General features: G+C 64.1%; 49 protein-coding genes (2 of these 49 only partly in view). 20 read left to right on the forward strand and 29 right to left on the reverse strand.

Going from position 1 to position 56,910, the window contains the following annotated elements:
* Positions 1–768, reverse strand: the 5' portion of a protein-coding gene (locus WM94_RS06645; RefSeq protein ID WP_061550759.1) for a LysR family transcriptional regulator. It extends 162 nt beyond the left edge of the window; 768 of the gene's 930 nt are visible here — the first part of the coding sequence; it begins with the start codon at positions 766–768; its stop codon lies off the left edge, out of view.
* Between the two features lie 244 nt (positions 769–1,012).
* Between WM94_RS06645 and WM94_RS06650 the strand changes: the two genes are divergently transcribed.
* Together WM94_RS06650 and WM94_RS06655 are read left to right on the forward strand one after the other, a co-directional pair.
* Positions 1,013–2,734, forward strand: coding sequence for an amidohydrolase (locus tag WM94_RS06650; protein ID WP_061550760.1), 1,722 nt, complete (start codon positions 1,013–1,015; stop codon positions 2,732–2,734).
* Between the two features lie 214 nt (positions 2,735–2,948).
* Positions 2,949–3,737, forward strand: coding sequence for a formate/nitrite transporter family protein (locus tag WM94_RS06655; protein WP_039613268.1), 789 nt, complete (start codon positions 2,949–2,951; stop codon positions 3,735–3,737).
* A gap of 171 nt (positions 3,738–3,908) precedes the next feature.
* Here WM94_RS06655 and WM94_RS06660 read toward each other — a convergent pair whose 3' ends face one another.
* The 8 genes from WM94_RS06660 to WM94_RS06695 all read right to left on the reverse strand — a co-directional run bounded on the left by WM94_RS06660 (position 3,909) and on the right by WM94_RS06695 (position 13,923).
* A complete protein-coding gene (locus WM94_RS06660) occupies positions 3,909–4,586 on the reverse strand; it encodes a GntR family transcriptional regulator (protein ID WP_013972198.1) in 678 nt (225 codons plus the stop codon).
* 118 nt (positions 4,587–4,704) lie between these two features.
* Positions 4,705–5,745 carry an ABC transporter permease gene (locus WM94_RS06665; protein ID WP_013972197.1) on the reverse strand — a complete coding sequence of 347 codons (1,041 nt, stop codon included), beginning with the start codon at positions 5,743–5,745 and terminating at the stop codon, positions 4,705–4,707.
* Positions 5,738–7,249 carry a sugar ABC transporter ATP-binding protein gene (locus WM94_RS06670; RefSeq protein WP_061550761.1) on the reverse strand — a complete coding sequence of 504 codons (1,512 nt, stop codon included), beginning with the start codon at positions 7,247–7,249 and terminating at the stop codon, positions 5,738–5,740. Before WM94_RS06670 ends, WM94_RS06665 begins: the two co-directional genes overlap by 8 nt.
* Positions 7,250–7,302: 53 nt before the next feature.
* Positions 7,303–8,544, reverse strand: coding sequence for a sugar ABC transporter substrate-binding protein (locus WM94_RS06675; protein WP_047932586.1), 1,242 nt, complete (start codon positions 8,542–8,544; stop codon positions 7,303–7,305).
* Between the two features lie 32 nt (positions 8,545–8,576).
* Positions 8,577–10,085: an aldehyde dehydrogenase gene (locus tag WM94_RS06680; RefSeq protein ID WP_247847568.1), complete on the reverse strand. Its 1,509-nt coding sequence runs from the start codon at positions 10,083–10,085 to the stop codon at positions 8,577–8,579.
* 68 nt (positions 10,086–10,153) lie between these two features.
* Positions 10,154–11,428: a carbohydrate porin gene (locus WM94_RS06685; protein ID WP_061550763.1), complete on the reverse strand. Its 1,275-nt coding sequence runs from the start codon at positions 11,426–11,428 to the stop codon at positions 10,154–10,156.
* Between the two features lie 121 nt (positions 11,429–11,549).
* Complete coding sequence (locus WM94_RS06690; protein ID WP_061550764.1) at positions 11,550–12,722, reverse strand: iron-containing alcohol dehydrogenase; 1,173 nt, start codon at positions 12,720–12,722, stop codon at positions 11,550–11,552.
* 4 nt (positions 12,723–12,726) lie between these two features.
* Positions 12,727–13,923 carry a glycerol dehydrogenase gene (locus tag WM94_RS06695; protein WP_061550765.1) on the reverse strand — a complete coding sequence of 399 codons (1,197 nt, stop codon included), beginning with the start codon at positions 13,921–13,923 and terminating at the stop codon, positions 12,727–12,729.
* A gap of 306 nt (positions 13,924–14,229) precedes the next feature.
* On the opposite strand from WM94_RS06695, the gene WM94_RS06700 reads away from it, so the two are divergent.
* From WM94_RS06700 to WM94_RS06725, 6 genes are all read left to right on the forward strand, one after another.
* A complete protein-coding gene (locus WM94_RS06700; RefSeq protein ID WP_013972191.1) occupies positions 14,230–15,033 on the forward strand; it encodes a shikimate dehydrogenase in 804 nt (267 codons plus the stop codon).
* 84 nt (positions 15,034–15,117) lie between these two features.
* Positions 15,118–15,810, forward strand: a complete 693-nt coding sequence (locus WM94_RS06705; RefSeq protein ID WP_061550766.1) for an SDR family NAD(P)-dependent oxidoreductase — start codon at positions 15,118–15,120, stop codon at positions 15,808–15,810.
* A gap of 142 nt (positions 15,811–15,952) precedes the next feature.
* Complete coding sequence (locus WM94_RS06710) at positions 15,953–17,044, forward strand: glycerol dehydrogenase (protein WP_061550767.1); 1,092 nt, start codon at positions 15,953–15,955, stop codon at positions 17,042–17,044.
* 48 nt (positions 17,045–17,092) lie between these two features.
* Positions 17,093–17,980, forward strand: a complete 888-nt coding sequence (locus tag WM94_RS06715; protein ID WP_003257657.1) for a transketolase — start codon at positions 17,093–17,095, stop codon at positions 17,978–17,980.
* A 3-nt stretch (positions 17,981–17,983) separates the two neighbouring features.
* The gene (locus WM94_RS06720) at positions 17,984–18,964 is read left to right on the forward strand and encodes a transketolase family protein (RefSeq protein WP_061550768.1); all 981 of its coding nucleotides are present in this window, start codon (positions 17,984–17,986) and stop codon (positions 18,962–18,964) included.
* A gap of 64 nt (positions 18,965–19,028) precedes the next feature.
* Positions 19,029–20,339 carry an MFS transporter gene (locus tag WM94_RS06725; RefSeq protein WP_013972187.1) on the forward strand — a complete coding sequence of 437 codons (1,311 nt, stop codon included), beginning with the start codon at positions 19,029–19,031 and terminating at the stop codon, positions 20,337–20,339.
* Positions 20,340–20,378: 39 nt separating this feature from the next.
* Here the strand turns inward: WM94_RS06725 and WM94_RS06730 are convergent, their stop codons facing one another.
* From WM94_RS06730 to WM94_RS30395, 4 genes are read right to left on the reverse strand one after another with little or no spacing between them, the layout of a single operon-like run.
* The gene (locus tag WM94_RS06730) at positions 20,379–21,761 is read right to left on the reverse strand and encodes an efflux transporter outer membrane subunit (protein WP_061550769.1); all 1,383 of its coding nucleotides are present in this window, start codon (positions 21,759–21,761) and stop codon (positions 20,379–20,381) included.
* Positions 21,758–24,931 (reverse strand): efflux RND transporter permease subunit, encoded by a 3,174-nt coding sequence (locus WM94_RS06735; RefSeq protein WP_061550770.1) that lies wholly within the window; start codon positions 24,929–24,931, stop codon positions 21,758–21,760. Before WM94_RS06735 ends, WM94_RS06730 begins: the two co-directional genes overlap by 4 nt.
* Complete coding sequence (locus WM94_RS06740) at positions 24,928–26,097, reverse strand: efflux RND transporter periplasmic adaptor subunit (RefSeq protein WP_038410393.1); 1,170 nt, start codon at positions 26,095–26,097, stop codon at positions 24,928–24,930. Before WM94_RS06740 ends, WM94_RS06735 begins: the two co-directional genes overlap by 4 nt.
* Before the next feature lie 17 nt (positions 26,098–26,114).
* A complete protein-coding gene (locus WM94_RS30395; RefSeq protein WP_023662445.1) occupies positions 26,115–26,252 on the reverse strand; it encodes a hypothetical protein in 138 nt (45 codons plus the stop codon).
* Between the two features lie 234 nt (positions 26,253–26,486).
* Between WM94_RS30395 and WM94_RS06745 the strand changes: the two genes are divergently transcribed.
* Complete coding sequence (locus WM94_RS06745; protein WP_039613269.1) at positions 26,487–28,139, forward strand: SulP family inorganic anion transporter; 1,653 nt, start codon at positions 26,487–26,489, stop codon at positions 28,137–28,139.
* 237 nt (positions 28,140–28,376) lie between these two features.
* Here WM94_RS06745 and WM94_RS06750 read toward each other — a convergent pair whose 3' ends face one another.
* From WM94_RS06750 to pedF, 10 genes are all read right to left on the reverse strand, one after another.
* On the reverse strand, positions 28,377–30,104 hold the full coding sequence (locus tag WM94_RS06750; RefSeq protein ID WP_015270056.1) for a NahK/ErcS family hybrid sensor histidine kinase/response regulator: 1,728 nt from the start codon (positions 30,102–30,104) through the stop codon (positions 28,377–28,379).
* Entirely contained in the window at positions 30,088–31,251 is a 1,164-nt protein-coding gene (gene ercA / locus WM94_RS06755) for an alcohol dehydrogenase-like regulatory protein ErcA (RefSeq protein WP_013972181.1), read from the reverse strand. Before ercA ends, WM94_RS06750 begins: the two co-directional genes overlap by 17 nt.
* Before the next feature lie 89 nt (positions 31,252–31,340).
* The gene (pqqD, locus tag WM94_RS06760) at positions 31,341–31,613 is read right to left on the reverse strand and encodes a pyrroloquinoline quinone biosynthesis peptide chaperone PqqD (RefSeq protein WP_061302426.1); all 273 of its coding nucleotides are present in this window, start codon (positions 31,611–31,613) and stop codon (positions 31,341–31,343) included.
* Between the two features lie 52 nt (positions 31,614–31,665).
* Positions 31,666–31,737: a pyrroloquinoline quinone precursor peptide PqqA gene (gene pqqA / locus WM94_RS28800; RefSeq protein WP_003253598.1), complete on the reverse strand. Its 72-nt coding sequence runs from the start codon at positions 31,735–31,737 to the stop codon at positions 31,666–31,668.
* Positions 31,738–32,009: 272 nt separating this feature from the next.
* A complete protein-coding gene (locus WM94_RS06765) occupies positions 32,010–33,530 on the reverse strand; it encodes an aldehyde dehydrogenase family protein (RefSeq protein WP_024086835.1) in 1,521 nt (506 codons plus the stop codon).
* Positions 33,531–33,692: 162 nt separating this feature from the next.
* A complete protein-coding gene (pedH, locus tag WM94_RS06770; protein WP_024086834.1) occupies positions 33,693–35,477 on the reverse strand; it encodes a PQQ-dependent alcohol dehydrogenase PedH in 1,785 nt (594 codons plus the stop codon).
* A 162-nt stretch (positions 35,478–35,639) separates the two neighbouring features.
* Positions 35,640–36,578, reverse strand: coding sequence for a quinoprotein relay system zinc metallohydrolase 1 (locus WM94_RS06775; RefSeq protein ID WP_013972178.1), 939 nt, complete (start codon positions 36,576–36,578; stop codon positions 35,640–35,642).
* A 40-nt stretch (positions 36,579–36,618) separates the two neighbouring features.
* Positions 36,619–37,386: a quinoprotein dehydrogenase-associated SoxYZ-like carrier gene (locus tag WM94_RS06780; RefSeq protein ID WP_061550771.1), complete on the reverse strand. Its 768-nt coding sequence runs from the start codon at positions 37,384–37,386 to the stop codon at positions 36,619–36,621.
* Between the two features lie 178 nt (positions 37,387–37,564).
* On the reverse strand, positions 37,565–38,440 hold the full coding sequence (locus WM94_RS06785; RefSeq protein ID WP_061302428.1) for an ABC transporter substrate-binding protein: 876 nt from the start codon (positions 38,438–38,440) through the stop codon (positions 37,565–37,567).
* A gap of 5 nt (positions 38,441–38,445) precedes the next feature.
* Positions 38,446–38,907 (reverse strand): cytochrome c-550 PedF, encoded by a 462-nt coding sequence (pedF, locus tag WM94_RS06790; RefSeq protein WP_013972175.1) that lies wholly within the window; start codon positions 38,905–38,907, stop codon positions 38,446–38,448.
* A gap of 254 nt (positions 38,908–39,161) precedes the next feature.
* Between pedF and exaA the strand changes: the two genes are divergently transcribed.
* Both exaA and WM94_RS06800 read left to right on the forward strand, forming a co-directional pair.
* The gene (gene exaA, locus WM94_RS06795) at positions 39,162–41,057 is read left to right on the forward strand and encodes a quinoprotein ethanol dehydrogenase (protein WP_061550772.1); all 1,896 of its coding nucleotides are present in this window, start codon (positions 39,162–39,164) and stop codon (positions 41,055–41,057) included.
* Positions 41,058–41,245: 188 nt separating this feature from the next.
* Positions 41,246–41,905, forward strand: coding sequence for a pentapeptide repeat-containing protein (locus tag WM94_RS06800; protein WP_061550773.1), 660 nt, complete (start codon positions 41,246–41,248; stop codon positions 41,903–41,905).
* Positions 41,906–42,085: 180 nt separating this feature from the next.
* On the opposite strand, the gene WM94_RS06805 is transcribed toward WM94_RS06800, so the two are convergent.
* Positions 42,086–42,724 (reverse strand): response regulator transcription factor, encoded by a 639-nt coding sequence (locus WM94_RS06805; protein WP_003257635.1) that lies wholly within the window; start codon positions 42,722–42,724, stop codon positions 42,086–42,088.
* Entirely contained in the window at positions 42,724–43,998 is a 1,275-nt protein-coding gene (locus tag WM94_RS06810) for a histidine kinase (protein ID WP_061550774.1), read from the reverse strand. Before WM94_RS06810 ends, WM94_RS06805 begins: the two co-directional genes overlap by 1 nt.
* Before the next feature lie 151 nt (positions 43,999–44,149).
* Here WM94_RS06810 and WM94_RS06815 point away from each other — a divergent pair, with 151 nt between their 5' ends.
* The 6 genes from WM94_RS06815 (at position 44,150) to WM94_RS06840 (ending at position 49,464) form a co-directional block, all read left to right on the forward strand.
* Positions 44,150–45,343, forward strand: coding sequence for an ABC transporter substrate-binding protein (locus tag WM94_RS06815; RefSeq protein WP_061550775.1), 1,194 nt, complete (start codon positions 44,150–44,152; stop codon positions 45,341–45,343).
* A gap of 31 nt (positions 45,344–45,374) precedes the next feature.
* Positions 45,375–46,364, forward strand: a complete 990-nt coding sequence (locus WM94_RS06820; RefSeq protein ID WP_061550776.1) for a YVTN family beta-propeller repeat protein — start codon at positions 45,375–45,377, stop codon at positions 46,362–46,364.
* Positions 46,361–47,101: an ABC transporter ATP-binding protein gene (locus tag WM94_RS06825; RefSeq protein ID WP_013972168.1), complete on the forward strand. Its 741-nt coding sequence runs from the start codon at positions 46,361–46,363 to the stop codon at positions 47,099–47,101. Before WM94_RS06820 ends, WM94_RS06825 begins: the two co-directional genes overlap by 4 nt.
* Positions 47,098–47,889: an ABC transporter permease gene (locus WM94_RS06830; protein WP_013972167.1), complete on the forward strand. Its 792-nt coding sequence runs from the start codon at positions 47,098–47,100 to the stop codon at positions 47,887–47,889. The genes WM94_RS06825 and WM94_RS06830 overlap by 4 nt, the downstream gene beginning before the upstream one ends.
* Before the next feature lie 291 nt (positions 47,890–48,180).
* A complete protein-coding gene (locus WM94_RS06835) occupies positions 48,181–48,741 on the forward strand; it encodes a PQQ-dependent catabolism-associated CXXCW motif protein (protein ID WP_061550777.1) in 561 nt (186 codons plus the stop codon).
* Between the two features lie 57 nt (positions 48,742–48,798).
* Entirely contained in the window at positions 48,799–49,464 is a 666-nt protein-coding gene (locus tag WM94_RS06840; protein ID WP_013972165.1) for a response regulator transcription factor, read from the forward strand.
* A 171-nt stretch (positions 49,465–49,635) separates the two neighbouring features.
* Here WM94_RS06840 and WM94_RS06845 read toward each other — a convergent pair whose 3' ends face one another.
* The 4 genes from WM94_RS06845 to WM94_RS06860 all read right to left on the reverse strand — a co-directional run bounded on the left by WM94_RS06845 (position 49,636) and on the right by WM94_RS06860 (position 55,222).
* A complete protein-coding gene (locus WM94_RS06845; RefSeq protein ID WP_061550778.1) occupies positions 49,636–51,531 on the reverse strand; it encodes a NahK/ErcS family hybrid sensor histidine kinase/response regulator in 1,896 nt (631 codons plus the stop codon).
* Entirely contained in the window at positions 51,500–52,663 is a 1,164-nt protein-coding gene (gene nosP / locus WM94_RS06850) for a nitric oxide-sensing protein NosP (RefSeq protein ID WP_061550779.1), read from the reverse strand. The genes WM94_RS06845 and nosP overlap by 32 nt, the downstream gene beginning before the upstream one ends.
* Positions 52,664–52,932: 269 nt before the next feature.
* Positions 52,933–54,117, reverse strand: coding sequence for a porin (locus WM94_RS06855; RefSeq protein WP_003257627.1), 1,185 nt, complete (start codon positions 54,115–54,117; stop codon positions 52,933–52,935).
* A 217-nt stretch (positions 54,118–54,334) separates the two neighbouring features.
* Entirely contained in the window at positions 54,335–55,222 is an 888-nt protein-coding gene (locus WM94_RS06860) for a MerR family transcriptional regulator (protein WP_061550780.1), read from the reverse strand.
* A gap of 154 nt (positions 55,223–55,376) precedes the next feature.
* Here WM94_RS06860 and WM94_RS06865 point away from each other — a divergent pair, with 154 nt between their 5' ends.
* From WM94_RS06865 to WM94_RS06875, 3 genes are all read left to right on the forward strand, one after another.
* Positions 55,377–55,823 carry a PAS domain S-box protein gene (locus WM94_RS06865; RefSeq protein WP_003257626.1) on the forward strand — a complete coding sequence of 149 codons (447 nt, stop codon included), beginning with the start codon at positions 55,377–55,379 and terminating at the stop codon, positions 55,821–55,823.
* Between the two features lie 102 nt (positions 55,824–55,925).
* The gene (locus tag WM94_RS06870; protein ID WP_015270038.1) at positions 55,926–56,348 is read left to right on the forward strand and encodes a nuclear transport factor 2 family protein; all 423 of its coding nucleotides are present in this window, start codon (positions 55,926–55,928) and stop codon (positions 56,346–56,348) included.
* Positions 56,345–56,910, forward strand: partial view of an SDR family oxidoreductase gene (locus WM94_RS06875; RefSeq protein WP_013972160.1) — the 5' portion only. 187 nt of this gene lie beyond the right edge of the window; 566 of the gene's 753 nt are visible here — the first part of the coding sequence; its start codon is at positions 56,345–56,347; the stop codon falls past the right edge of the window. Before WM94_RS06870 ends, WM94_RS06875 begins: the two co-directional genes overlap by 4 nt.

The following is a 56,910-nucleotide window of genomic DNA, read 5'->3' on the forward strand; positions in this document are numbered from 1 at the left end:
CACCAGCTGCCCGTTGGCCAGGTAGGGGGCGGCACACCAGGTGGGTACGAACTGCAAGCCTTGCCCATCGAGCAGGCAGGCCAGCAGGAAGTCGAAGTTGTCGCTCACCAGTCGAGGGGTGGGCTGACGCACACGCAGCGTCTGGCCGCCGTGTTCGATCCACCAGAAGCTGCGGTTGAGCAGCGGGTGGCGCAACAGCAGCCAGTCGTGTTGGGCATAGTTCTCCAGTGTGATCGCCTCGCCGTGTCGGGCCAGGTAGGCAGGGCTGGCGCAAAGGATCACACGGTTCTCGATCAACGGCTGGGCGATCAGCTCCGGCTGGTCGGTGGGGCCGTCGCGCAGCGACAGGTCGTAGCCGCCATCGATCAGGTCTTCGTTGGCATCGTTGAGGTTGACCTCCAGGCGCACCTGTGGGTGCTCGCGCATGAAGCGGCAACACACCTGGTTGAGAAACGCGGGGCCGAACGACGGTGGCGCGGTAATGCGCAGGGTACCGCGCAGCGCGTGCTGCAACTGCTCCACTTCCTCGGTGACCCGTTGCAGGTGCATCAACGCCTGGCGCGCGCCTTCCAGGTACAAGGTACCGGCCTCGGTCAGCGCCATGCGCCGGGTGGTGCGTTCGAACAGGCGCACGCCCAGTTCGCTCTCCAGGTGCGCAACAGCCTTGGTGATGGCAGACGGCGTCTTGCCCAGTTGCTCGGCCGCACGGCTGAAGCTGCCGTGTTCGGCGGCGGCAACGAAGATGGTCAGGGCCATCATCTTGTCCATGGTTACTTCCTGTTCGGCACAAACGGTGGGAGTGATGCGAGGGTGGCGAGTATCTGCGCCTCCTATCAAACCCGCAAATGCCGGCGATTTGAATAGGCACGGCAAGGTCCGCTGCTTGCACCCTGGCAAATACGGGCTCGGGATTCTTTCCCCATCACGAAAAAAGTTGTGCCTGCCCTCGCCTTTATCCGCCCTGGCCCCCTGGCTAGGCTGCGGCGCCATCACGACAAGAACGAGGCACAGCATGAAGCAGCTCCTGAAGATTGCAATCAGCGCCGGCCTGGCCTGCACCTGCATGCCGGGTTTCGCGGCAGTGGACCTGATCCTGCACAACGCCAAGGTCTACACCGCCGAGCCCGGCCAGCCCTTGCAGCAGGCCGTGGCCGTCGAAGGCGAGAAAATCGTCGCGGTAGGTTCCGACCAGGCCGTGCTACGCCTGAAGACCAAAGGCACCCGGGTCATCGACCTCGGTGGCAAGGTGCTGATGCCGGGCATGCTCGACGCCCACTCGCATGCCATCAAGGGTGGCCTGCAACTGGTGCTGGCCGACCTCGCCGGCGAGCAGGTTGCCCTGGACGAACTGGAACGGCGCCTGCGCCAGTGGCGCAGCGACGGCAAGGCCGTGCGCGGCGAGTTCCTTGTCGTCAGTGGTGTACCGGGCACCTACTGGAATGACATTCCGGCGCTGGAGCAGCGCTTCAACCACGGCGAATGGGCCGAGCAACCGATCCTGTTCGCCGCCAACGACATGCACACCGGCTGGGCCAACCAGGCCACGCTCAAGCGCGCCGCAATCGGTGCCGACACCATCGCTGCCCTGCCTGCCGAAGCACGCAACACCATCGGCCAACACCCGGACGGAACACCAAATGGTTTCCTCGCCGATGCCAGCTACTACCCGGTGACCGACCTGCTGCCAGCGCTGCCCCACGCCACCCTGCTGAGCGCTGGGCGCATGGCCCTTGACCATTACAAGCAGCTGGGCATCACCGGCTGGATGGACCCGCTGGCCAACGAGCTGCCGGGGGCCGATGTGAACAACCATTCGCTGGGCGTGCTGCCGGTGTACAAGGACCTCTCCGCGCGCGGCGAGCTGACCGCCCACGTCGCCGCCCTGCTGATGGCCGATTCCAGGGCCCGCCCTGCCGACCTGGACGAACTGGACAAGGTACGCCGGCAATTTCTCGGCGTGCACAACCTCACCCTGCCGGGCATCAAGGTGTTTGCCGACGGCGTTGCCGAAGCGCCAGCGCAAACGGCGGCGATGCTCGAGCCCTACAGCAACTCCGGCAAGCACGGCGAACTGCTGCTGGATCCTAAGCACTTTGGCGAGCTGGTCAGTGCCGCCGACGCCCGTGGCTGGCTGGTCCACGTGCATGCCATCGGCGACCGCGCCGTGCGCGAGGCGCTCAACGGCATCGAGCAGGCACGGCGTGATCGCCACAGCGGCATCCCCCATTCCATCACCCACTTGCAGATGGTCAACCCCACGGAATACGCCCGTTTCAAGCAGCTCGACGTGATTGCAGCCATGCAGCTGTACTGGGCCAGCGCCGACCAATCGAACATGGAACTGGTCAAGCCGTACGTGAACGCCATGGCCTTCATGCACACCTTCCCGGCCCGTTCGCTGCTCAAGCATGGCGCCACCCTTGCCGGCGCCAGCGACTGGCCGATCACCACCCCTGACCCTTGGCAGGCGATCTACCAGGCCATCAGCCGCAAGGGGCCCAAAGGTGTGCTCAACGCTGCTGAAGCCATCGACCGCCAAGTGATGTTCCAGGCCTATACACTCAACGCCGCCCGCACCATGCGCCTGGAGCAGCAGATCGGTTCGCTCAAGGTTGGCAAGCAAGCCGACATGATCGTGGTTGACCGCGACGTGCTCGACGTCGATGCCGAAACGCTGCGCGATACCCAAGTGCTGCAGACCTGGTTTGCCGGGAAGCTGATCTACGCGCACTGACCTGCAAGCCTCATCGACGCGGTCTATCAGATCATCCATTCCATCGATTTGACCGCGTCAAATTGCCTCATGTAGCTTGCCGCCCTCTTCGCCGCTGGCTCAAAGGTGCGCGTTACACCTTTGCACCAGTTGCGTAGCCTACCCCCGTACTGATCAAGCCCCACCACGGCGTGCGCGCCAGTCGCGTCGCCGTCACCGTGTTCGAGTTTCCGAAATGTCCGTCAATAGCCCCACCCGTATCACCGAGCTCGTCATCGAGAGCGGCGTCAAGAAAGCCCACCTATCCACCCATGCGACACTGGTCCTGGGGTTTCTCGCAGGTGCATTCATTTCGCTAGGGTTTCTCCTGGCTATCCACGTCAGCACCATGATCCCGGTACAGTGGGCCTCGTTCGGCACACTGCTGGGCGCCGCGGTATTTCCCATCGGCCTGATCCTGGTGATCCTGGCCGGTGGCGAACTGCTCACCGGCAACATGATGAGCTTGCCGTTGGCGATGTTCGCCCGGCGTATCGGCCCAGGCGCCGTGGCGCGCAACTGGCTGCTGGTGACCGTCGCCAATCTGTTCGGTGCACTGTTCGTTGCCGGGTGCTTCGGTCACCTGCTGGGCCTGACCGAGGGGGCCTACCTGAACAAGGTGTTGGCGGCTGCGACCAGCAAGACCAACGCCGACTTCCTCCACGCCTTCGTGTCCGGAATCGGCTGCAACTGGCTGGTGTGCCTGGCAGTGTGGCTGTCGTATGCCAGCCGTGAAATGAGCGGCAAGATTCTCGGCATCTGGTTCCCGATCATGGCGTTCGTCGCCATCGGTTTCCAGCACGTGGTAGCCAACATGTTCCTGATTCCGGCAGCGATCTTTGCCGGCTACCTGAGCTGGGGGCAGTTGGTGGAGAACCTGGTGGCCGTGTTCCTGGGGAATGCGGTGGGTGGGGCGATCTTCGTGGGGTTGGCGTACTACGTGTCCTACGGTGTGCCTTCGCAGGAAGCGTGCGAGGTGCAGTGAGGCATTGCGGTCAGGCACGCTTGTGCAGGTGATGTGCCCTGCACAAGCCTGCTTGACCGTTCGTCACTATCCTTGGGCCACGCTGGGCGACACGATGTTCGGCCGGATGCTGACGGCGGTCATGTCATCGCCGACTCACTGGGGACCGGACGGCGATCAAGGCATCCGCCATCAACCTTGGGCCAGCGACTTGCGCTCCAACCACTCCACCATCAACTCCCCCCATGCAATATCCGCTTGCAGGGCCGCCTTGGCCTTTGCCGAATCGCGCTTGCGCAAGGCTTCGAGTACTTCGAAGTGCTTGTGCTTGGCGCTGGCCAGTTCCGCTTTGGGCACTTCGGCATGGAAGGTGCTGAGCAGCGGCCCCATCATCACCCACATGTTCTCCAGGGTCTTGAAGATCACCGGCATGCGTGCGGCGGCAATCAGACCGAAGTGGAACTCGCGGTTGAGCAGCGAAGCCTGTTTGTAGTCGGTGCTGACAGCCGCCTGGAAGGCCGTTTGCACCTCTTCCAGATGCTTCAGCTCGGCGGCGGAAATTCGCTCGGCCGCCATGCCCGCCGCCTCGCCCTCCAGCAGATGGCGGATCAGCTGGATTTCCCGTAGTTGGCTGACGGTCAGCTCCGGCACATAGATGGAGGTAGCGGCCTTCATGTCCAGTGCATGATCACTGACAAGGCGGAAGATCGCCTCACGCACCGGCGTGATCGACACACCAAACTCCTCGGCCAAGGCACTGATGCGCAGGCGGTCACCCGGTTGATACTGGCCGTCCATCAATGCCGTGCGGATGATGCTGTAGACCCGCTCGCTCAGGTTGCCTTTATCCAGTGGCTTGTGAACTGTCACGCTTGTTCTCTCTTGTCTGATGAATAGCACAGGGCCAACCGCCGGAGGAAACACTGGGCGACATGGCGAAGACGCATGATACATCATCGCCCATGCCGTGCCATCTCGTGCGAACGGTTCAGATCCGCGTGTCGCGTCGACCCACCCCTTGCAGCAGCACCGCCACCACGATGATCGCGCCCTTGATGATCTGTTGCGGGTACGCCGGGACGCTGAGCAGGTTCATGATGTTGCCGATCAAACCAAGCACCAGCACCCCGACCACGGTGTAGAACAAACTACCCTTGCCGCCGGACAACAGCGCACCACCTATCACGCAGGCGGCAATGGCATCCAGTTCCAGGGCCATGCCGGCACTGGGCGTGGCGACCCCGGAACGCGAGGCGATGACCACCCCGGCAAGGGCGCTGAGCCCGCCGCAAATCGCATAGGCCGCCAGCTTGTAGCGCTCCACTGCAATCCCCGCCAGGCGCACGGCAGTCTCGTTGCTGCCGCTGGCGATGATCAACCGGCCAAAAGCGTTGTAGCGCAGGATCAGGGCGAACATGCCAATCACCAACACCGCCAGCCACACCGGCCAAGGCACCCCGAACACTCCATCGGCCTGACGACCGAAGTCTCGCAACAGGCTGGCAGCCGATTGGCTGTCGGCCAGCCGCTGTGGCTGGCCGTTGGAGAGGATGAACGCCAGCCCTCGGGCAATGGTCATCATCGCCAGGGTGGAAATGAACGGGGCCATGCGAAAGTAGGCCACGAAGCTGCCGGTGACCAGGCCCATCAACACCCCTGCCCCCACCGCGATGGCCACCGCCAGCAACAACCCGAGGCTGTCCTCCAGCGGCAGCAGATTCAGGCTCATCGCCACGACCACCCCGCCCACCGCTGCCACCGAGGCAACCGACAAGTCGATACCGGCGGTGAGGATGACGATCAGCATGCCAATGCTGACCAGTATCAGCGGCGTCAGTTGCCGCAGCAGGTTACCCAGGTTCTGCCAGGTGAAAAAGTCCGCCGACAGGCTGCTGGCCACGGCCACCAGCACCAGCAGCATCACCAGTGCGTTGTGTTGCAGAAAAAGCCGGCGCACAACGCGCCCCAGCGGCTGCCTGGACTCGCCCGACAGCGAGGGGGCGGCCAGTTTGCTCAAGTTGTTATCCATGGTGTTCGACTCCCATCGCCAGACAAATCATTGCGTGTTCTTCGATAGCATCACCGCCAAGCTCGCCGGCGATGGCACCATCGCGCATCACCAGCACCCGGTCGCACATGCCGATCAGCTCGGTCATTTCCGAGGACACCAGGATGATCGCCACCCCGGCCTCGGCCAGTTCGTTGATGACCCGGTAGATCTCGGTCTTGGCACCGATATCTACACCACGGGTCGGCTCGTCGAGGATCAGCACCCGGCAGCCGGCGTCGACCCACTTCATCAGCGCCACCTTCTGCTGATTACCCCCGGACAGATCGCCCACCGCCTGCTCGATCGAGCCGGTCTTCAGACGCAACTGCTGACGTAGCGCCTCGACCCCGGCGCGCTCGCGGGCACCATCGATCCAGCCAAAACGACTGGTATAGGGCGAGCCGGGCCGTAAAGCGGCGTTGACGCGGATCGACATCTCCAGCAGCACGCCCTGCTGCTTGCGGTCTTCGGGCAGCAGCCCGATGCCATTGCCGATCGCCTCGCGCGGGCTGCGGTTGCGCAGTTGGCGGCCGTCCAGGTGAACAGTGCCGGCGCTGCTGCGCTCGGCGCCGAACAGCGCGCGCATGGTTTCGGTGCGCCCCGAGCCGACCAGGCCGCTGAAGCCCAGCACCTCACCGGCGTGTGCCTGAAAACTCACATTGCGTACCAGTGGCCCGGCGCTCAGCCCCTCGACCCGCAGGCGGGCCTCGCCGATGCTTGCCTGGCGTGGCGGGAACAGGTCGCTCAGCTCACGGCCGATCATCATCTGCACCAGCCCGCGCTCGTCGATGGCTGACAGCGGCAGGGTGCCGACGGTACGGCCATCCTTGAGCACCGTGGCGCGGTCACAGATGCGGAAGATCTCGTCCATGCGATGCGAGACATAGATGATGCACACGCCCTTGCGCCGCAATTCCGCCAGGATGCGAAACAACTGCTCGGTCTCGTGGGTGGTGAGCACCGCGGTCGGTTCGTCGAACACCAGCACCGAGGCGTTGCGCGACAGGGCCTTGGCGATTTCCACCGCCTGTTGATGGGCCACCGGCAACTCGCCCACTGCACGGCGTTCGTCGATGTTGGCAAACCCCAGCTCATCGAGTATGCACCGCGCCTTGTCACGCAGCATCGGCCACTGCACCCGCCACCTGTTCGCGCCCAGGTCGTCGATGCAGATGTTTTCCGCCACCGACAGGTGCGGCGCCAGGGCAAACTCCTGGTAGATCACCGATACGCCAAGGCGAAGCGCATCGGCCGGCTTGCCGATACTCGCCGGCTGCTCGTGCAACAGCACCTCGCCAGCATCGCGCACGTAGGCGCCGGCGAGGATCTTCATCAAGGTCGATTTGCCCGCGCCATTCTCACCCATCAGCGCATGCACTTCACCCACGTTGGCGCTGAAGCTCGCACCACTGAGCGCACTGATGCCGCCGAACGCCTTGTGAATGTCGCGCAACTCGACGGCGGTCTTGTGTATTGCATTCATCGGTCTTACCTCTGCAAGCGGCGCGTTGCCAGACAGGCGCCGCAACCTTCGGATCAGCGCATGGCTGCCTTGAGCTGGTCGATTGAGCGGAATGCGGGTAGCCGCTCGACCGTGGCCGGGCCCTGTTCGAGCTGGATGAAGTGGTCGACGTTGCCAGGGGTTATCAGCTCCACCGGGAAGTACGACGCCAACGGCAGGTTGTTGGCCTGCAGCCGGCCGTCAAGTATCTGGTGGATCAGCTCGATGGCCGCCACCCCGGTCTGCGAACCACTGTTACTGGCGCTAACCAGCAGCTTGCCCTGCTTGATCAGATCCAGCGCAACCTTGAAGCTGCCAGCTGCCGCAGCGACCCGTACCTGCCCGGCCTTGCCGGCATTGTCCACAGCGTTGATGGCGCCGATGGCGATGAAGTCGTTCTCCGCCAGGATCAGGTTCAGGCGCTCGCCATGGGCACTGAGGATGTCCTCGGTGGCGGCCAGGCCACCCTCCTCGGTCCATTCGCCACGGCCCCAGGCCAGCACGTTGAAGCCCCCTTCAGGCCAGCTGAAACTGCCCTTGGCTTTGACCTGCTGGAACAGCTCGAACCCCTTAAGCAACGCATCCTCCTTCGACAGGCCGAGCTGGCGCTGCTCGGCACGGGCCTGGACGATCCCCGAGATCATGCCGTTGAGGCGGCTCTCGGAGGTCGAGTTGCCCATTACACCGATGACCATGGCAGCGTTGATTTCGCTGCCCGGGTCAGTGTGCTCGACCACATAGCGCCCGGCCTCGACACCGCTGCCGTAGGGGTTTCCGGTGCTGGTGGTGATCACCGGCGCTCGCGCGTCGGGTGCAGTGCCGACGGTGATTACCGGGATCCCGGCCGCCACAGCTCGCTCGACATCGGCAACGGAACCGAGGATGTCGGTGGGGTCGATGACGATCACATCCACCCCCAGGGTGATGAAGTTGTCGACCTGGGCGCTCTGGCGGGCCACATCGCCGTCGGCCACCTGCACCTGCATGTCATAGCCGTAACGCTCGGCCAGGCTGCGCGCGTCGTCGATCATCGAGACGAACCAGGGGTTACCCAGGGTGATGTCGGTCCAGCCAATGCGTAACCGTTCCCCCTTCTGCTTCAAGGGCAAGCCCTTGTCGATGTCGGTACGATCGGCCATTTGCGGGTCCACCAGGCCGGACAACGCCGTGTTGGGTATCAGTTGGTACAGTGGGTGGCGCGCCTCGGCGGCGGCCGGCCCGGCGAGCAGCGTGGCAAGGCCGAAGGTGGCCAGGGTACGGGCAACTGTGCTTTTCATATTGTTGTTCTCCAGGGTTGCCAGGCAAAAGGTCACAACTCGATCCAGGTGGACTTGAGCTCCGAATACTTGTCCAGGGCATGCAACGAGCGGTCGCGACCGTTGCCGGACTGCTTGAAGCCACCGAACGGCATGCTGATGTCGCCCCCATCGAAGCAGTTGACCCACACGCTGCCGGCACGCAGGCCCCGGGCCATTTGGTGGGCCCGCGAGAGGTCGCGGGTCCACAGGCTGGCGGCCAGGCCATACGGGGTATCGTTGGCGATGCGCAGAGCATCGAGGTGGTCACGGGCGGTGATGACCGAAAGTACCGGGCCGAAGATCTCCTCTCGGGCGATGGTCATGTCGTTGCTGACGTTGTCGAAAATGGTCGGCGGGATGTAAAAGCCCTCGGCGCCCAGGCCGTGCTTGACCCGTTCACCACCGAGGATCAGCTGTGCGCCCTCCTGCACGCCTTTGTCGATATAACCCAATACCCGTTGCAACTGGCTGGCATCGACGATGGCGCCAAGCTGGGTGGTTGGGTCCAGTGGATCTCCGACGGCGATGGTGCGTGCCACCTTGAGCACCTCGGCAACGAACTCGGCGCGGATGCCAGCTTCGACAATCAGCCGCGAGGGCGCCACGCAGACTTCGCCCTGGTTGAAGAACATCGAGCGGGCCGCAGTGGTCGCGGCCTTCTCCAGGTCACGGCAGTCATCGAGAATGATGTTCGGGGTCTTCCCGCCGCACTCCAGCCACACCCGCTTCATGTTCGACTGCCCCGCGTACTGCAGGAACAGCTTGCCGACCTCGCCGGAGCCGGTGAACACCAGGGTATCAACGTCCATGTGCAGGCCCAACGCCTTGCCCGCGGTTGGGCCAAAGCCCGGCAACACGTTGAACACACCGGCCGGGATACCGGCTTCGGCGGCCAACTGGGCAATGCGCAGGGCAGTCAGCGGTGATTGCTCGGCGGGCTTGAGGACCACCGAGTTGCCCATGGCCAGGGCGGGTGCGACCTTCCACATGGCCATCAGCATCGGGAAGTTCCAGGGGGTGACTGCCGCCACCACGCCGATCGCTTCGCGGGTCACCAAGCCCACGGCCGAGGGCCCCGACGGCGCGACTTCGTCATACAGCTTGTCGCAGCTTTCGGCGTACCACTGCAGGCAATCGAGCACCGCGTGCACATCGAACCCGGCGCTCTCGCTGATGGGCTTACCCATGTCGAGGGTTTCCAGTAACGCCAACTCTTCCATGTGCTGCTCGAACAAGGCAGCGAAGCGCAGCATGACGCGCTTGCGCTCCTTCGGTGTGCGCTGCGACCACACACCACTGTCAAAGGCACGCCGCGCGGCCTTCACGGCCATCTCCACATCCTCGGCCTGGCACGAGGCAACCTGGTTGAGCACGCGCCCGTCGCGCGGCGAAATGTTGGCGAAGGTCTCGCCACTCAAGGCATCGACAAAGCGGCCGTCGATGAAGGCCTGGCCGAGCAGCTGGAGTTTGCTGGCACGCTGCTGCACGGTGGTAAGGTCAATGAAACTGGCAAGGCTCATGGGATTCTCCATTGGATACATGATGCATCATAAAAGCAGCGAGACGTCGGCCTGACGCCGGCACTGCACTAGAAGCTGATTTCGGTCTTCAGGCCCCAGACCACCACACTGCGGTCATGCTCGAAGCCGCCGGGGTTGCGTACGTACTGCAGGTTGGGGCGCAGGGTCAGTGCCGGTGTCAGCCGCAACCCGTAATAGAGTTCGACCGGGTACTCGACATCGGCCCGCCGGGGCACGCCGCTGGCCTGCTGCACACGCCGCGCCGAACGCGGGTTGACCTCCAGGCGGCCCAACGCCAGCCCGATCTCGTCCTGCGGGCGCTGGGCCAGGGGCCCACGGATGAACGCGCCCAGGTGCCAGAGCCGCTCGACACTGGAAACGTCCCGGTCGGACTGGATGAAGTTGGTGAAAAGCGTCAGGCCACGCGCAGCATTATCCGGGTTGCGGTAGACCTGCTGTTCGGCCATGGCGTAGTAGCCGCTGGCCTGGTCGTGTTGCGCGGGTGCCGCGCCGGTCAAGCCGATGGGTTGCCCATCGATGTCCTGGTACAGGTCATCAAAGTCGCCAGTATTGCGCCACACGCCAACCCGGTAGCTGCCAGGCAGACCACCAAGCACCGGCTTCCAGGCCAGTTCGCCAACCGCCAGGTAACCAGTGGTGCCCGAGGGGCTGCCGAAGTTCAACCCTTGGCTGTTCTCGGTAAAGTGCGGGTTGACCTGGTACACGGAGGTGTTCAGCCACCAGTCATCGGCCAACTGCGCCGCCAGGCTCGCGCCCCATTGGCTGACCGGCCAGGTGAACCAGTTGGGGGTGATGTAGCCAGGCACCGTTCCACAGAAGGTCAGGTTCTGGAACGTGCAGGAAAACGGAAACACATCGCCACTCATGGGCAGCCGGCCGATCTTGAACAGCAAACGCTCATCGAGCAGTGCCTGCTGGTAATAGAACTGCACCAGCCGGGTAACACTGCCATAGCCGTAGATTTCCTGGGCGGCCAGCAGGGTGCCGGTGTCGGCTTCGCGGGTCAGGCTTTCACCGTTGCGGTTGGTGAAAGTGATGCGAAACGCGGCCCCCTGCCAACCCAACAGGCGCTGCAGGTCGAAGCGGGCATCGGCCATCAGCTGGTCGCTGTAGGTGCCCTTGTGCTGCGCCCCTCCCTGGGTGTTGTAGGCCAGTTCATTGACATAGGTGAACTGCAGGTCTACCCCCTGCTCATGCAGACGGGTGCGCTGCCCCTGCCAGTCACCGAACAGGAAATTGCCGGGTGAGTAGTTGTCGGCCTGGGCCTGCTGCAAGGCGCATACGCCCAGCAACCCGACCCCGATCAAGGTGGATCTTGTCATTGCGATCTGTTCCCGAAACTGTTTTCTTGTGGTTTTTGTTCAGCTTTGCGAGCGTGCAACGAGGGCGCCTGGCGTCACTGACCTGGCCGCGCGCAAGGCGGCCAGGGCTGGGTGACGCCAACTACAGGCATTGGCGGACGATTTCGGCCACCTCCTGCTGGTCACGAATGGGTTTGGGGTGGCAGGCCAGGTCCTGGTTGAAGCTGGTCCACACCACCTGAGCGAAATCATCGACCTGCTCGGGCTTGAGGCCATAGCTGCCGAACGTGTCCCGTACGCCCAGGCGGGTGAAGTGGGCGCTGACGATGTCAGGCAGGCGCGCGGCGCGCTCGCTTAGCGGCAAGGTATGAGTGCCCGGGTCGAGGATCTCGGCCACCCGGGCAAACTTGTCCTCGGCCACCGGTAGGGTCCAGCGGATCACCTGCGGCGTACTGGCTGCCACCGTGCCGCCATGGGGCGCATCGGTCATGGCGCCCAATGGCTGGCCCAGCGCATGGGATACGGTGACCCCGGCGCCGGCAATGGCCATGCCACCGAGGGTCGACGCAAAGGCCATGCGCGCCCTCGCCTCCAGGTCGTCCCCATGCTCCACGCAGCGCAGGGCATTGGCGGCAAACAGGCGGATCGACTCCAGCGCGACCATTTCCACCCAGGGTGTGGCATGGATGCTGATGAATGCTTCCAGTGCGTGGCAGAAAGTATCCACGGCAGTCAGCGCCGTCAGCCGTGGCGGCTTGGAAACCAGGATTTGCGGGTCGATCAACGCCACATCCGGGTAGATGTGCGGGTTGACAATGGCACACTTGAGGCCCAGCTCAGGATTGTTGATCACCGCGAATGGTGTCGCCTCGGTCCCGGTCCCAGAGGTGGTCGGCACCACCAGCAGCGGCAGACCACGGGACTGCGGCCTCGTCACCGGCTCACCGAGACGCTCGGTGTAGTCCCAACAGCGGCCGCCATGTACAGCGACGAACGCCACGGCCTTGGCCGAGTCGATGGCGCTGCCGCCGCCGATCGCCACCACAGCCTGGCAGCCGCTGTCACGCACCAGCGCCACTGCGCGGTCAATGGTGGTATGGCGCGGGTTGGGCACGATGTCGTAGAACTCGAGGACGGTGATGCCACGCTCGGCGAAACTGCCGAGCACCTGGGCGACCAGCTCGCTGCCTTCAAGGAACGGGTCGACCATCAACAGCACCTTGTTGCCGAACGGCGCGACCTTTTCACCCATGCGGCGGATTGCACCGGCCTCGAAGTCCAGTTTGACCGGCAGGCTTGCCTGAAATGCTTTCATCTACTTACCTCTGTTCGTGGCGAATGACTGATGGCAAACGCGGGCTGGCCGAACTTGCCAGAACCGATCCGCCTTTCTTGTAGAACTCCCCCAGGTCGCTGGCGGCAAGCAGCGCCGCGCGCATCTCCCACTCAGTGACGTCGAAGGGCTCGACGCGGCTGGTCTGCTGCGGCGAGGCCGCCACCTGCACCACCCGTTGCAGCTCCTGCTCGCTTAGGTCCGCCAGGCCCAGGTCGGCGAAACACACCGGCAGGCCAACCGCCAGGCACAGTCGCAGCAGGCCATCCAGCTCGCTGGCCGGCGCCCCCTCGAGCACCAGCATCACCAGGGTGCCAAAGGCCACGTATTCGCCGTGGTAGGCCGTGGCCCGTGGACCCAGCTCACTGAAGCCGCAATACACGGCATGAGCGGTGGCCACCCCGTTGCTCTCGAAACCGATGCCGCTCATCAGTGCGTTGGCCTCGATCACCCGGTTCAGCGCCTTGGTCACCTGCTGCTGCGCACAGGCCCGCACGGCTTGCACCGCATCGGCTTGCAAAACCTGGTGGCACAGTTGGGCGATGGCCATCGATGTGAGGGTCGGCTTGCCGCCGCCCGCGCTCGATTGCAGGCCACCGCCGGCCAGGCCAAGGAAGTTGTCGTGGTCGCCCTGCACGCAGGTGCGTGCCTCGTAGTAGGTCGCCAGAGCATCGCCGATGCCAGCCACCAACAGGCGCACCGGCGCTTGGGCGATGATCCAGGTGTCCACCACCACCACGTCCGGGCTGCGCTCGTGGAACAGTACATCGTCGAAGGCACCGTCCGGGTGGTAGAGCACCGACAAGGCGCTGGTGGGGGCATCGTTGGAGACCACCGTGGGCACGATACACAGCGGCAGCCGGCCCTGCTGGGCAACCGCCTTGGCAGCGTCGAGCACCTTGCCACCACCCACCCCGACCACCCCGTCACAGCCCAGTCGCTCGCGCAACGCACACAGCCGCTGCACCTCGGCTCGGGTGACTTCGCCTTCGAATACGGCGTAACGCAGGGCATGTTCAGGTTTGTCGAAGCTGATGGCCAGGGTCTGCTGCAGGCTATCCAGACGGCCCTGGCTGGTGATGATCAGGAAGCGCTGGCCAAACCAGGCGATATGCCGGTAAAGGCGTTCAAGTTCCTTGTAGCCCTGAATGTAGCGACCGGGCGCGGCGAATATCTGGGTCATTCGCACCTCCCGTCACGCAGGGCCGGCAATGCATGAAGCATTCCGTGCATGAGGTCATCCTCGCCTTTCGTAGAAGGCCTTGTTGTTTTTGATATCAGGACGTTCAGCGGCCGCAGCCGACTGGAGGTATGATATATCATGTTTGATTTTTAAATCGCAAGATCAAGTCTTTTGACTTTCATGCAAAAGACTTTTGCGGCCAGGATGGGGATTGACTAATGATATATGATGCATTTATGAATCTAATAACGAACGCGGCGCTGGCCCGCGCTCTGCCTTTTCGCGCCAGCTTTCAAGGAAACAGCCATGCCTGTCACCGGCACTACCCGGGTGGTGGTACATCTCACCTACCCAGCCAAGCACCTGCGAACACCGTCCTTGTTCAACCCGCTTCTTGAACGCCTGGGGCATGACGGGGTGCTGGTCCCCTGGGAGGTTTCGCCCGACAACCTGGCCTCGGCCTGGGCTGGCCTGCGTGGTATCGAAAACCTCGCCGGGGTGATCGTGACCGTGCCGCACAAGATCGAAGTGGCCCACCTGTGCGACGAGCTGCTGGGCATCGCCGAAGTGCTCAAGGTGTGCAACGTCGCGCGTCGTCTGCCCGATGGCCGCTTCGTCGGGCGCATGTTCGATGGCGAAGGCTTCGTACGTGGCCTGAAGAACCAGGGCCATGACCTGGGCGGCCGGCGTGTGCTGCTGCTCGGCGCCGGTGGTGCCGCCACCGGTATCGCCCATGCCCTGCTCAGTGAGCCGATCACCCGGCTGGTGGTCGCCAACCGTTCGCTGGCCAAGGCTGAAGCACTCGCCGCGCAGTTGCGCACGCTGATGCCTGGTCGAGATATCGCTGCGGGTGCGGCCGATGCACGCGGCTTCGATGTGGTGATCAACGCCACCGCACTGGGCCTGAAGGCGGACGATCCGCTGCCGCTGGCGGCCGATACCCTGCAGCCAGGCACGCTGGTGGGCGAGGTGGTGATGAATCCTGATGTCACCCCGTTGCTCGAAGCGGCCCAGGCCCGTGGCTGCCCCATCCACAAGGGCGTGCACATGCTCACCGGGCAGCTCGAGCTGCTGGCCGATTACCTGTTTGGCGCAGCGCCCGGTCGCTGACGCGCCCTGTGCCTTTGTCGGCCTGTTCGCGGGGCGCCTGGGTCAGGCCCCACCCATGTACACATCCCGAAAGGAGCTACACCCATGAGCAAGATTGCAATCATCACCGGCGGCGGCTCGGGCATCGGCCTGGCAACCGCGCAGCGCCTGCTTGCCGATGGCTATCAGGTGCACACCCTGGGCCTGGGCGAACCTGAAGCACGGGTCGAAGGCATCCACTATCAGGTGCTGGACGTGACCAGCGATGCCGAGGTCAATGGCTTCTTCAGCCGCTTCGAGCGCGTCGATGCCCTGGTCAATGCCGCCGGCGTGATCGACCACAACCGGGAATGGCAAATCGACGGTTTCAACCGCGTGCTCGACGTCAACCTGACCGCCGTCCTGCGCATCAGCAATGCCGCCTTGCCGGGCCTGAAAGTGGCGCGCGGCGCAGTGATCAACTTCGCTTCGATGTGGGGCATCTTCGGCTCGGCCAAGACCCCCGCCTACGCCTCGAGCAAAGCCGCGATCAGCGAGCTGACCCGTTGCCAGGCGGTGGCCTGGGCCGCCGACGGTGTGCGCGCCAATGCCGTGGCCCCGGGCTGGATCCTCACCCAGCTGTCGCGCCGAGCCTATGAAGACCCGACCCGCTCGGCCGGCATTCTGTCACGCATCCCGATGAGCGCCTGGGGGCAACCCGAGGACGTGGCCAATGCCATCGCCTTCCTGGCGTCTGACAGCGCCCGCTATATCACCGGCACCACGCTGGCCGTCGATGGCGGCTACTCCATCGCCTGATATCCCATTCGACAGACAGATGGCTACCACTGCCCCCGAAGAAGCTTGACGGCCATCACGCATGATATATGATGCATCACAAATGACGCAGATCCCCTGAGGTCTCGCATAACAACAACAAACAATCATAAATAGGTGCCGTATGAATCTGGTATTCGGCTCACCCGGGCGCTATGTGCAAGGCCCCGATGTTCTTGACGAGGCAGGCCAGTACCTGGCCCATTGCGGCCGCCGAGCCGTGGTGGTCATCGACAGCTTCGTGATCGGCCTGGTCAAGGAGCGCCTCGACGCCACCTGCGCTCGCGCCGATGTGCAACTGCACTACATCACCTTCGATGGCGAAATCACCGCCAAGGGCATCGCCGGCCTGCGCCAATCGGCCGCGCGCTTCGACTTCGACATGGTCCTGGCGGTCGGTGGCGGCAAATCGATCGATGCCGGCAAGGCGTTGGCCCACACCTGCGGTGCGGCGCTGGTGAGCATGCCCACGGTTGCCTCCAACGATGCGCCTACTTCGAAAAACTTCGTGGTATACGACGAGCATCACCAACTCAGCGAAGTAGGCCACCTGCTCAGCAGCCCACGCTATGTCCTGGTCGACACCCGCCTGATAGCCCAGGCCCCGCGCCCCTTCCTTCTGGCCGGCATCGCCGACGCACTGACAAAGAAGTTCGAAGCCGAGCAATGCCTCAAAGCCGGCGGCGTGAACATGTTTGGCGCTCGCCCGCCGATTGCCGGGGTCACCCTGGCCCGCGAATGCTATACCGTGCTGCGCGCCCATGCCGAAGAGGGCCTGGCGCTGGCCGGCAGCGGCCAGGTCAACGAAGCGTTCGAACGCCTGATCGAAGCCGTGCTGCTGATGAGCGGCCTGGGCTTCGAGAGTGGCGGCCTGTCCATCGCCCACGCGATGACCCGTGGCCTGTCGAAGATCCCCGGTGCCCGCGACCAGGTGCATGGCTGGCAGGTTGCCTATGGTCTGTTGGTGCAACTGGTACTTGAAGACCGCGAAGCCGCGTTCATGGCCGAATTGCTGGCCTTCTACCGACGCATCGGGCTGCCCTGCAACCTGGCCGAACTGGGTGTGACGGGCGTCGACGACGCCATCTTGCTCAAGGTCGCCGAACCCACCCTGCAAGCCCCCCACGCACGCAACTTCGTGCGTGGCAACGGCCAACCCCTACACAGCGGTGAACTGATCGAAGCCATGCGCGCACTCGAATCCCTGACCCGCTGATTTCCCCCGGCAACACCCACCCTGCTATGCCTGCATTTGGAGGTAGAGATGGCTACACCCCGTAAAACCCTTGAGGCCTGGAAAGCCAGCGATTTCGTGCCCAGCGCCGAGACCGTCGCCCACCTGCGCGAACGGGCGAAATTCGTCCGCCTGGAAACCATTCGCCTGATCGAGATCGCCAAGACCGGCCACTACACCTCGGTGTTCTCCGCTGCCGAACTGTTCTCGGCGCTGTACTACGACGTGATGAACCTGCGCCCCGAGGAGCCGGGCTGGGCCGGGCGCGACCGCTTCCTGATGGGCAAGGGCCACGCGGCCGTTGGCCAGTTCCCGATACTTGCCGACCTCGGCATGTTCCCCAAGGCGTGGCTGGATGACTACACGCGACTGGGTAGCCCTCTGGGTGATCACCCTGATATGCGCAAGGTACCCGGCATCGACTTCTCTTCCGGCTCCATTGGCCACGCCCTTTCCGGGGGCCTGGGCATGTGCCTGGCCCAGCGTTTCACTGGCGAAAGCTACGACGTGTTCGTCATGCTCGGTGACGGCGAAATGCAGGAAGGCCAGGTCTGGGAAGCTGCCATGGGTGCCGCCCACCACAAGGCCAACCGGTTGATCGCGATCGTCGACCGCAACGGCTTCCAGCTCGACGGTAGCGTCGACGACGTGATCGGCGTCGAGCCGCTGGACGAAAAATGGCGCGCCTTCGGCTGGGAAGTGCACGTCATCGATGGCCACGACATCCGCGCGGTTGCCACCACCCTGCGCAAGGTCAAGGCCGACGAAAACCGCGACAAGCCGGTGTGCATCATCGCCAAGACCGTCAAGGGCAAAGGTGTTTCCTATATGGAAACCGAGCCGGGCTGGCACCTGGGCTACCTGGACCCTGAAGACGCCAAACGCGCGATCGCTGAAATCGAAGCCAAGGAGATCTGAAACATGAACGCCCCCCTGTCCCCCAACTCCTGGCAATACCGTGGCCTGAATGCCATGAACCCAGGGCTGTCCTACCTCTCCGATGCCCTGATCGAGCTGGCCCGTGAAGGCCATCCGGTCATGGCAGGCTCGGCAGACCTGCAGTATTCCAATGGCCTGAACAAGTTCGCCACGGCGTTCCCCGACCGCTACATCCAGTTCGGCATCTCCGAGCAGAACATGGTCACCGCTGCCGCCGGCCTGGCCACCTGCGGGGTGATGCCGTTCGTGGCGACCTTCGCCTCGTTCCTGGGCCTGCTGTGCTGCGAACAGATCCGCATGGACGTGGCCTATTCGGCCCAGCCGGTGCGCCTGATCGGCCACCATACCGGGATCTCGCTGGGCTTCTACGGCACCTCGCACCATGCCACCGAGGATATAGCCACCATGCGCTCGATCGCCGACCTGGCGGTGGTCTCGCCCTCCGACGGCCCGCAATTGGCGGCAGCGATCAAGGCCTCGGCCAGCTACGACAAACCGGTGTACTTCCGTATCGGTCGCGGCCGCGACCCGCTCATCTACGAGCACGGCACAACCTTCGAGTTCGGCAAGGCCACCGAGCACTTGCAGGGTGAAGAGCTGACCATCATCGCCTGTGGCATCACCGTACACCCGGCGCTTGCCGCGGCCCGCAAGCTCAATGCCGAAGGCCGTTCGGTGGGCGTGATCGACATGGCCTCGATCAAGCCGATCGACCGCGAGACGATCCTCCAGGCCGCTGCGCGCAGCAAGCGGATGATGACCGTCGAGGAGCATAACGTGCTCGGTGGCCTGGGCGCCGCGGTGGCCGAGGTGCTGGCCGACGAAGGCGTCGGGGTCAAGCTCAAGCGTCATGGCATCTACGACGAATACAGCCTGATCGCGCCGCCGACCCACCTGTACCAGCACTACAAGCTTGATGCCGCCGGTATCGAGGAAGTGGCCCTGGCCCACATGGCGAGCTGACCCGCCCCGCAATACGGGCAGCGCCGTCTTGGGTGCTGCCCGCCCCATTCGCTCGGAGACTACAATGAACAACATGACCGAGACCCTGCCAGGCAGCGTTGCCTACGCTGCACCTGACGCCACGCGCCTGCGTCGCAAGTCCTTGCTTGCTACCGGCGTCGGCAACCTGCTGGAGTGGTTCGACTGGACCCTTTACACCGTTGCCTCCGTCTACATTGCCAGTGCCTTGTTCGACAAGAGCAACCCCACCTCGGCACTGCTCGCCACCCTGGCGGTGTTCGCCGCAGGTTTCCTGTTGCGGCCATTGGGCGGCATCGTCTTCGGTATCCTCGCCGACCGCCTCGGCCGACGCACCGTGCTGCTCAGCACCATGCTGCTGATGGCCGGCGCCAGCCTGCTGATCGCGTTCATCCCTTCCTATGAATCGATCGGCAGCTGGGCTTCCGGATTGCTGCTCTGTGCGCGCTTGGTCCAGGGCTTCGCCCACGGTGGAGAGACCACCACGTCCTACGCCTACATCGCCGAGATCGCCCCGCCAAAGCGCCGGGGGTTGTGGTCGAGCACGGTGTTTTTTGCGGTGGGCAGCGGCTCGCTGCTGGCAACCTTCTACATGGCCCTGCTGACCTCGATGCTGAGCACCGAGCAGATGCAGGACTGGGGCTGGCGCATCCCCTTCGCCACCGGTGGCCTGCTGGCGGTGGTTGCCCTGTGGCTGCGCCGCAACATGATGGAAAGCGACCACAGCCCTAGCACCGCCAGCGCAACGCAGCACACTACTTGCTGGAGCCGCGGGCAGGTACTGCAACATGGTGTGCGGTTGTTCCTGTATGAAGCAGGCGCCACCCTGACCTACTACACCTGGGTCACGTCGGCATCGATCTATGCCATGAGCGTGAAGGGCATGGACCCGCACAACGCCTTCATGATGAGCTGCGTCGCCCAGGTCATCTACCTCGCCTTCCTGCCGGTCTGCGGCTGGGTTTCGGACCAGGTGGGGCGCAAGGTCTGTGCACTGATTTCGCTGCTGGGTATCGCGGCAACCCTGTTCCCTCTGTGGGGCATGATCTCCAGCGAACCGTGGACCCTGATGGTGGCGCAGACTGCCGGCCTGATGCTGGTGGCCTTCATCACCGGCTGCAAGCCCGCATCGATCTCCGAGCAAGTCCCTACCCGTTATCGTACGCGGATGTTCGGTGTGTGCATTTCGTTGGGTGTGGCGGTATTCGGGGGAACTGCGTCGTATGTGACAACCTGGCTTTACTCGGAGCAGATTGGCTGGGTGTTCAACGTCTACCTGATCGTCGTGGCGCTGATTGCCAGTGGCGTGGTACTGATGTGGAAGAACAACCACGGCATTCCGATCGATCAGGTTTGAGTCTTAGACGCTGGGGCTGCCAGGCAGCCCCCATTACGCTTACCCGCCTAACGCACTGACCAGTGCCGCCTGGTTCTGCCACTGGGCGGTGCGTACCGTGGCCAGGGCATCCAGGGCACTGAGCTGGTTGCGCTGGGCCTCCAGCACATCAAGGAACGGCGCCTCGCCAGCCTGCCACGAACGGCGGATCTGCTCGAAGGCCGAGGTCGACTGCTCGCTGGCACGTGCCAGCAGTACCTGGCGCTCCGCATTGCGCTGGGCCGCCGCGAGTGCCGATTCCACCTCCGACACCGCCACCAGCACCGTGCGCCGGTAACTCAGCAACGCCTCCCGCGCCTCGGTATCCCGGACCTGCACCTGCGCCTTGCGCCGGCCACCATCGAACAATGGCGCGCTGGCATTGACGCCGGCCAGCCAGAAGGTCGAGTTGGCCAGCGTGGCCGCGCTCATGCCATTGATCAACGAACCCAACGCCGCCGACAGGCTCAGACGTGGCATCAGCTCTGCCTTGGCCACGCCAACCCGCGCATAGGCGGCAACCACCCGTGCCTCGGCAGCCTTCACGTCAGGACGCCGACGCAACAGGTCCGCAGGCGTGCCAGCATCCTGCAAGGCCACCTCACGCACACTCGCCGGGTTGGCATGCATCTGCCCGTACAACTCGGCACTGGGCATGGCCAGCAGCACCGAAAGCCGGTGCACGGTGCGCTGCCACTCCAGGCGCAGCGCCGGCACATGGGCCGCAGTGCGGTCGGCCTGGGCGCGGGCCCGCAGCAGGTCGGCCTCCGGGCTGCTGCCCGCCGCGTACAACTGCTCGCTCAACTGCAAGGTCTCGGCCTGGCTCTGGGCACTCTGGCGGACGATCTCCAGGCGCTGCTCCAGGCCTCGGGCCTGGGCATAGGCCTGGACCACTTCACCCACTAGCGCAACCTTTACTGCATGGGCTTGCTCTTCACTTGCCGTCACCTCGGCGTCAGCAGCGCGGACGCCTTCACGGATGCGGCCAAACAGGTCAAGCTCCCAGCTGGCGCCCAGGGCCAACGAGATCGGCGCATCGATCAGTGCCTCGCTGTAGCCGGTCTGGTAAGCCGAGGTACGCTGGCGTGCGGCACTGGCGCCGAAGTCCAGGGCCGGGCTGCCGGCCGCAGCGCTGACTGCCCTCAGAGCCCGGGCTGCATCGATGCGCGCCAGGGCAACCTGCAGATCGAGGTTATCATCCAATGCCCGCTGCACCAGGCGGTCGAGCAGCGGATCGTGATAGCCGCGCCACCACTGTTCGGTCACAGCCAGCGGCGCTTCGGAGCGGGCATTGAGGTAATGCTGCACAGGTGCAGCGCTGGGCGGCGGCAAGCTCGGGGCAGCGCATGCAGCCAGCAGCGCCGCAGTAAAACCCAGTACGGGGAAACGAAGACGCATGTTCATCGCTGGAAGTCCTGTTCGACAGCCGAAGGCTGTGACGATACCTGCCGTTCGCCGCCGGCAAGGCGACGAACCAGCACATAGAAAATCGGTGTGAACACCAGGCCGAACAGGGTTACCCCGATCATCCCGAAGAACACCGCAGCCCCCACCGCCAGGCGCATTTCGGAACCGGCCCCCTCGGACAGCACCAGTGGCAAGACGCCAAGGATGAACGCCAGCGAGGTCATCAGGATCGGCCGCAGGCGCAGGCGACAGGCTTCCACCACCGCCTCGACCGTACCCTGCCCTTCCTTCTCCAGCTGCCGGGCCACTTCGACGATGAGGATGGCGTTCTTTGCCGCCAGGCCCACCAGAACGATGAAACCGATCTGGGTGAGGATGTTTATGTCCTGGCCCATCAGGCGCACGCCACCGGCCGCGGCCAGCAGGCACATCGGCACGATCAGCAGGATCGCCAGCGGCAGGCTCCAGCTGCCGTATTGCGCCGCCAGCACCAGGTAGACGAACACCACACAGAGCGGGAAGACCAGCAGGCCCATGTTGCCGGCGGTGGTCTGCTGGTAGCTCAGGTCGGTCCACTGGTAGCTGATGCCCGCCGGCAGATTCACCTTGGCCAGGCGTTCCATGGTCTCGATGGCATAGGTCGAACCCAGGCCTGGCAAGGTGTCACCGTTGATCTCGGCAGTAGGGAAAAGGTTGTAACGCGGGAAGCGCTCTACCCCCAGGGCCTCGTGCAGCTGCGTCACGCTGGCCAGCGGAACCATCTGCCCGGCCTGATTGCGCACCTTGACCCGCGCCAGGTCCTCTGGCGTGACCCGGTAAGGCAAGTCGGCCTGGGCAGTGACACGGTAGGTGCGGCCGACCAGGTTGAAGTCGTTGATGTAGGTCGAGCCGAAGTAGGTCTCGATGGCCTGGTTGATCTGGCTGCTTGGCACGCCCAGCATCTCGGCGCGCTCACGGTCGAGCTCGACGAACACCTGCGGAGTGCTGGCCGAAAACGGCGAATACACGCCCGTCATGCCCGGTGTGGCGTTGGCGGCGGCAATCAGCTGCGCCGTGGCCTTGGCCAGCGCGTCACTGCCTAGCCCGGCACGGTCCTGCAGACGCAGGGAGAAACCACCGGTACTGCCCAGCCCCTGCACCGGCGGCGGCGTGGCGACAATCACCGACGCACCGCTGACCGCTTTCAGGCGTTCGCGCAAGTCGGCCGCGATCACGTCCGATGTGCGGCCCTTCAGCTTGCGCTTGGACCAGGGTTCGAACACCGGGGCCAGGCCCGCCGAATTGGACGAGTTGGTCCCGGTGACCATCGAGAAGCCCGAGAAGGTCGGCACCCTGTCCACACCCGGCACCTGCAGGGCGATGGCTTCGATCTGCTGGGAAATCGCATTGGTACGCTCCAGCGATGCGCCGTCGGGCAATTGCACGATCACCACCAGGTAGCCACGGTCCTGGGCCGGGATGAAGCCCTTGGGCGTGGACACCATCAGGTAGGCGGTAGCGGCGATCAGTACGGCATACACGGCCAGCATCAGCGGCGTCCTGGCAACCAGGCCGCGGACGCTGCCGGCATAACCATTGGACAGCCGGGCAAAGCCCCGGTTGAACGCTTCGGCAGCGCGCCGCGGCAGGCCCGGCAGACCGGCACGCAGCGGCGCATGGCCACCGTGACGGCGCAGGATCATCGCCGCCAGCGCCGGCGACAGGGTCAGCGAGTTGAACAGCGAAATGGCCGTGGCCACCGCGATGGTCACGCCGAACTGGCGGAAGAACTCGCCGGAAATCCCCGGGATGAACGCCGTGGGAATGAACACCGCACAGAGCACCAGGGTGATCGCCACCAGCGCACCGCCAATCTCCTGCATGGTGACGATGGTCGCCTGGAGCGGGCTCTTGCCCTCGCCCAGGTGGCGCTCGACGTTCTCCACCACGACAATGGCGTTGTCGACCACGATCCCTACCGCCAGCACCAGGCCGAACAGGGTCAGGTTGTTGATCGAGTAACCCAGCAGCGCCATCACTGCGAAGGTACCCACCAGTGACACCGGGATGGCCAGGATCGGAATGATCGACGGCCGCCAGCCCTGGAGGAACAACAGCACCACCAGCACCACGAGGATTACCGCCTCGTAGATGGTCTTGCCCAGCTCACCGATACTGTCTGCGATGAACGCCGTGGGGTTGTAGCCGATGCTGTATTCGATGCCCTCCGGGAAGTCCTTGCTAAGTTGCTGCATGGTCTGCTCCACTACCTGCATGGTCGCCAGGGCATTGGCGCCCGGACGCTGCAGCACCTGCAGGCCGATGGCCGGGTTGCGCAGGTAGTAGGTGTTGTTGACGTAGGCCAGCCCGGCGATCTCGGTACGCGCCACGTCCTTCAGGCGCACCAGGCGGCCCGCCTCGCCGGACTTGAGCACGATGTTGTCGAAGTCAGCCGGCTCCTTGAGCCGCCCTTCGAAGATCAGGTTCGGTTGAAACGCCTGGGAGGCCACCGGTGGTTGGGCGATGACACCGCCGGCCACCTGGGTGTTCTGCGCACGAACGGCGGCGATGATGTCGCCCGGGGTCAGGTCGAAGGCGGCGACGCGCTCCGGGTCCAGCCAGATGCGCATCGAATACTCACGCGCGCCCAGCGGGTTTATGTCGCCAACGCCGTCGATGCGCTTGAGGGTATCGGCCACGGTGCGAATGGCGAAGTTCGACACGTACAGCTGGTCATAGGTGCCCTTGGGCGAGGAAATGAAAATGGTCGACAGCTGGGTCGGCGAGGACTTGCGCACCGACACACCGCTGCGCTGCACCGGTTCGGGCAGGCGTGGTGTGGCCAGGGCCACGCGGTTCTGCACCAGCACCTGGGCCTTGTCGACGTCGGTGCCGCCCTTGAAGGTCACGGTCAGGTTCAGGCTGCCATCGGAGGTGGCCTGGCTGTACATGTAGAGCATGTCCTCGACACCGTTGACCTCCTGCTCCAGCGGGATCGCCAGAGTCTCGGCGACGGTCTGCGCCGAGGCCCCCGGATAGGTGGCCTGGACCACCACCGTGGGGGGCGCGATGTCGGGATACTCGGCAGTCGGCAGCACCAGGTAGGCCAAGCCGCCGACGATCATCAGCACCACCGAGAGGACTATCGCCAGCACCGGCTGGTCGATCGAGGTGCGTCCCAGGTTCATAGCGTCGCCTCCTGGGCCGGGTTGGCGGCGGCAACCCGGGTCAGGCTGCGCTGTTCACCGATCGCAGTATCCCCGGCGCGTACCCGTTGCAGGCCATCGACAATGACCCGGTCGTCGGCCTGCAGGCCGCTGACCACTTCGCGCAGGCCGTCATGCAGCTTGCCCAGCTGTACCGGGCGCAGTTCGACGCGGTTCTGTGCATCGAGCACATACAGCACCTTGCGCGTGGCATCGATGCCTACGGCCGTATCCGGCACCAGCAAGGCCTCATAGGCCGGGCGCGCGGAAAACTGCACGCGGCCGAACTGGCCCGGGCTCAACGCCAGGTCCGGGTTGCTGACCCGCGCGCGCTGGCGCAGGGTGCCGGTGGATGGGTCCAGGCGGTTGTCGATGAAATCCATGCGCCCGCTCAGCGATGCCTGGAGCTCGCCTGGCAGGGCGATGCGCACCTGGCTCCCGGCAATGTTGCCGGCCGACTGACGGCGGTACTTCAGGTAGCTCTGCTCGTCGATGTCGAAGTAGATGTCGATGGGATCGAGCGAGACGATGGTGGTCAGCAGGGTGGCATCGTTGCTGCCACCGTTGACCAGGTTGCCTTCGCTGATCAATTTGCGGCTGATACGCCCGCTCATGGGCGCGGTGATACGGGTGAACTCGAGGTCCAGACGAGCGCTGGCCAGCGCGCCTTCGGCGCTGAGCACTTCGGCGCGGGCCGCCTCGCGCGCTTGCAGGCGCTGGTCGTACAAGCTCTGCGCAATGGTCCTGGAATCGATCAGCACCTTGGCGCGGGCATACTCCTGTTCGGCCAGAGCCTGTTGCGAACGGGCCTGGGCCAGTTTGCCCTGGGCCTGGGTCACCGCCGCCTGGAAGCTGCGCGAATCAATGACGAACAGCAGATCGCCCTTCTTCACGATTGCACCGTCCCGGAAGGCTACCTTCTCCAGGTAGCCGCTGACGCGCGAGCGTACCTCTACCGAATCGGTTGCCTCGAACCGGCCGGTAAAGCTGTCCCAGTCACTGATGGTCGACTTCAACGGTTGGCTCACCACCACACTCGGCGCCGCCGGAGCACTCTCCTGCGCCTGCGGGCCACAGCCGACCAGCAATGCCGCCAGCGACAAGGCGAACAGCGCCCTTTTGCCCGTTACGGGCAGTTTCACGTTCATGATCTCCATAACCGGCGTCATTTCCTGAAGGCGTGGGCGTTGAGGGAATGGTTGCGCTCGACGAATGCCGACGACTCCTCGGCGTGAACAGCCAGGGTGGACGACAGGGTGACCAGGGTGGCGAACGCGAGCAGGGCGTGCTTGATGGCGGTCATGGGGAAAGCCTCGGTATTTGAAAGTGAGGCGAATTCTTGGGAATTGCGGGTGCAAGAGAAATAGCGCCGCGAACAAATCAATATTGTGCACTGTTCACGAATATGAACGCTTGAGGGTGCAGATGCCGCGCCTGCCCTGCTCCGCCTCGTTCAGCTCGATCAGTTCGTTCAGAGGCACAACAGGCCCATGGCATGCTAAATACTATGTGCATGCACCTTATCAAGGAGCCTGCAATGATCGCGGTTCGCGAAGCCTGGAACGCCGGCCTGTTCAAGCGTGAACACTGGATGCGCAACCTTGTCTCCGGCCTCATCGTCGGGGTTGTTGCGCTGCCCCTCGCCATGGCCTTCGCAATCGCTTCCGGGGTCAAGCCGGAGCAAGGCATCTACACGGCGATCATAGGCGGGCTGCTGGTTTCCTTGCTGGGCGGCAGTCGATTGCAGATCGCCGGACCGACCGGGGCCTTCATCGTGATCCTCGCAGGGGTGACGGCGAAGTACGGAGTGGAAGGCCTTCAACTAGCCACGATGATGGCTGGCGCCATACTGCTGGTGCTTGGCATTACCCGCCTGGGTGCAGTCATCAAGTTCATTCCCGACCCGGTGATCGTAGGTTTCACCGCCGGCATCGGCATCATCATCTGGGTTGGGCAATGGCGTGACTTCTTCGGCCTGCCCGAAATCGAAGGTGGGCACTTCCACGAAAAACTGTGGCATCTGTTGCTAGCCCTGCCGGACCTCCACATTGCCACGACGCTGCTCGCGACATGCAGCCTTGCTTTGCTGATCCTGGCCCCAAGGCTGCCCGTGCTGAAACGCCTGCCCGGGCCACTGGTAGCCATGGTGTTCGCGACGCTGGTCCAATCCCTGTTTCATTTTGACGGTGTGGCTACCATCGGCACCGCCTTCGGGGCGATCCCACAAGGTTTGCCGTCACTGACCTGGCCCGAAGTCTCCCTGGCGCGGGTGATCGAACTGATCGGGCCAGCGTTTGCGATCGCCATGCTGGGGGCCATCGAATCATTGCTCTCGGCTGTCGTCGCCGACGGCATGGCAGGGACCAGGCACGACTCGAACCAGGAACTGATCGGCCAAGGGATCGCCAACCTGGTAGTGCCGCTGTTCGGTGGCTTTGCCGCCACAGGTGCCATTGCCCGGACAGCAACCAACATCCGCAATGGTGCTACCGGGCCGTTGGCCGGCATCATCCATGCGCTGACACTGGTACTGATCATCCTGTTCCTGGCGCCACTGGCGTCGAACATTCCACTCTGCGCACTGGCAGCGATCCTGTTCGTCGTCGCCTACAACATGAGCGAGCTGAAGCATTTCAAGCGCATGCTGCAGCGCGCACCGAGAGCCGACATCGCCATCCTGCTCGTCACCTTCACCTTGACGGTGTTCAGCGACCTGGTGATCGCCGTGAATATCGGCGTCATCCTCGCCATGCTTCAGTTCATGCGCCGCATGGCATCGTCCGTTGAAGTCCAGCAGGTGGTCGAAGAGGAACTGGCCAATCAACTGCACAGCAACGGCCAGAAATCGCTGCCCCCCGGCGTGCTGGTGTACACCATCGAAGGCCCGCTGTTCTTTGGCGCCGCTGAAACCTTCGAGCGCGCTCTGTCACAAACGCATACCGACCCTGAACTGCTGGTAATTTGCCTGAAGCGGGTGCCCTTCATGGATATCACCGGGCTGCAGACCCTGGAGGAAGTGATCCAGCAACTGCATGAACGCCAGATCGTTGTGAAACTGTGCGAAGCCAACGGCAAGGTGCTTGGCAAGCTCGAAAAGGCCGGAATCTTGCGCCTGCTTGGCCCCGGGCACTATCACCAAACGCTCGGTACCGCCCTGCTGGAGGCAAAGGCACCGGCGGCACACAACTGATTTGTGATCCACCAGCAGTAAAGCGGCGTTATTCTTGTCCAGTCGCTTGTATTGAAAGGCCATACAGAGTCCCATTTCAGGAACAGCCACCTGGCACTGCGCGCCCCCCCCCTGTAGGAGCAGCCTTGTGCTGCGAAGAGGCCGGTACAAGCAACAGATATGCATAATCAGTACGGGCCTCTTCGCAGCACAAGGCTGCTCCTACAGAGGTACGCGCAAGGCCATGGGGTTGAGACTTCAGCCCAGCAACTGGCTCAACACCGCACGCAACTTCCCCGGTTTGACGGGCTTGTTCAGCAGCGGCGCACCGAGCTTGTTCAAGGAGCGTCGGCACTGATCGCTGCGGTCGGCAGTGATGATCACCGCAGGAATGGCGGCGCCGAAATGTTCACGCAAGTGCCTGACCACCTCGCAGCCGACAACACCGTGGTCCAGGTGAAAGTCCGCCAGGATCAATTCCGGTGCCCGCCCCTGCAAGGCCAGCAAGGCCCCGGCCTGGTCGGTCGCGGTGACCACTTCGCAGCCCCACTGCCCGAGCAGCGCGCCCATGCTCTCGAGGATGCTCACTTCGTTGTCCAGTACCAGCAGGCGGCGGCCCGGCAACGGGTTGCCGGCGCCAGGCTGCGGCGCGGCCTGGTGGATCGGCAGCGGCATGGCTTCGCCGATCGGCACGTCGATGCTGAACATCGAGCCACGCCCCGGCCATGAACGCACCTCGACGCGATAGCCGAGAATCTTGGCGATCCGCTCGACGATGGCCAGCCCCAGCCCCACACCCTTGCGATCGGCGGCACGGCCTACGTCCAGTTGGTTGAACTCGAGGAAAATGGCTTGCAGCCGATCGGCCGCGATGCCCCGCCCGGTATCCCACACCTCCAGGCGCAAGTGATCGCCGCGGCGCCTGGCGCCCAGCAGGATCCTGCCCTCGTCGGTATAACGGCAGGCGTTGCTGAGAAAGTTGCGCAGGATACGCGTCATCAGCCGCAGGTCGGTGCTGATGGCGTAGTCGGCAATGCGCGCACGCAACTTCAGGCCTGCCGCATCGGCCACCGTGCGGAACTCCGAGACCAGTGGCCCGAACAGTTCGTCGAGGCGGTACAGCGCCACGTCCGGCTTGACCGCCGCCTGGTCGAGCCGGGAAATGTCCAGCAGGTCGGTCAGCAGGTCTTCAGCGCCCTCCAGCGCCTGATGGGTACGCTCCACCAGCACTTTTTCCGCTTCTGGCAGCGGTCTTTCGCGCAACGTCGAGATCAGCAGCCGCGCGGCATTCAGCGGTTGCAGCAGGTCATGGCTGGCGGCAGCGAGGTACTTGTCCTTGCTGCGGTTGGCGGTTTCCGCGGCGTCGCGGGCATCGCGCAGGGCGCGGGCGATCTGTTTGCGCTCGGCGATCTGCTGTTGCAGGTTGCGGTTGGCCTCCAGCAGTTCATCGGTGCGGGCGGCCACCCGTTGCTCGAGTTCGTCATTCAGTTGCTGCAGGCGCTGCTGGGCCAGCTTGCGTTCGGTGATGTCGGCGACAAACCCTTCCACCAGCCCTTCCTGCCCGGGCTTGAGCAACAGGTTCATCAGCACATCGAGGTGGCTGCCGTCCTTGCGCCGCAAGCGGGTTTCATAACCGTGCAGGCTGCGTTCACGGGCGAGGGTCGCGGTGATGGCGTGCAGTTCTTCAGCCCCGCCGACAAACAGGTTGGCGGCAAGGTCCGTCAGCGGAAACAGCAACGCTTGCGGGTTGTCGTAACCGAGCATGCGTGCCAACGCCGGGTTGGCGGCACGCATGCCGTCTTGCAGGCTGGCCTGGAAAATCCCGTGCACGGCGTTTTCGAACAACCATTTGTAGCGGTTGCGCTCAGCCTCCAGTTCGTCCAGGCGCGCCGCCAGCTCCGGGTAATGGCTCTTGCGCGCCGAGTGGTCGCCCAGCCCCAGCAGCCCGGCCAGCGCCCGTTGCTGCTCGTCAGAGGGCCTCGCCATAGACCACCTCGACATCACGCTGGCTCGACGCACGCGGGTTGGTGAGGATGCACGGGTCATCCATCGCATGTTGCGACAGGAACGGGATATCGGCCGTGCGCACCCCATGCAGGCCCAGGGTTTCATGGAAGCCGATGGCACGCTTGAGCGCGATCAGGTGCTCCACCAGGCGTGCGCAGATCTGCCGGTGGTTGAGGCCGCGGCAGTCGATACCCAGCACTTCGGCAATCACCTTGAAACGCTCCGGTGCCGAGCTGTAGTTGAACGCCACCACGTGCTCCACCAGCACCGCATTGCACAGGCCATGCGGCAGGTCGAGGAACCCGCCCAGGCTGTGCGACATGGCGTGGACCGCACCCAGGATCGCATTGGAAAACGCCAGCCCCGCCTGCATGCTGCCCAGCATGATCTTCTCGCGCAGGGCAATATCGGTGGGGTTGGCGATCATTTCCACCAGGTTGCCGTTGATCAGGCGCATGGCCTCCAGCGCATGGGGGTCGGTCAGCGGGCCGTGGCCGGTGGAAACGAAGGCTTCGATGGCATGCACCAGCGCATCGATACCGGTACAGGCCGACAGGAACGGGTCCATGCTCAGGGTGGTCTGCGGGTCGATCAGCGACACGTCCGGCACCACCGCCTTGCTGACAATGGAGAACTTCATGCGCTCCTGCTGGTTGGAAATGATCACGAACTGCGACACGTCCGCCGAGGTGCCGGCCGTGGTCGGGATCAGGATCAGCGGCGGGCTGGGCACGCGGATCATGTCAACGCCTTCGAATTCGAGGATGCTGCGCCCGTGGGCGACCACGATGCCGATGGCCTTGCCGCAATCCATCGGGCTGCCGCCGCCGACCGCGACGATCACATCACAGTGGTTTTGCCGGTAGATCTCGGCGCCAAGCATCACCTCTTCCACACGCGGGTTGGGCGATACGGCGCTGTACAGGCAGTAGTCGATGCCCTGGGCCTGCAGGCTGGCCTCCACGTCCGCCACCCAACCGGCGGCAATCACACCGGGGTCGCTGACCACCAGCACCTTGCGCGCACCGAAGGTCTTGGCGTAATTGGCGACATTATGCCGGCAGCCGGCACCAAAGATGATCTCGGGCGAAACGAACTTGCGAAGCGGGCTGAAACTCTGGCTCATCGGGAAGCCTGTTCTTATTGTTCTGGAAGGTAACCGCCAGCGTAAAGCATCCCGCAGCGAAAGCAACCAGACCAAAGCCTGGCCACGGCTCATTCGATCCAGTACTTGGCACGGGCCACCTCCAGGAACGCCAGGATGTCCTCGTCCAGCCCCGGCACCCCGGGGAAGCGCTGTGCAAGGCGGTCGATAACCGCCGCCACGCTGCGCCGGCCGTCCAGCAACTCGAGCACCCAGCCGGCACTGGCATTGAGTTCGATGGTGCCCTCCGGGTACAGCAGCACATGGCAGGCCTGGCGCGGCTCCCAGCGCAGGCGGAAGCCCTTGCGCAAGGCCAGGGCTTGTTCGCGATCGATCAGGTTCACAACGGGCATGCTCAATGAAGAACCGGCCATCGCGCTGATGGCCGGACAGGCATCAACGATTGGCGAAGTACATCGTCACTTCGAAGCCGATGCGCAGGTCGGTAAAGGCGGGTTTAGTCCACATGGGGCATTCCTCTTCTTGGTGCCGGGCGATTCCGGTATAGGCATTAATGCACGAGGGGCGACGGGGCCGAATGCTACTTTGGGACAGGTTTGCAGGGTGCGTTGGTAGGGGTAACACGGAGCAGCTGTGGATTTGTGCATGGCATTGCCGGCCTCTTCGCGGGCTCGCCCGCTCCCACAGGGACTGCACAAGATCCATGGCCTGCGCGGTCCCTGTAGGAGCTGGCTTGCCTGCGATGGGCTGCAAGGCAGCCCCCGAGGCCAGCTCAGGCTTTAGAAGAAGCCCAGCGGGTTGATGTCGTAGCTCACCAGCAGGTTCTTGGTCTGCTGGTAGTGATCGAGCATCATCTTGTGCGTCTCGCGGCCCACCCCGGACTTCTTATAGCCACCGAACGCGGCATGCGCCGGGTACAGGTGGTAGCAGTTGGTCCACACGCGCCCGGCCTTGATCCCGCGGCCCATGCGGTAGGCACGGTTGATGTCACGGGTCCACAGCCCCGCGCCCAGGCCAAACTCGCTGTCGTTGGCGATCGCCAGGGCTTCGGCTTCGTCCTTGAAGGTGGTCACGCCCACCACCGGGCCGAAGATCTCCTCCTGGAACACGCGCATCTTGTTGTTGCCCTTGAGCAGGGTCGGCTGGATGTAGTAACCGCTGGCCAGGTCGCCGTCGAGCCGCTCGGCAGCGCCACCGGTGAGCAGCTGCGCGCCCTCCTCCCGGGCAATCTGCAAGTAGGAAAGAATCTTGTCGTATTGCTGCTCCGAGGCCTGGGCGCCGACCATGGTCGCGGTGTCCAGCGGGTTGCCACGGGTGATCTTGGCGATCTTCTTCATCACCTCGGCCATGAACGGCTCGTAGATCGATTCCTGGATCAGCGCCCGCGACGGGCAGGTGCACACTTCACCCTGGTTGAAGAACGCCAGCACCAGGCCTTCGGCTGCCTTTTCGATGAACGCGGGCTCGGCCTGCATGATGTCTTCGAAGAAGATGTTCGGCGACTTGCCGCCCAGTTCGACGGTGGACGGGATGATGTTCTCGGCCGCGCACTTCATGATGTGCGAGCCCACCGGGGTGGAACCGGTGAAGGCGATCTTGGCGATGCGCTTGCTGGTGGCCAGGGCCTCACCGGCTTCGCGGCCAAAGCCCTGGACGATGTTCAGCACGCCTGCTGGCAGCAGGTCGGCGATCAGCTCGGCGAAAATGGTGATCGACAACGGCGTCTGCTCCGCCGGCTTGAGCACCACGCAGTTGCCGGCGGCCAGGGCCGGGGCGAGTTTCCAGGCGGCCATCAGCAGCGGGAAGTTCCACGGGATGATTTGCCCGACCACACCCAGCGGCTCGTGGATATGGTAGGCCACGGTGCCTTCGTTGATCTCGGCGGCGCCGCCTTCCTGGGCACGGATGCAGCCGGCGAAGTAGCGGAAGTGGTCCGCCGCCAGCGGCACGTCGGCGTTGAGGGTTTCGCGCACGGCCTTGCCGTTGTCCCAGCTCTCGGTAACGGCCAGTACTTCGAGATTCTGTTCGATGCGGTCGGCGATCTTCAGCAGTACCAGGGCGCGGTCCTGCACCGAGGTCTTGCCCCAGGCCTCGGCAGCGGCATGCGCAGCGTCCAGGGCCTGCTCGATGTCCTGGGCGCCGGAGCGCGGGAACTCGGCAATCGGCTGGCCATTGACCGGCGAGCTATTGGTGAAGTACTGGCCGCCCAGCGGCGGCACGAATTCACCGTTGATGAAGTTGCCGTAGCGTGGTTTGAAAGACACGACGGCGCCTGGGGTTCCGGGTTGTGCGTAGATCATGCTGAGCCTCTGTGGGTCGATGCCTGTCCGGCGACAGGCGATGAGCCGATGGTAAAAAGCCCCGCCTGCCGGGCGAATGCATCGTTGGCAGCGGGGCTCTCGTCATTTGGTAGTAGGGCCGCTTGCCACAGGGTCCCTGGCAGCAAGCGGCAGGTTGCAGGCTTAGCGACTGGCGCTTGCCGTTTGCAGTTGCTTGGGCAGCTTGAAGGTCCAGAGCATGCCGCCCTGGTTGAAGTCCTTGACCCGCTTGGCCACTTCACCGCCCCACAGCGGCACCGCGCCGCCCCAGCCGGAAACCACCGAAACGTACTGCTCGCCGTCCATTTCCCAGGTCACTGGCGAACCGAGCACGCCGGAACCGGTCTGGAACTCCCAGACCTTGTCGCCAGTCTTGGCGTTGAACGCCTGCAGGAAGCCTTCCGGCGTGCCGGTGAACACCAGGTTGCCCTTGGTGGTCAGCACCCCGCCCCACAGTGGCGCATAGTTCTTGTGGCGCCACACTTCCTTGCCGCTGACCGGGTCGATGGCGCGCAACACGCCAATGTAGTCTTCGTTGAGCGGCTTGATGGTGAAGCCGGCACCGAGGAACGCCGCGCCTTTCTTGTAGGCGATGCCTTCGTTCCAGATGTCCATGCCCCACTCGTTGGACGGCACATAGAACAGCCCGGTGTCCTTGTTGTAGGCCATCGGCATCCAGTTCTTGGCCCCGAGGAACGCCGGGGCGACGAACACCGAGCTGCCCTTGGCCTCGCTACCCGGCGCCCCCGGTCGGCTGGCCTCGTTGTAGATTGGCCGGCCGTCCTTGTCCAGGCCGGTGGCCCAGGTGATCTTGTCGACGAAGGGGAAGCCGCGGATGAACTTGCCGTTGGTGCGGTCCAGCACGTAGAAGAAGCCGTTGCGGTCAGCGGTAGCGGCGGCCTTGACCTCCTTGCCGCCGTCCTTGTAGTTGAACGAGATCAGCTCGTTGACGCCGTCGAAGTCCCAGCCGTCATGCGGCGTGCTCTGGAAGTGCCACTTGATGGTGCCATCGTCGGGGTTCAGGGCCAGGCGCGACGAGGAATACAGGTTGTCGCCCGGGCGCAGGTGCGAGTTCCACGGCGCCGGGTTGCCGGTGCCGAACAGGATCAGGTTGGTTTCCGGGTCGTAGTAACCGCCCAGCCAAGGTGCCGCACCGCCGGTCTTCCACAGGTCGCCGGGCCAGGTCTTGCCTGCCTCGCCGCCGGAAATGCCGTTCTCGATCGCCTTGCCGTCCTTGTACACGTAGCCCATGTGCCCTTCCACGGTCGGGCGCATCCACAGCAGCTCGCCGTTTTCCGGGTTGTAGGCCTGGATCTTGCCCACCACGCCAAACTCGCCGCCGGCGACGCCGGTGATCAGCTTGCCATTGACGATCATCGGCGCGGCGCTGATGGAGTAGCCTTCCTTGTGGTCGGCCACCTTCTTGCTCCATACCACCTTGCCGGTGTCCTTGTTCAGCGCCACCAGCTTGGCATCGAGGGTGCCGAAGAACACCAGATTGCCGTACAGCGCCACGCCGCGGTTGATCACGTCGCAGCACGGGCGGATGTCATCGGGCAGGCGCGCATCGTATTGCCACAGTTTCTTGCCGGTACGGGCGTCCACGGCGAACACCCGTGAGTAGGAGCCGGTCAGGTACATCACCCCGTCCTTGACCAGCGGCTGGGCCTGCTGGCCGCGCTGCTTCTCACCACCGAAGGAAAACGCCCAGACCGGCCGCAGGTCCTTGACGTTATCGGTATTGAGCAGGTTCAGCGGGCTGTAGCGCTGGCCCTGCACGCCCAGGCCATTGGTCACGATCTGCTGCGGGTTCTTCGGGTCCTGGAGAATTTCTTCATTGCTGACAGCGGCGTGGGCTGCACCGGCAAGCAGCATGGCGCTGAGCACCAGGCTCAAGGCGAACACGGGACGACGTGTGGATCGGGTCATGACGGCTACCTTTGGTTTTTTTGTTGTATCCGGGAAAACTTCCCGGTGTGTCGGGAATTCTTGGTCCCGACCTGCTTGCCAACAATTGCCCGCAGTGCTGAGTTTTCTAGTTCCTTGGTAGCAGTGAACTTGCGCGGTCCCACAGGGGGCTGTGTTACACCCTCAGATAGGGGGCTTGGCGTCGACACGCCGCAGCTGCTGGCGTTCGTAACGGGGGTACAGGTGGCTGACACTGCGGATCAGCTCGTAACGGGTCAGGCTGATAGCAGCAAACCGTTCGGGTATGGGGCTGCGGATCATCTCGGCCATGTCATCGCCACGCGCCGCGCCGTCGCGCATCAGCCCGTCCAGCCAGCCCAGGTAATCACGCATCTGGGCAAACGGCCGGGCATCGCTGGCCAGCGGGCCATGACCAGGCACCAGTTGCTTCCAGGGCAGCGCTTGCAAGGTGTCCAGGTCCTTCAGCCACACCTCCAGCCCCGGGCTGTTGGGCGTGGTCAATGCGCGCTCGTAGAACACCAGGTCGCCGGCGAACAGCACACCGGTGCTTTCATCCAGAATCGCCAGGTCGGCACCGGTGTGCCCGCCCAGCGCCAGCAGCCGCAGGCGGTGCCCACCCACCTCGTGAATACCTGGCTCCAGCACGCGGGTCGGCAGCACCACCTCGGTACCGCGCATCCAGTCGCCAACCAGGCGGTACATGTTCTCGGCCATGGCCTCCCCCTGCTGGCGCAACAGCTCGCCGGTACCGGCCAGGGCGCCGATGGGCACATCGGCAAAGGCCTGGTTGCCCAGCACATGGTCGGGGTGATGATGGGTCAGCAGCACTTCGACCACCGGCTTGTCGGTGGTGGCGGCAATGGCCTGGCGCAAGGCTTCGCCGTAGCGTTTCGACGGCCCGCTGTCGATCACCACCACCCCGCTGTCGGTGACGATGAACGCGGTGTTGACGATATTGCCGCCGTTGTCCTTGGCGAAATTGTCGGTGCTGCCCTCCAGCAGCCAGGTGCCCTCGGCGATCTGCCGGGGCTTGAGCCGATAGTCCAGGTCTGCCCAGGCCGGCAGGCCCAGGCACAGTAGCAACAGCAGAATGCAACGCATGAGGGGCGCCTCTGGTCAGGGATGGAGTCGGGCAACGCGTTCAGGGCACTGCCGCCTCGAACTGGTTGCCGCTGTTGTCCTGCAACACCAACCGGGTCGGCCCGGGGCCCTGGATGTCGAAGCCCAGGTTGGGGTTTTCGCTGACCGCCGGGTACAGCTCCAGGCTGGCCAGGCGCTGGCCGTCCGCGCCTTGCAGCTCGGCATGGTTGAGGAAGAATTCGGGAATGCCGCTGACCAGACCGTTGTCCATCGGGTGGGCCACCTGCAGGCGCAAGCGGCTGCTGTCGGCGCGCGGGTAGCGCCCGCCCAGGACTTCACCGAGGTGTTCCTCCCAGCCGGGCTGAGTGCGTACCACACTGGGCGCGGTACAACCGCCGCCAGCGGCATCGATCAGGGCCGAGCCGACATGCCACAGGCCGTCGCGCGTCAGCACCGCAGCGCGCAGCGGTGTGGCCTGCTCGATGCGGATGCGGATCGACAACCAGGGCAGCACGCGCTCGCCGGGCTGGAAGTCGACAATGCGCGGCAGCGGGTTGAGTTCGGCCCAGGCGAGAATCCGCACCACCTCGCCGCTGAAGGCCCGGGCGTCGATCTCCAGCGGCACCTGGCGTGCGTCCTCGGCAAACGGCGGCGCCAGCAGCTTGACCCGGTCATCAAACACGAACGCGGCCTGGCCCAGCAGCTGCTTGTGGTAGAAGTCCCACATCACCGACGGCACCGGGTCCTTGTGGTTACTCGGCTCGCTGGCCTGGGCCTGTGCGGCCCAGGGCATCCAGCAGGCCAGCAGGAAAGTCGCTCGCCAGTTCATCGCCCACTCCTTTTGATCAACGCAAACCTGGCTGACAGTGCACGGTCCTTGTGGGAGCGGGTTCACCCGCGAACACCGGCGAAGCCGGTGCCATATACCGCGTCGCATTCTTCGCGGGTGAACCCGCTCCCACAGGGGGATGTGTTGCTTTTACAAACTCACAAGCCTGCAAAGCTTGTTACTGATACATTTCCGGCACCTGGTAACGCAGGCCATAACTGGCATAAATCGCCTTCATCCGCCCATCACGAATCAGCGTCTCAAGCGCTTCCTCCACCGCATAGGCCAACTGCCGGTTGCTTTCATGCACCGCCATGCCGATCTCCCAGGCCTGCTTGCCAAGGTTCGGGTAGGCGTTTTCCGCCAGGGCCAGCTGAGGGTCGGCGGCTTGATGCAGTTGCCAGTCAACTTCGCCGCGCATCGCCATTACCGCGTCCACCTGGCCGGCCTGCATGGCGCCGAAAGCTTGCTGCACATTGGGGTAATGATGGGTCTTGGCACTGAGCATGCCGTTGAACACAGAAGTCAGGTAGAACGACGGCACGCTGTCCACCTCGACCCCGATCGGGTGCTGCTGGAACACCGCGACACTGGCCACCGAGGGCAGGCGGCGGCGATCGTAGGCGACCTGCCAGCGCTCCTCCTGATAAGGGCCGAACATGACCACCTGGGCGTTTTCCAGCTCGCCTACCTCGTTGCGTCGCTGCGCATAGGCATGGTCGTATGGCACCCGCATCATCAGGTCGGCCAGTTGCTGGTGGCGCAACGGGCTGCCGCGCCAGATGTAGTCGCGCAGATCGTCGTCGAGCTTTTCCCCGGGTGGCGCCCAGATCAGCTGCAAGCGCACCCCCAACGCCGTGGCCAGGGCCTGCGCCAGCTCCACGTCGACACCTCGCGGCTGGCCGTGGTCCTCGAAACTGTAGGGCGCAAAGTCCTTGTACACAGCCACCTTCAATTCGCCGGCGGCGATGATCGCATCGTAGTTGCGCACCTGCGCCTGCGCCGCCGCGCAGCACAGCAGCAAGCCACTGAACAGCACCGCCAACAGACGCATGGCCGTCATTCCTCGACGTGCACGCTGTCCAGGTAGGTGCGCACCGCCCACAGGGCCTCCTGGCTCAGGTAGTCGGCCATCTTCGGCATGTACACCCGGCCGTCGCGGACCGCACCGTGGCGTACCCGCTCGACGAACCACTCATCCCCGGCCTCGCCGGCATCGAGCATGCGCAGATCCGGGGCGATGCCCCCCGACTTGGCCTCCAGGCCATGGCAGGCGGCGCAGTTCTGGTTGTAGGCCGAGGCACCGATCTCCACGGCCTTGTCGTGCTCGGGAGAGCTGCGGTACGGGTTGACCGCTGCCCAGCCATCGCCGTCCAGGGTTACGCCAGCGTCCTTGATCGGGGTCAGGCCCTTGGTTTCCACGGCCTGGGGCACCACATTGCCATGTGCCCAGGCAGTGCCGGTCAGCACTGCACTGGCAAGCAGCCCGGCAGCCAGCAAGACGTTGCGTTTTGTTGTCATTTTTATGCCCTCACGATTGCACGCAAGGCCTCAACCACAGAGGCCGTGTCGCCATCTTAGAAACAGCCCGCAGGCGGCCGAATGCTGCTTTGGTGGCCGCGCCTTACTCCCTTGGTAGTAGGGCTTGTGGCGAAGGGCCAAATGAGGTGCCCCGTGGGAACTATTCCCGGCAAGGGCGGGATTTTTTCCGTATCCCGCAAGGCCCGCCCCGTCCCACCCTGTGCAGGCCAAAACCTCCACTGGGAACTGCAACCATGACAACAAGAACGCTACCCGCCCTTTCCCCTCTGGCCCTGAGCGTGCGGGCCTTGCTGCTGGCCGGTAGCCTGGCCCTGGGCAGCGTGGCCACGGCAGCCACCACCCCTGCGGCACCTGCCAGCAAGAACGTGACGTGGGAAGACATCGCCAACGACCACCTGACCACCCAGGATGTGCTGCAGTACGGCATGGGTACCAACGCCCAGCGCTGGAGCCCGCTGGCCCAGGTCAATGACCAGAACGTGTTCAAGCTGACTCCGGCCTGGTCCTATTCCTTCGGCGACGAGAAACAACGCGGCCAGGAATCCCAGGCCATCGTCAGCGACGGCGTGGTCTACGTCACCGGCTCCTATTCGCGGGTGTTCGCCCTCGATGCGAAAACCGGCAAGCGGCTGTGGACCTACAACCACCGCCTGCCGGACAACATTCGCCCCTGCTGCGATGTGGTCAACCGTGGCGCGGCGATCTACGGCGACAAGATTTACTTCGGCACCCTCGACGCGCGGGTCATCGCCCTCGACAAGCGCACCGGCAAAGTGGTGTGGAACAAGAAGTTCGGCGACCACGCCGCCGGCTACACCATGACCGGTGCCCCGGTGCTGATCAAGGACAAGACCAGCGGCAAGGTACTGCTGATCCACGGCAGCTCCGGCGATGAATTCGGCGTGGTCGGCCAACTGTTCGCCCGCGACCCGGACACCGGTGAAGAGGTGTGGATGCGGCCCTTCGTCGAGGGCCACATGGGCCGCCTGAACGGCAAGGACAGCACGCCGACCGGTGACGTCAAGGCGCCGTCCTGGCCGGACGACCCCACTACCGAAACCGGCAAGGTCGAAGCCTGGAGCCACGGCGGCGGCGCGCCTTGGCAAAGCGCCAGCTTCGACCCCGAGACCAACACCATCATTGTCGGCGCCGGCAACCCTGGCCCCTGGAACACCTGGGCGCGCACCTCGAAGGACGGTAACCCGCATGACTTCGACAGCCTGTATACCTCAGGGCAGGTCGGCGTCGACCCGAGCACCGGTGAAGTGAAGTGGTTCTACCAGCACACGCCCAACGATGCCTGGGATTTCTCCGGCAACAACGAGCTGGTGCTGTTCGACTACAAGGGCAAGGACGGCAAGCTGGTCAAGGCCACCGGCCACGCCGACCGCAACGGCTTCTTCTACGTGGTGGACCGCAGCAACGGCAAACTGCAGAACGCTTTCCCCTTCGTCGACAACATCACCTGGGCCAGCCACATCGACCTCAAGACCGGGCGCCCGGTGGAAAACCCTGGGCAGCGCCCGGCCAAACCGCTGCTGGGAGAAACCAAGGGCAAGCCGGTGGAGGTCTCGCCACCCTTCCTTGGCGGCAAGAACTGGAACCCCATGGCCTACAGCCAGGACACCGGCCTGTTCTACATCCCCGGCAACCAGTGGAAGGAGGAGTACTGGACCGAGGAAGTGAACTACAAGAAGGGCTCGGCCTACCTGGGCATGGGCTTCCGCATCAAGCGCATGTACGACGACCACGTCGGCACCCTGCGCGCCATGGACCCGACCACCGGCAAGCTGGTTTGGGAGCACAAGGAGCACCTGCCGCTGTGGGCCGGCGTGCTGGCGACCAAGGGCAACCTGGTGTTCACCGGCACCGGCGACGGCTTCTTCAAGGCCTTCGACGCCAAGACGGGCAAGGAGTTGTGGAAGTTCCAGACCGGCAGCGGCATCGTCTCGCCGCCGATCACCTGGGAACAGGACGGCGAGCAGTACATCGGCGTGACCGTGGGCTATGGCGGCGCGGTACCGCTGTGGGGCGGCGACATGGCCGAACTGACCAAACCGGTGGCCCAGGGCGGTTCGTTCTGGGTGTTCAAGATCCCAAGCTGGGACAACAAGACTGCACAGCGTTGACTGCATGAGGTGACCTGCGGTGCAGCCTATTGCTTGTAGGAGCAGCCTTGTGCTGCGAAGAGGCCATTACAGCCGAAGCAGATCTGTTGCCTTGCTGGCCTCTTCGCAGCACAAGGCTGCTCCTACAGGTGATGGGCCGCAATGCGGCCCGGGATGAATGCTCGACTTCACATTGAGAGCCTATCGCCATGAACTACCTGCCACTTGCCTTGCTGATCGTGCTGTCCCCTGCCATGGCCGAGAATGCCGACGACGCTGGCAACGATACCCCCCTGACCATCAACGGCTGCGTGATTGCCGAAGCCAGCCAGTGCCCGGGGGCCTACCTGCGGGGCGCCAACCTGGCCAACCAGGACCTGCGCAAGATGAACCTGGCCGGCGCCGACCTGCGCGATGCCGACCTGCGCCATGCCCGGCTGGACCTGGCCAACCTGGAAAAGGCCAACCTGCAAGGCGCCAACCTGACCCGCGCCAGCCTGCAGCAGAGCAACCTGCGCCTGGCCGACCTAAGCCATGGCCGGCTCGTGGCCATTCAGGGCTGGGGCCTGTTTGCCCAGGGTGCGCAATTTGCCAAGGCCGACCTCAGCGCGGCCTACCTGCAGTTCGCCAGGTTGTCAGGGGCAAAGATGCAGCAGGCCAACCTGCGCGCGGCAGACCTGGAAATGGCCTGGCTGAGCAAGGCTGACCTGCAAGGGGCCGACCTTGGCGATGCCAACCTGCAAGAGGCCAAGTTTGGCCAGAGCAACCTGGCCCGCGCCGACTTGCGCGGGGCGCGCCAGCATTACGGGAATTTTCAGGAGGCCAACATGGAGGGGTGCAAGGGGTGCCCCGAGACCTGGGACAATTGAGCCCGATATTCCCGCCTTGCGCAGCCCCCCTGTAGGAGCGGCCTTGTGTCGCGATGGGCTGCAAAGCAGCCCCGACGATTGCTGCGTTGACGCTGAAGCCCCTGGGGGCCGCTTTGCGGCCCATCGCGACACAAGGCCGCTCCTACAGGGCTCTGCGCAGAGTCCAGATAGCAGAACACCTCACCCCGCCACCCGCACCACCCCCAGATCAATCCCCAGATGCACCAGCTCGGCATGGGAGCTGACCTGCAACTTGCTCTTGAGCAAGGTCAGGTGGTTGGACACGGTCTTGGCACTGATGCACAACTGCTCGGCAATCCCTCGCACCGGGGTGCCCTTGGCCAGCATCACGAAAATTTCCAGCTCACGCTGGGTCATGCGCTGCAGGCGCGGGTCGCTGGCATTCTGCTGTGACGTGCAGGCCAACTGGGTGGCCAAGGGCTGTTCGATATAGGCATGCCCGGCCAACACCCGCTGCACCGCCTCGATCAGCACTTCGGGCGCCGAGTTCTTGGTCAGGTATCCCGAGGCACCAGCATCCAGCGCCTGGCGCACCAGCGGCAGTTCGTCATGCATGCTGAAGAACAGCACCCGCAATTGCGGCAGGCGCTGACGCAGGCGCCGGGTGGTTTCCAGGCCGCTGATGCCTGGCAGGCCAAAGTCCATGATCACCAGGTTGGGCACCTGTTCCTGAACCCGCGCCAGCGCCTCTTCGCCACTGGCAGCCTCACGCACCTGTACCTTCGGCAGCACCGCTCGCAGCAGGCTGGCATAGCCCTGGCGGACCACGGCGTGGTCATCGACCAACACGATATTCATCACACCTCCATGGGAATGTTCAGGGCCAGCGCCCAGCCGGCACCCGGTCGGCTGAGGATGCGCAGTTCACCGCCCAGGCTGCGGGCGCGCTCGGCCATCGAGTGCAGGCCTACCCCGGGGCGCTGGGGCTGGCTGGCACCGCAACCGTTGTCGCGAACCAGCAGGCGCAAGCCCTTGGCGCTGCGTTGCAGGCGCACCCGCACCTGGCTTGCGCCGGCGTGACGGGCGACGTTGGTCAACGCCTCCTGCAGCAAACGATACAAATGCGTGCGACTCGGCCCGGGTAGTGCCGGCAAATGCTCGCCTACCCGCAGGCGGCAATCGATACCCTGGCTGGCCTGCCATTGGCTCACCAGCAGGCCGAAGGCTTCGGCCAGCGGCATGTGCTGCAACGCCAGCGGGTACAGGTCATGTACCAGGGCGCGGAAACCTTGCTGCAGGCGTTCACAATCGAGCTCCAGGGTGCGTGTCGTCTGCGCCACCGCGGTTGGCTGGTCGGCGACCATGCGCAGCAGGCAGAGCTGGGCCCGAATACCCGCCAGGTATTGCCCGAGGTCGTCGTGCAGGGTCTGCGCCAACTGGGTGCGTTCCTGCTCCTGCACCGCCAGCAGGGCCTGGGTAAGTTGGGTATTGTCGCAGCGGGCCTGCTCCAGAGACGCGGTCATGCGGTTGAAGTGCTCCGCCAGTTGGCGCGCCTCCGGCAGGCCGGCCTCGCGCAGGCGTGCGGTCAATTGCCCACCCGAGACCTGGCGCAAGGCCTGCAGCAGATCGTCCAGCAAGCCCATGCCCCGCCGCACCGCCCAACGGATGGTCAACAAGCTCAGCAGCAACGCCAGGCCGCACAGGACCAACAACTGCTGCAGGGAGTCACGCACCTCGTCGATTTCATCCCGCGCATCCACGGCAATCATTACCCGGCGGCCGTCACCCAGCTCCAGCAGCCGGCTGCTGTCATGGCGCTGGCCAAGCAGTTGGCGGCCCAGCCAGGCATCCAGGCCGGTTGCTTGCGGCAGCCGCGCAGGTTCATCAGCCGCCAGCCAGTGCACCCGCACATGGCGCAGGCTTTGCGTCAGCCGTGGTTGCAGGCTCTGCGGGTCGCGCTCGGCAGTATCGCCGAGGTATGCCACCACGGCTTGCGCCGACTGCAGCTCCCGCTCCACGTCAGCCACCGCCTGGCGCAACAGCACCACGGCACAGGCCAGCGTCACCAGCGCGAAGCAACAAGTGACCCAGAGGTTTATCCGCCACAGGGCCGAAAGGTTGACAAGGCGCATGGGCAGTTCTCCTCGGGGTTGCTGCGGCCATCGTAAAACCCGCGCCCATGTGGTGAATTACTACCTTGGTACCGGGCGAGCGCTACTTTCTGCATATTCCCCCCTCCCGGCGCGCTTCCTATGCTGGCGCCATCTGCCGTGGAGTTGCCTTATGCGCCTGCCTGCCCACCTTGCCATGACCTGCCTGCTGGCCCTGGCCGCGACGCTTTCTGCAAGCCCGGCACCCGCCGCGCAGGCCCCGGGCGGGGAACCGTTGCAAGTGCGCATCGGCTATCTCGGCTATCGCCCCGATCCCGGCCCGCTGCTGTCCAACATCATTCCCGAACCCACCGATGCCGGGCTGCAGGGCGCCGAACTGGCGATTGTCGACAGCAACAGCAGCGGGCGTTTTCTCAAACAGGAATTCCATCTGGCCAATGCCACGGTCGAAAGCCCCGAAGCCCTGCTGCAGGCTGCCAAGGCCCAGCATGACCAGGGCCTGCGGCTGTTCGTGGTAAATGCCCCCGCCGCCAGCCTGCGCGCGCTATCTGCCGCCCTGCCCGACAGCCTGCTGTTCAACGCCGGCAGCCCGGACGACAGCCTGCGCAGCAGCCAGTGCCTGGGCAATGTGCTGCACAGCCTGCCCAGCCGCGCCATGCTGGCCGATGCCCTGGCGCAGTTCCTGGTAATGCGCAAATGGCAACGGGCGCTGTTGGTCGTCGGCCAGACCGACGATGACCGGGCCTATGCGGCGGCCCTGCGCCGCGCCATGAAGCGCTTCGGCATGCAGCTGGTCGCGGAGAAAGCCTGGACATTCGCCAACGACCAGCGCCGCAGCGCCCAGGCCGACATGCCGCTGTTCACCCAAACCGCCGAGTACGACGTGGTGCTGGTGGCTGACGAACGCGGCGACTTCGGCGAGTACCTGCCTTACCAGACCTGGTATCCGCGGCCGGTAGCCGGCACCCAGGGCCTGACCCCCACCGGCTGGCACAAGACCGTTGAAACCTTCGGCGCGGCGCAGTTGCAAAAGCGCTTCGAAGCCCAGGCCGGGCGCTGGATGAACGACCGCGACTTCGCCGCCTGGATGGCCGTGCGCAGCGTCGCCAGCGCAGTGAGCAAACTGCGCCAGGCCGAGCCCCGCGCCCTGCAGCAACTGCTGCTCAGCGAGCAGTTGCCGCTGGACGGCTTCAAGGGCCGCAAGCTCAGCTACCGCCCGTGGAACGGCGAGCTGCGCCAGCCGATCCCGCTGGTGCAGCCGCGGGCCCTGGTCAGTACCTCGCCGCAGGAGGGCTTCCTGCACCCGTTCAACGAAATGGACAGCCTGGGCTACGACAGGCCCGAAGTGACCTGCGGCTACCCCTGACCCGATAACCACAACAAAAAAGGATTTCGCCATGCGTCGCTTCCCTTTTCACCGGGCACTGCTTTACCCCAGCCTGCTGTCGGGCGCCCTGGCCCTTGCCAGCGGGCACGTCGTGGCCGCCACCGCCTGGGTATCGAACGAGAAGGACAACAGCATCAGCCTGATCGACATGCAGACCCTGCAAGTCACCGAGACCCTGCCAGTGGGCCAGCGCCCGCGCGGCCTGCTGCTGTCCCACGACAACACGCTGCTGTACATCTGCGCCAGCGATTCGGACCGGGTGCAAGTGATGGATGTGGCCACCCGCAAGATCATCAAGGAACTGCCCTCCGGCAAGGACCCCGAGCAGTTCGCCCTGCACCCCAACGACCGCTGGTTGTATGTGTCCAACGAGGACGACGCGCTGGTGACGGTAATCGATACCCAGACCGACAAGGTGCTCGGGCAGATCGACGTCGGCATCGAGCCCGAAGGCATGGCGGTGAGCCCGGATGGCAAATGGGCAGTCAACACCAGCGAAACCACCAACATGCTGCACTGGATCGACACCAGCACCCAGACGCTGGCGGAAAGCACCCCGGTGGACCAGCGGCCGCGCTTCGTCGAGTTCAGCCAGGACGGCTCGCGGCTGTGGGCCTCGGCAGAAATCGGCGGCACGGTGACCATCCTCGACGTGGCCAGCCGCCAGGTGCTGAAAACCCTGAACTTCCAGATCAAGGGCGTGCACCCGGACAAGGTCCAGCCGGTAGGCATCAAGCTCAGCGCCGATGGCAAGTACGCGTTCGTCGCCCTGGGCCCGGCCAACCATGTGGCGGTTGTCGATGCCAAGACCTACGAAGTACTCGACTACCTGCTGGTGGGCCGGCGGGTCTGGCAATTGGCGTTCACCCCGGACCAGAGCCAGTTGCTGGCCACCAACGGGGTCAGTGGCGACGTTTCGGTGATCGATGCAAAAAACCTCAAGGTGCTCAAGTCGGTGAAGGTCGGCCGCTACCCCTGGGGCGTGGTGGTGACGCCATGAATACCCTCGAAGTCAGTGACGTGAGCTTTGCCTACGGCCAGCGCGAGGCGCTCAGGCAAGTCGGCTTCAGCCTGGCGCCCGGGCGCTTTGCCGCCTTGCTGGGCCCCAATGGCGCCGGCAAGTCGACCTTGATCGCCCTGCTCACCCGCTTGTACGACCTGCAGCATGGCGACATCCGCGTGTGCGGCTGCTCGCTGCGCAACGCCACACGCCCGGCCTTGCGCCAGCTGGGCGTGGTGTTCCAGCAAAGCACCCTCGACCTGGACCTGAGCGTGGAGCAGAACCTGCGCTACCACGCCTCGCTGCACGGCCTGTCGCGGCGCCAGGGCAATGTTCGGGTCGATGCCGAGTTGGCCCGCCAGGGCCTCGATGAGCGGCGGCGCGAACCGGTCCGGGCGCTGAACATCGGCCATCGGCGCCGGGTGGAGATTGCCCGCGCGCTGCTGCATGAGCCGCGTTTGCTGTTGCTCGACGAGGCCAGCGTCGGCCTCGACCCGGCCAGCCGCCTGGCGCTCAACCAGCACCTGCGGCTGCTGTGCCGCGAGCAGCGCCTCAGTGTGCTGTGGACCACCCATCTGCTGGACGAAGTGCAGCCCAGCGATGACCTGCTGATCCTGCATCAAGGGCGCCTGGTGGCCAGCGGCACGGCCGATGCCCTGAGCCTGGAGCACGGCGGTGACCTCGACCATGCCTTTGCCCGCCTGACCAGCGCCCCCACAGGAGCCAATGCCCGATGAACGCTTACTGGCAGTGCTTCAACGGCATTCTCCTGCGCGAATGCCTGCGTTTCGTCCTGCAACGCACCCGTTTTCTCAGCGCCCTGGTGCGCCCGCTGCTGTGGCTGCTGGTGTTCGCCGCCGGCTTTCGCGCGGCCCTGGGCATTGCGATCATCGAGCCCTACGACACCTACATCCCCTACGAGGTGTACATCATTCCGGGCCTCGCCTGCATGATCCTGCTGTTCAACGGCATGCAGGGCTCGCTGTCGATGGTCTATGACCGGGAGATGGGCAGCATGCGCGTGTTGCTGACCAGCCCGTTGCCGCGGCCCTTCCTGCTCGGCAGCAAGCTGCTGGCGACCTCGTTGATCTCCCTGCTGCAGGTGTACGCCTTCCTTGCCATCGCCTGGTTGTATGGCGTGCAGCCACCGGCTGCGGGCCTGTTGCTGGCGCTGCCGGCGTTGTTGCTGGTGGCGCTGATGCTCAGCGCCCTGGGCCTGTTGCTATCGAATGCGATTCGCCAGCTGGAGAACTTTGCCGGGGTGATGAACTTCGTGATATTCCCGCTGTTCTTCCTGTCCTCGGCGCTGTACCCGTTGTGGAAGATGCGCGAGGCCAGCCAGTGGCTGTACTGGCTGTGTGCAGTGAACCCGTTCACCCATGCCGTGGAGCTGGTGCGCTTTGCCTTGTATGAGCGCTTCAACCCGCTGGCGCTGGCGGTATGCCTGGGGCTGACCGTGCTGTTCACCTTGCTGGCGATCCTTACCTTCAACCCCCAGCATGCGGCGCTGCGCAAGCCGCGCTGATTGGCAGCTGACTCCCTCCGGCCCCTTCGCCGAACCCGTTGAAGGAACACGGTCCGTGTGGGAGCGGGTTCACCCGCGAAGAAGGCGACGCGGTGCATGGCACCGGCTTCGCCGGTGTTCGCGGGTAAACCCGCTCCCAAGGGATCGCGCATGCATTCAGATATTGGGCAGGATCAGGCCAGAGGCGCCCGGCTTTCTACTACTTTGGTACTGCCTTTGCTGTCTGATCGTCGCATTCACAATGCACCGCCACTGGCATGTAATGGGCCTATAACAAAAAGGACAACCCCCATGCCACGTGCCCTGCCCCGGCTGCCACGCCCATTGCTGGCGGCGCTTTCCCTGAGCCTGACGCTAGGCGCTGCCCAGGCCGATACCACGCCGCTATTCTCTGCCGACGGCTACCGCACCACCCTCTACCGCAGCCCGACCCCACAGCAGGTCGAGGGCGGCCAGGTCATCGACACCGCCATGCTGCAAGGCCTGCTGGGGCACACCCCCAAGCCGGTGCTGATCGACGTGTATCGCCGCCAATGGCTGCAAGGCCGCTTCATCGAAGATGAACCCCACGCCAACATCCCCGGCAGCCGCTGGCTGGCCAACACCGGCGACGGCGAGCTGAGCCCGGCGTGGCACGATTACTTCGTGCGCAACCTGCAACAAGCCACCGCCGGGCGCACGGAGCAACCGCTGGTCTTTTACTGTCGCTCCGATTGCTGGTTAAGCTGGAACGCGGTAAAACGCGCGAAAGCCCTGGGCTATAAGAATCTGTATTGGTACCGCGATGGCCTGGACGCCTGGCAACAGGCCAACCTGCCGCTGCAGCCAGCGCAGCCGGAACCCTTCCCCTGAATTCATCGCCTGCAAACGCGTGCCCGCTCCATCCAATAAAAACGAGGTGAAAAGGCCATGTACAAAATTCTGATTGCCGACGATCACCCCCTGTTTCGCGAAGCCATCCACAACGTTATCAGCGATGGCTTCCAGGGCAGCGAAGTCATGGAAACTGCCGACCTGGACAGCGCCCTGGCGCTGACCCACGAACATGACGACCTCGACCTGATCCTGCTCGACCTGAACATGCCCGGCATGCATGGCCTCAATGGCCTGATCACCCTGCGCAACGAGGCACCGACGACGCCGGTGGTGATCGTCTCGGCCGAGCAGGAAAAGCAGATCGTGCTGCAGGCCATCACTTATGGCGCGGTGGGCTTCATCACCAAGTCCTCGCCACGTTCACAAATGATCGAAGCGATCGAGCAGATCCTCAACGGCAATGTCTACCTGCCGCCCGACATCATCCGAGCCCAGAAAAGCAGCACCAGCCGGCGCCTGAACGATGCCCCGAGCTTCCCGCCGGAGATGCTCCAGGCCCTGACCCGCAAGCAGCTGCTGGTGCTCGAGCGTATGACCAAGGGCGAGTCGAACAAACAGATCGCCTACACCCTGGATATCGCCGAGACCACGGTCAAGGCCCACGTTTCGGCGATCCTGCGCAAGCTCAACGTGCACAACCGGGTGCAGGCCATCCTCAGTGCCGGTGATATCGATTTCGGTGATTACCTGCGGCGTTGATCTGTCCCTGCTCATTTTCCAAGGCTACCTCATTGCCCTGTAGGAGCAGCCTTGTGCTGCGAAGAGGCCGGCAAGGCAAAAATCTTCTCTAGCAGTAATGGACTCTTCGCAGCGCAAGGCTGCTCCTACAGGTACTGAGCAGCCTTTGGGTCCGATTGTCTGGCATCACGGCTAGCCCTGGCTGCCCAGCAAATGGCTCATCGCCGCCTTAAGCTTCATCGGCCGCACCGGCTTGTGCATCAGGGTGTGGCCCTGCTCGCGGATCTGTTGCTTGAGCTCGTTGCTGTAGTTGGCGGTGATCATCATCGCCGGCAAGGGCTGGGTACGGCGGGCATTGATCCGCGCCACGGCGTCGACGCCATTGCAGTCGTTGTCCAGGTGGTAGTCGGCGATCAGCAGGTCGGCCTCGGCATGGTAGTTGTCCACCTGGCGCGCAAGGTCTTCCTCCGACAGCGCGGTGACCACCCGGCAGCCCCACCCCTCCAGCAGGGTACGCATGCCGGCGCAAATCGCCGCATCGTTATCCAGTACCCACACCCGCGCCCCGCGCACGCGTTCGAGCATCGGCTCGCTGATTGCCTGGCTCGGCTGGGCCTTGGGCGCGGTGGTGCTCAGCGGCACTTCGACCGCGAATACCGAGCCTTTGCCAAGCCATGACCGCACCCGAATCCGGTGGCCAAGAATGCCGGCGATCTTTTCCACGATCGCCAGGCCCAGGCCCAAGCCACGGTCCTGGTCCGGACGCTGCACATCACCGCGCCTGAACTCCTGGAACATTTCTTCCAGGTGCTCTTCGGCGATACCGATCCCGCTGTCCCATACTTCGATCCGCAAGCCGCCACGCTGGCGCCGGCAGCCCAGCACCACGCGCCCACTGCGGGTATAGCGAATGGCATTGCTGAGCAGGTTGCGCAGGATCCGCGCCAGCAGCTGGATGTCACTGCGCACCACGGCGGAACAGCCCACGAAATGCAGTTCAAGCCCTTCGCTGCGCGCCACCTGGGCGTATTCGGCAGCGAGGTTGTCCATCAGTTCGCGCAGGGCGAACGGGGCGACATCGGCCTTGATCACGCCAGCATCGAGCTTGGAAATATCCACCAGGGTACCTAGCAGGTTCTCCACATCCTCCAGCGAGTTGCTGACATTACGCACCAGGTGAGCACTGTTGTGCGGCTCGCGGTGTTCGAGCAAGGCGCTGGTGAACAGCCGCGCCGCGTTCAGTGGCTGCAGCAAGTCATGGCTGACGGCGGCAAGGAACTTGGTTTTCGACAGGTTGGCCTGCTCGGCCTCGCGCTTGGCCTCGCGCAGGCGCGATTCCACCCGGCTGCGCTCCTCGATTTCGCGCAGCAGCTGCTCGTTGAGGCTGGTCAGCTCGGCCGTGCGCTCGCGTACCCGTTGCTCCAGGTGCTGATACGCCTGGTGCAGCGCCTGTGCGGTATTACGGCGCTCGGTGATGTCGCGGATCAACACGAAGATGCCCACCACTTCGCCATTGGCCAGGCGGTTCGGCACGTAGGAGCGCAGCATGTAGCGTTCCTGGCCGTTGATGTTGGTTTCGGCAAATTCGAAGGTTACGCTCTCCCCCGCCAGCGCCCGCGCCACGTAGGCCTCCAGGCGCTGGTAATGCTGCTCGCTGTGGGCTTCGCGCAGGCTCTGGCCCAGCATCACGCCGCGAGGCCAGCAATACCATTCTTCATAGACCTTGTTGGTGAATTCGTAGACCAGGTCGGCATTCAGGTAAGCGATCAGCGCCGGCACATGGTCGGTGATCAGGCGAATCTGGTGCTGGTGTGCCGTCTCGGCCCGCTGCCGGGCCTCGCTGAGCAGGTGGTTGACGGCCTTGAGCTCGGCCATGGCCTGGTTCAGCGCTTCGGTGCGTTCGCGCACCTGCTCGGCCAGCACCACCGAATGCTGGAACGCGGCATAAGGGTCGTTGCCACGCGTGACGCCGGACTCGATACGCTCGATCAGGGCGCCGTTGATACGCTGCAGCTTGTGGTTCTGGTGCTGCAGCCGGGCGACCTCGGCCTGCAGTTCAGCGACCGACAGGAGGCCGGTTGCGGGCAATGGCGACTCCGGTGAAGGTCTGGTTGATGTGCATGCCATCGAACTGTTCTCCGTAGGTGTTGAAGCCGATCACCCACTGCTCGCGCAGGAACGCACCGACCGCTTCCAGCCCGTCCCGGGCTTCCAGCTCCAGCCGCCGCAGGAAGCAATCGCAACCGATGGTCAGCAGCAGCGGGCCGAGGCGCTGCTGCAAGCCGTCGAACAACTGGTGCAGGTTTGGCAACAGCGGGCCCGGGGTCATGGCGGTAAGCACGATGCCGTTTTCCACAGCGCAGTAGAAACTCAGGCTCAGGTCCGGGTGCACCTGCTGTATCGCCCGCACGTAATACTGGTCGTGGATGCGCACGGCCAGCGGATGGGCAGCGAACACACGATGATCGAGCTCGGCCACCGGCACGCCGATGTGCCGGGCGTATTCCTCGGCAGCTGGCTCGGCATTCAGTTCGAAGACCCGGCGCTGGGCACTGTCGGCGCCGGTGACCACCAGCTTTTCCTGGCGCGGCAGGATGTGGTGGGTGGTGAACACTTCGAAGTCGAGCCAGGTATTGACCAGCACCACCACCGCCGCGCCGTGGTGGAACGCGCCGCCGAAATACACGTGGGTGCGGGTCAGGTAGTTGTCGTCGCCGGCCGAGCCGCCAAAATGCGGGATATCGCCCAGGGCCGCACTGAGGGCGGCGAGCACCATTTCCTCACGGCTGGACAAGCCGTCGAGCAGGGTCAGGGCAAAGCTGTGGCCCTTGATCGGCGCCAAGTTATTGCTGCGGCAGGTGCCGACCAGGCGCTCGACCATCTGCTGGGCGTCGATCAGGCTGAAGCGCTCCATTTCGTCGATCAGCTCGGTGGCGATGGAAAAGTGCCGATGATCGAACCCCACTGCCGTTATGCAGTTGCGGCCATAGCCCTGCGGGGTGATTTCCCCGGCGCTGGTGCAACCGACCAGGCGGATGCCGCCAAAGCCCTGCTCCAGGGCTTCGCCCAGGGCCTGCAGGTCGTATTCGGCGGAGCAGAAGAACAGCACGAAGCCCAGGTGCGGGTGCAGCAACTGCGCCGCCAGCTCCTGGGCTGCCTGCCGGGCGTCGGTTGCCTGGGACATGGCGCTGACCACACCGTCGTTGTGAGCCTGCTGCATCGTGGTCTCCGGCGCGGGGTGGCTGAGTGATGAGTGTACGAAGGCGATCATCGAGGACGAATGCTACTTGGGTAGCGGGTGGGCGGTTCCATGGACGTAATTTCACCGGCATGCGCGGGACCATGTAGGAGCGGCCTTGTGTCGCGAAAGGGCTGCAAAGCAGCCCCAGCAATTTGTGCATCGCTGCTGAAATCCTGGGGCCGCTTTGCGGCCCTTTCGCGACACAAGGCCGCTCCTACAATTGACCGTGTTGCCCGGCCTGGCAAGGCTTACCAGGTCAACACCGCCCCCACCGCAAAGGTATCGGTGTCTTCGTTCTGGTCACTGGTTTCATGGCCGTCGATGGAGAACTGGTTGTACTCGGCAACCAGCTTGAGGTTGTCGTTGACGTCATGGAACAGCGCCACGCCACGGGTTTCATAGTCCGCACCGCTGCCCACCGCGCCGTTGCCATCGTCCTTGGTCTTGCCATACGACAGCGCCACCCGGTTCTTGCCGACCTTGTAGGAGCCCTGCAGCAGGTAGCCGTCGCTGTCGACATTGCGCAAGGTCGGTTCGCCAGCGTTGTTGGTGAAGAACGGGTTGATGCCCTTGGCCTGGAACCCCGAGCCGGTCAGCGACAGCCCCCCCATCTTCGCCTGCACACCGTAGCCGACACCTTTGGAGGTGACCGACTGCACCGCCGGGTCGGTGTTGTCGGAGGTCTGGTAGCTGCCGTTTAGCCAGCTGTAGATCTGCGCCCCACCCAGGTCGAACTGGTAGGTGATCTCGCTTTCGGTACGCGGGTTTTCCTGGTAGGCCTTGCCGGTCGGGCTGCTGTCGTTGGTGTCCACCGGGTCCATGATGCCCACCGCCACCCGCAGGCCGTCCATCACTGGGGTGCGATAGGTGATCTGCGAGGTAGGGAACGGGTACGGGTAGCCGCTACCGATGTTGCCGAACGAGACCCCGCCGCCGTCAACCAGCCCCAGGGTGTCACTGACCTGGCCATAACCGGCCAGCAGTTCGTCGAGCAGGATATTGGAACGGGCGAACAGCCCGAAGTCCTTGCCAATCAGCACCTCACCCCACTCGGGGTTGGCCACGGTGCCGTAGAACTGGCGCACGTCGATGGCGGTGTCGGTGCCGTTGGTTTCGCTGTCGTTGATGGTCACCCAGAACGAGGCTCGCGCGCCGAGCTTCAGGTCATCCACCTGCTTGCCCATGTTGAAGCCCAGGTAGTTGGGCAGAAAGCCCATCTTCACCCGTGACTGGCGGCGATCGAACTGCTCACCCTGCCGATCGACATCGCTGTTGACGTAGAAGGCGTTGATATAGCCGTCGGTGGAAAACGTCGTCTGGTCCTTGTCGTACAGCATGATCTCGGCCTGGGCCAGGCTGCTCAGGCAAAGGGTCGACAGGCTGACGGTAACAGCCGCCAGCAAACGTGGGGACAGATTCTTATTGTTGTACATGGCGCGCTCCGAAACGGGGACGGGATGTCGGAGGCGATTATCAGAAGCTGGCAAACAGCCAGAAACGCTGCCTTGGAGGGGGCTGCCAGGTGCTTTGGGCCTGCGCGCGCGGCGTGATGATTCCGGCCCAGGACCGGGTTACGCCCAGAGGCAAGACTTCTGGCGTAACCCACAGGAGCAGGCGAGGATCAGTACGGCAGACTACAGCGGGCCCCTGTCAAAGGTCCAGGGCACCACTGAGCAAGGCGTTCAGCATGGGTGCGACGTCAGCGCGCTGCTCGTCCAGCAGACACAGCGGGAGGCCTTGCCAGGCTGGTTGTAAATCGGCCAATCCCTCGCCAATCAAGGCCAGCGGACAAACGATTGCCATTTGCAGCGAACGCAGCCGCCTGGCCAAGGCAGGGTCCACCGGCACCTGGACCTTGATCACCACTGCTGCGGGCTGCATTGCTGCACACAGCATGGGTATTTCTTCCAGCGGCTGCCCGCAACCGAGCACTTCGATGCGTTGCTGCTCGCTGCTCAACAGCAGCCCGGTGCACAACACCTGCAGTTCGGCTTGCCCCTCGGTGCCGGCCAGCAGCACGCGCGGTGCATCGGCCTGGTTCATCTGCAGGCGCATCAGCAGGCGGGCGCGCAGGAACATGTCCAGAAACAGCCATTGGCTACGCTGGCCCGGCGCAATGCCTGAGGCCAGGCCATGCCAGACCGGCATCAGCACCTCACGCAGCACGGTGGCCTTGGGCAGGACGGTGAACAACTGCCCATGGATGCTTTCCAGCGCTTGTGTATCGAATGCCTTGGTTGCACGCTCCACGGCAGAGCGCCAGTCGTCGAACGCCGAGTGCTGCTGCACCGGCGCATCCGGCTGGCCTGCGAGCATGCCGCCTACCTTGCTGATGGGCACCCCATTGCCGGTCCAGTGCAAGATGTCGCGTATGCGCTGGACATCGCGGGCGGTATAAAGGCGATGGCCACCCTCGGTGCGCTGCGGGCTTATCAACCCATGGCGCCGCTCCCATGCCCGCAAGGTCACCGGATTGATGCCGGTCAGGCTGACCACATCGCGCATGGGTAGCAAATCGGCTGGGGTGGCGTCAGTCATGATGAGGGTTTATCTGGGGGGTGGCATATTCTAAACCCATATGCACCTTCTGCGGCGAGCCTCCTTGGGTCATCATGCAACAAACGGCGCCGAGGCCTTCTGCACGCAGGCCAGGCTGCGCACTTCGCATCCTAAATGCCTGTAGGTGGGCCCCATGATCAACGCGAAACTCATGCAACTGATGGTCGAGCATTCCAACGATGGCATCGTCGTCGCAGAGCAGGAGGGCGACGACAGCATCCTTATCTACGTCAACCCCGCCTTCGAGCGCCTGACCGGCTATCGCGCCGAGGACATCCTGTATCAGGACTGCCGTTTTCTGCAGGGCGACGATCATGACCAGGCCGGCCTTGCCAACATCCGCGAGGCGATCCGTGGAGGCCTGCCGTGCTGCCAGGTGCTGCGCAATTACCGCAAGGACGGGAGCTTGTTCTGGAACGAGTTGTCCGTCACGCCGGTGTACAACGAGGCGGACCAGTTGACCTACTACATCGGCATCCAGCGCGATGTCACAGCGCAGATTTTCGCTGAGGAAAAGCTACGCGAGCTGGAGGCCGAGGTGGCTGAATTGCGCCGACAACTGGGCCAGGCTGAGCGCTGAACAAAACCTATACAAGATCGTTGACTTGTATAGATTTACGCTTAGACTTCAGATATACCTGTACAACAAGCCATTTCTGTACAGGATTTCCTGGAGTCCAGCATGTCAGCGTATCTGCAGCAATTCGCCGAGCACTTCAGCAGACTCGACGGGGGCAACCTCGGCACCCTTGAAAAGCTGTACAGCGACGATGTCACTTTTCGCGATCCGTTGCATCAGATCCAGGGGCTGCGGGCTCTGCGAACCTATTTCGCGCAGTTGTACGCCAACGCTCACGACATTCGCTATGCCTTTTCCAGCATCGACGAAGTGATGCCCGGGCAAGGTTACCTGCGCTGGACCCTGCAGTTTCGCCACCCACGCCTGGCCCGCGGTCAGCAGATCAGCTTGCAGGGATGCAGTTACCTGCAATGGCATGACCGGGTCCATTTTCACCAGGACTATTTCGACGCAGCAGCCCTGCTCTACGAACATGTTCCGGTCATGGGCGGTGCGATTCGATGGCTCAAAGGCCGGATGGCATGAGCCGCTGCTGGCTGACAGGCGCAAGCAGCGGTATCGGTGCCGCACTTGCACAATGCCTGCTGGAGCAAGGCCACCAGGTTGCCTTGGGCGCACGACATGCAGATCGTCTCGCCCCATTGGCTGAACGTTTTCCCGGGCAGGTGCTGCTGGCCATTGGCGACCTGGACGACCCCGTACAGGTCGCCGGGATCGCAACCCGTATCGAGCAGGCCTGGGGAGCGCTGGACAGGGTGATCCTCAATGCAGGCACCTGCGAGTACCTGGAGCCGGACCATTTCGACCCTGCCTTGGTCGAGCGTGTGGTCCGTACCAATTTCCTTGCTGTCAGCTACTGCCTGGCAGCGGCCCTGCCCTTGCTTCGCGCCGGTCAACGCCCTCATCTGGTGGTCATGGGCAGTTCGGTGACCTGGCTGGCCTTGCCCCGTGCCGGCGCCTATGGCGCGTCCAAGGCAGCCGTGCGTTATCTGGTGGAATCGCAGCGCATCGACCTGGCCCGCGAAGGCATCGCCGTCACCCTCGTCAACCCGGGCTTTGTCGACACGCCATTGACCCGTCGCAACGA

It is taken from the genome of Pseudomonas sp. ABFPK (assembly GCF_001586765.1).
Lineage (GTDB): Bacteria > Pseudomonadota > Gammaproteobacteria > Pseudomonadales > Pseudomonadaceae > Aquipseudomonas > Aquipseudomonas asiatica.

What these genes read in the sequence shown, in the direction of transcription:
- WM94_RS06860 (WP_061550780.1), bottom strand. Translation starts at nt 55,222, where the DNA reads ATGACTGACGCCACCCCAGCCGATTTGCTACCCATGCGCGATGTGGTC.
- WM94_RS06825 (WP_013972168.1), top strand. Translation starts at nt 46,361, where the DNA reads ATGAATACCCTCGAAGTCAGTGACGTGAGCTTTGCCTACGGCCAGCGC.
- WM94_RS06700 (WP_013972191.1), top strand. Translation starts at nt 14,230, where the DNA reads ATGCCTGTCACCGGCACTACCCGGGTGGTGGTACATCTCACCTACCCA.
- WM94_RS06735 (WP_061550770.1), bottom strand. Translation starts at nt 24,931, where the DNA reads ATGAACCTGGGACGCACCTCGATCGACCAGCCGGTGCTGGCGATAGTC.
- WM94_RS06685 (WP_061550763.1), bottom strand. Translation starts at nt 11,428, where the DNA reads ATGACAAGATCCACCTTGATCGGGGTCGGGTTGCTGGGCGTATGCGCC.
- WM94_RS06835 (WP_061550777.1), top strand. Translation starts at nt 48,181, where the DNA reads ATGCCACGTGCCCTGCCCCGGCTGCCACGCCCATTGCTGGCGGCGCTT.
- WM94_RS06865 (WP_003257626.1), top strand. Translation starts at nt 55,377, where the DNA reads ATGATCAACGCGAAACTCATGCAACTGATGGTCGAGCATTCCAACGAT.
- WM94_RS06815 (WP_061550775.1), top strand. Translation starts at nt 44,150, where the DNA reads ATGCGCCTGCCTGCCCACCTTGCCATGACCTGCCTGCTGGCCCTGGCC.
- WM94_RS06705 (WP_061550766.1), top strand. Translation starts at nt 15,118, where the DNA reads ATGAGCAAGATTGCAATCATCACCGGCGGCGGCTCGGGCATCGGCCTG.
- WM94_RS06855 (WP_003257627.1), bottom strand. Translation starts at nt 54,117, where the DNA reads ATGTACAACAATAAGAATCTGTCCCCACGTTTGCTGGCGGCTGTTACC.
- WM94_RS06785 (WP_061302428.1), bottom strand. Translation starts at nt 38,440, where the DNA reads ATGCGTCTGTTGGCGGTGCTGTTCAGTGGCTTGCTGCTGTGCTGCGCG.
- WM94_RS06665 (WP_013972197.1), bottom strand. Translation starts at nt 5,745, where the DNA reads ATGGATAACAACTTGAGCAAACTGGCCGCCCCCTCGCTGTCGGGCGAG.
- pedF (WP_013972175.1), bottom strand. Translation starts at nt 38,907, where the DNA reads ATGACAACAAAACGCAACGTCTTGCTGGCTGCCGGGCTGCTTGCCAGT.
- WM94_RS06810 (WP_061550774.1), bottom strand. Translation starts at nt 43,998, where the DNA reads ATGCGCCTTGTCAACCTTTCGGCCCTGTGGCGGATAAACCTCTGGGTC.
- WM94_RS06775 (WP_013972178.1), bottom strand. Translation starts at nt 36,578, where the DNA reads ATGCGTTGCATTCTGCTGTTGCTACTGTGCCTGGGCCTGCCGGCCTGG.
- WM94_RS06720 (WP_061550768.1), top strand. Translation starts at nt 17,984, where the DNA reads ATGAACGCCCCCCTGTCCCCCAACTCCTGGCAATACCGTGGCCTGAAT.
- WM94_RS06830 (WP_013972167.1), top strand. Translation starts at nt 47,098, where the DNA reads ATGAACGCTTACTGGCAGTGCTTCAACGGCATTCTCCTGCGCGAATGC.
- WM94_RS06695 (WP_061550765.1), bottom strand. Translation starts at nt 13,923, where the DNA reads ATGACCCAGATATTCGCCGCGCCCGGTCGCTACATTCAGGGCTACAAG.
- WM94_RS30395 (WP_023662445.1), bottom strand. Translation starts at nt 26,252, where the DNA reads ATGACCGCCATCAAGCACGCCCTGCTCGCGTTCGCCACCCTGGTCACC.
- WM94_RS06805 (WP_003257635.1), bottom strand. Translation starts at nt 42,724, where the DNA reads ATGAATATCGTGTTGGTCGATGACCACGCCGTGGTCCGCCAGGGCTAT.
- WM94_RS06745 (WP_039613269.1), top strand. Translation starts at nt 26,487, where the DNA reads ATGATCGCGGTTCGCGAAGCCTGGAACGCCGGCCTGTTCAAGCGTGAA.
- WM94_RS06800 (WP_061550773.1), top strand. Translation starts at nt 41,246, where the DNA reads ATGAACTACCTGCCACTTGCCTTGCTGATCGTGCTGTCCCCTGCCATG.
- WM94_RS06690 (WP_061550764.1), bottom strand. Translation starts at nt 12,722, where the DNA reads ATGAAAGCATTTCAGGCAAGCCTGCCGGTCAAACTGGACTTCGAGGCC.
- WM94_RS06820 (WP_061550776.1), top strand. Translation starts at nt 45,375, where the DNA reads ATGCGTCGCTTCCCTTTTCACCGGGCACTGCTTTACCCCAGCCTGCTG.
- WM94_RS06725 (WP_013972187.1), top strand. Translation starts at nt 19,029, where the DNA reads ATGAACAACATGACCGAGACCCTGCCAGGCAGCGTTGCCTACGCTGCA.
- WM94_RS06780 (WP_061550771.1), bottom strand. Translation starts at nt 37,386, where the DNA reads ATGAACTGGCGAGCGACTTTCCTGCTGGCCTGCTGGATGCCCTGGGCC.
- WM94_RS06655 (WP_039613268.1), top strand. Translation starts at nt 2,949, where the DNA reads ATGTCCGTCAATAGCCCCACCCGTATCACCGAGCTCGTCATCGAGAGC.
- WM94_RS06675 (WP_047932586.1), bottom strand. Translation starts at nt 8,544, where the DNA reads ATGAAAAGCACAGTTGCCCGTACCCTGGCCACCTTCGGCCTTGCCACG.
- WM94_RS06740 (WP_038410393.1), bottom strand. Translation starts at nt 26,097, where the DNA reads ATGAACGTGAAACTGCCCGTAACGGGCAAAAGGGCGCTGTTCGCCTTG.
- pedH (WP_024086834.1), bottom strand. Translation starts at nt 35,477, where the DNA reads ATGACCCGATCCACACGTCGTCCCGTGTTCGCCTTGAGCCTGGTGCTC.
- nosP (WP_061550779.1), bottom strand. Translation starts at nt 52,663, where the DNA reads ATGCAGCAGGCTCACAACGACGGTGTGGTCAGCGCCATGTCCCAGGCA.
- WM94_RS06650 (WP_061550760.1), top strand. Translation starts at nt 1,013, where the DNA reads ATGAAGCAGCTCCTGAAGATTGCAATCAGCGCCGGCCTGGCCTGCACC.
- WM94_RS06670 (WP_061550761.1), bottom strand. Translation starts at nt 7,249, where the DNA reads ATGAATGCAATACACAAGACCGCCGTCGAGTTGCGCGACATTCACAAG.
- WM94_RS06680 (WP_247847568.1), bottom strand. Translation starts at nt 10,085, where the DNA reads ATGAGCCTTGCCAGTTTCATTGACCTTACCACCGTGCAGCAGCGTGCC.
- ercA (WP_013972181.1), bottom strand. Translation starts at nt 31,251, where the DNA reads ATGAGCCAGAGTTTCAGCCCGCTTCGCAAGTTCGTTTCGCCCGAGATC.
- WM94_RS06715 (WP_003257657.1), top strand. Translation starts at nt 17,093, where the DNA reads ATGGCTACACCCCGTAAAACCCTTGAGGCCTGGAAAGCCAGCGATTTC.
- exaA (WP_061550772.1), top strand. Translation starts at nt 39,162, where the DNA reads ATGACAACAAGAACGCTACCCGCCCTTTCCCCTCTGGCCCTGAGCGTG.
- WM94_RS06870 (WP_015270038.1), top strand. Translation starts at nt 55,926, where the DNA reads ATGTCAGCGTATCTGCAGCAATTCGCCGAGCACTTCAGCAGACTCGAC.
- WM94_RS06765 (WP_024086835.1), bottom strand. Translation starts at nt 33,530, where the DNA reads ATGATCTACGCACAACCCGGAACCCCAGGCGCCGTCGTGTCTTTCAAA.
- WM94_RS06750 (WP_015270056.1), bottom strand. Translation starts at nt 30,104, where the DNA reads ATGGCGAGGCCCTCTGACGAGCAGCAACGGGCGCTGGCCGGGCTGCTG.
- WM94_RS06730 (WP_061550769.1), bottom strand. Translation starts at nt 21,761, where the DNA reads ATGAACATGCGTCTTCGTTTCCCCGTACTGGGTTTTACTGCGGCGCTG.
- WM94_RS06710 (WP_061550767.1), top strand. Translation starts at nt 15,953, where the DNA reads ATGAATCTGGTATTCGGCTCACCCGGGCGCTATGTGCAAGGCCCCGAT.
- WM94_RS06840 (WP_013972165.1), top strand. Translation starts at nt 48,799, where the DNA reads ATGTACAAAATTCTGATTGCCGACGATCACCCCCTGTTTCGCGAAGCC.